Annotated in this window: 33 protein-coding genes and 1 pseudogene; 17 read left to right on the top strand and 17 right to left on the bottom strand. The window is 45.0% G+C overall.

Annotation, left to right across the window (positions count from 1 at the left end; genetic code table 11):
- Nucleotides 1-294 precede the first annotated feature (294 nt).
- Entirely contained in the window at nt 295-1,359 is a 1,065-nt protein-coding gene (locus tag KUL49_RS19695; RefSeq protein WP_131138355.1) for a LysR family transcriptional regulator, read from the bottom strand.
- A gap of 167 nt (nt 1,360-1,526) precedes the next feature.
- Here KUL49_RS19695 and KUL49_RS19690 point away from each other — a divergent pair, with 167 nt between their 5' ends.
- Entirely contained in the window at nt 1,527-2,042 is a 516-nt protein-coding gene (locus tag KUL49_RS19690) for a lactoylglutathione lyase family protein (RefSeq protein WP_131138354.1), read from the top strand.
- A 146-nt stretch (nt 2,043-2,188) separates the two neighbouring features.
- Here KUL49_RS19690 and KUL49_RS19685 read toward each other — a convergent pair whose 3' ends face one another.
- From KUL49_RS19685 to KUL49_RS19670, 4 genes and pseudogenes are all read right to left on the bottom strand, one after another.
- Complete coding sequence (locus KUL49_RS19685) at nt 2,189-2,830, bottom strand: MBL fold metallo-hydrolase (RefSeq protein ID WP_131138353.1); 642 nt, start codon at nt 2,828-2,830, stop codon at nt 2,189-2,191.
- The gene (locus tag KUL49_RS19680; protein ID WP_242633901.1) at nt 2,779-4,230 is read right to left on the bottom strand and encodes an APC family permease; all 1,452 of its coding nucleotides are present in this window, start codon (nt 4,228-4,230) and stop codon (nt 2,779-2,781) included. Before KUL49_RS19680 ends, KUL49_RS19685 begins: the two co-directional genes overlap by 52 nt.
- Complete coding sequence (locus KUL49_RS19675) at nt 4,227-5,927, bottom strand: amidohydrolase (protein ID WP_131138352.1); 1,701 nt, start codon at nt 5,925-5,927, stop codon at nt 4,227-4,229. Before KUL49_RS19675 ends, KUL49_RS19680 begins: the two co-directional genes overlap by 4 nt.
- 96 nt (nt 5,928-6,023) lie before the next feature.
- A pseudogene (locus tag KUL49_RS19670) lies at nt 6,024-7,064 on the bottom strand (serine/threonine dehydratase).
- A 194-nt stretch (nt 7,065-7,258) separates the two neighbouring features.
- On the opposite strand from KUL49_RS19670, the gene KUL49_RS19665 reads away from it, so the two are divergent.
- The gene (locus KUL49_RS19665) at nt 7,259-10,237 is read left to right on the top strand and encodes a bifunctional diguanylate cyclase/phosphodiesterase (protein WP_131138351.1); all 2,979 of its coding nucleotides are present in this window, start codon (nt 7,259-7,261) and stop codon (nt 10,235-10,237) included.
- Nucleotides 10,238-10,248: 11 nt separating this feature from the next.
- Complete coding sequence (locus tag KUL49_RS19660; protein ID WP_039216362.1) at nt 10,249-10,623, top strand: PH domain-containing protein; 375 nt, start codon at nt 10,249-10,251, stop codon at nt 10,621-10,623.
- A 246-nt stretch (nt 10,624-10,869) separates the two neighbouring features.
- On the opposite strand, the gene KUL49_RS19655 is transcribed toward KUL49_RS19660, so the two are convergent.
- A complete protein-coding gene (locus KUL49_RS19655) occupies nt 10,870-13,083 on the bottom strand; it encodes a S9 family peptidase (protein ID WP_131138350.1) in 2,214 nt (737 codons plus the stop codon).
- A 70-nt stretch (nt 13,084-13,153) separates the two neighbouring features.
- Between KUL49_RS19655 and KUL49_RS19650 the strand changes: the two genes are divergently transcribed.
- The 8 genes from KUL49_RS19650 (at nt 13,154) to KUL49_RS19615 (ending at nt 24,101) form a co-directional block, all read left to right on the top strand.
- Nucleotides 13,154-13,777, top strand: coding sequence for an NAD(P)H-binding protein (locus KUL49_RS19650; RefSeq protein ID WP_014950755.1), 624 nt, complete (start codon nt 13,154-13,156; stop codon nt 13,775-13,777).
- A 140-nt stretch (nt 13,778-13,917) separates the two neighbouring features.
- Complete coding sequence (locus tag KUL49_RS19645) at nt 13,918-14,736, top strand: tRNA1(Val) (adenine(37)-N6)-methyltransferase (protein ID WP_131138349.1); 819 nt, start codon at nt 13,918-13,920, stop codon at nt 14,734-14,736.
- Between the two features lie 13 nt (nt 14,737-14,749).
- Entirely contained in the window at nt 14,750-15,238 is a 489-nt protein-coding gene (locus KUL49_RS19640; RefSeq protein ID WP_014977436.1) for a YgjV family protein, read from the top strand.
- A gap of 294 nt (nt 15,239-15,532) precedes the next feature.
- Entirely contained in the window at nt 15,533-16,105 is a 573-nt protein-coding gene (locus tag KUL49_RS19635) for a hypothetical protein (RefSeq protein WP_131138348.1), read from the top strand.
- Complete coding sequence (gene bcsA / locus KUL49_RS19630; RefSeq protein ID WP_014950751.1) at nt 16,083-18,308, top strand: UDP-forming cellulose synthase catalytic subunit; 2,226 nt, start codon at nt 16,083-16,085, stop codon at nt 18,306-18,308. The genes KUL49_RS19635 and bcsA overlap by 23 nt, the downstream gene beginning before the upstream one ends.
- Nucleotides 18,305-20,581: a cellulose biosynthesis cyclic di-GMP-binding regulatory protein BcsB gene (locus KUL49_RS19625; protein WP_131138347.1), complete on the top strand. Its 2,277-nt coding sequence runs from the start codon at nt 18,305-18,307 to the stop codon at nt 20,579-20,581. The genes bcsA and KUL49_RS19625 overlap by 4 nt, the downstream gene beginning before the upstream one ends.
- Nucleotides 20,575-21,681 carry a glycosyl hydrolase family 8 gene (locus KUL49_RS19620; RefSeq protein ID WP_131138346.1) on the top strand — a complete coding sequence of 369 codons (1,107 nt, stop codon included), beginning with the start codon at nt 20,575-20,577 and terminating at the stop codon, nt 21,679-21,681. Before KUL49_RS19625 ends, KUL49_RS19620 begins: the two co-directional genes overlap by 7 nt.
- Nucleotides 21,678-24,101 (top strand): cellulose synthase subunit BcsC-related outer membrane protein, encoded by a 2,424-nt coding sequence (locus KUL49_RS19615; protein ID WP_131138345.1) that lies wholly within the window; start codon nt 21,678-21,680, stop codon nt 24,099-24,101. The genes KUL49_RS19620 and KUL49_RS19615 overlap by 4 nt, the downstream gene beginning before the upstream one ends.
- A 39-nt stretch (nt 24,102-24,140) precedes the next feature.
- Here KUL49_RS19615 and KUL49_RS19610 read toward each other — a convergent pair whose 3' ends face one another.
- The 5 genes from KUL49_RS19610 to KUL49_RS19585 all read right to left on the bottom strand — a co-directional run bounded on the left by KUL49_RS19610 (nt 24,141) and on the right by KUL49_RS19585 (nt 29,521).
- Nucleotides 24,141-25,553, bottom strand: coding sequence for a collagen-binding domain-containing protein (locus tag KUL49_RS19610; protein WP_131138344.1), 1,413 nt, complete (start codon nt 25,551-25,553; stop codon nt 24,141-24,143).
- 181 nt (nt 25,554-25,734) lie between these two features.
- Complete coding sequence (locus tag KUL49_RS19600) at nt 25,735-26,145, bottom strand: biopolymer transporter ExbD (protein WP_049588728.1); 411 nt, start codon at nt 26,143-26,145, stop codon at nt 25,735-25,737.
- A gap of 142 nt (nt 26,146-26,287) precedes the next feature.
- A complete protein-coding gene (locus KUL49_RS19595) occupies nt 26,288-27,076 on the bottom strand; it encodes a CLCA_X family protein (RefSeq protein WP_014977431.1) in 789 nt (262 codons plus the stop codon).
- A gap of 25 nt (nt 27,077-27,101) precedes the next feature.
- The gene (gene fldB, locus KUL49_RS19590) at nt 27,102-27,638 is read right to left on the bottom strand and encodes a flavodoxin FldB (RefSeq protein ID WP_014950744.1); all 537 of its coding nucleotides are present in this window, start codon (nt 27,636-27,638) and stop codon (nt 27,102-27,104) included.
- 17 nt (nt 27,639-27,655) lie between these two features.
- Nucleotides 27,656-29,521, bottom strand: coding sequence for an alkaline phosphatase family protein (locus KUL49_RS19585; RefSeq protein WP_131138342.1), 1,866 nt, complete (start codon nt 29,519-29,521; stop codon nt 27,656-27,658).
- A gap of 271 nt (nt 29,522-29,792) precedes the next feature.
- Between KUL49_RS19585 and KUL49_RS19580 the strand changes: the two genes are divergently transcribed.
- A complete protein-coding gene (locus KUL49_RS19580) occupies nt 29,793-30,914 on the top strand; it encodes a hypothetical protein (protein WP_131138341.1) in 1,122 nt (373 codons plus the stop codon).
- A gap of 89 nt (nt 30,915-31,003) precedes the next feature.
- On the opposite strand, the gene msrA is transcribed toward KUL49_RS19580, so the two are convergent.
- The gene (gene msrA, locus KUL49_RS19575) at nt 31,004-31,549 is read right to left on the bottom strand and encodes a peptide-methionine (S)-S-oxide reductase MsrA (RefSeq protein WP_131138340.1); all 546 of its coding nucleotides are present in this window, start codon (nt 31,547-31,549) and stop codon (nt 31,004-31,006) included.
- A gap of 224 nt (nt 31,550-31,773) precedes the next feature.
- On the opposite strand from msrA, the gene KUL49_RS19570 reads away from it, so the two are divergent.
- From KUL49_RS19570 to KUL49_RS19560, 3 genes are all read left to right on the top strand, one after another.
- Nucleotides 31,774-32,169: a thiol-disulfide oxidoreductase DCC family protein gene (locus KUL49_RS19570; RefSeq protein WP_131138339.1), complete on the top strand. Its 396-nt coding sequence runs from the start codon at nt 31,774-31,776 to the stop codon at nt 32,167-32,169.
- On the top strand, nt 32,159-32,884 hold the full coding sequence (locus KUL49_RS19565) for an SDR family NAD(P)-dependent oxidoreductase (RefSeq protein WP_014950739.1): 726 nt from the start codon (nt 32,159-32,161) through the stop codon (nt 32,882-32,884). The genes KUL49_RS19570 and KUL49_RS19565 overlap by 11 nt, the downstream gene beginning before the upstream one ends.
- A gap of 311 nt (nt 32,885-33,195) precedes the next feature.
- The gene (locus tag KUL49_RS19560; protein WP_014950738.1) at nt 33,196-34,617 is read left to right on the top strand and encodes a sodium-dependent transporter; all 1,422 of its coding nucleotides are present in this window, start codon (nt 33,196-33,198) and stop codon (nt 34,615-34,617) included.
- 114 nt (nt 34,618-34,731) lie between these two features.
- On the opposite strand, the gene KUL49_RS19555 is transcribed toward KUL49_RS19560, so the two are convergent.
- Nucleotides 34,732-35,544, bottom strand: coding sequence for an NAD-dependent epimerase/dehydratase family protein (locus tag KUL49_RS19555; protein WP_131138338.1), 813 nt, complete (start codon nt 35,542-35,544; stop codon nt 34,732-34,734).
- Between the two features lie 166 nt (nt 35,545-35,710).
- Nucleotides 35,711-36,541, bottom strand: coding sequence for a DUF2884 family protein (locus KUL49_RS19550; protein WP_131138337.1), 831 nt, complete (start codon nt 36,539-36,541; stop codon nt 35,711-35,713).
- Between the two features lie 346 nt (nt 36,542-36,887).
- On the opposite strand from KUL49_RS19550, the gene KUL49_RS19545 reads away from it, so the two are divergent.
- Nucleotides 36,888-37,079 carry a hypothetical protein gene (locus tag KUL49_RS19545; RefSeq protein ID WP_014950735.1) on the top strand — a complete coding sequence of 64 codons (192 nt, stop codon included), beginning with the start codon at nt 36,888-36,890 and terminating at the stop codon, nt 37,077-37,079.
- A gap of 75 nt (nt 37,080-37,154) precedes the next feature.
- Here the strand turns inward: KUL49_RS19545 and KUL49_RS19540 are convergent, their stop codons facing one another.
- Genes KUL49_RS19540 through KUL49_RS19530 form a run of 3 tightly spaced genes read right to left on the bottom strand, consistent with a single transcriptional unit; the run spans nt 37,155 to nt 40,300 of the window.
- The gene (locus tag KUL49_RS19540) at nt 37,155-38,492 is read right to left on the bottom strand and encodes a mechanosensitive ion channel family protein (RefSeq protein ID WP_131138336.1); all 1,338 of its coding nucleotides are present in this window, start codon (nt 38,490-38,492) and stop codon (nt 37,155-37,157) included.
- Nucleotides 38,493-38,495: 3 nt separating this feature from the next.
- Entirely contained in the window at nt 38,496-39,389 is an 894-nt protein-coding gene (locus tag KUL49_RS19535; RefSeq protein ID WP_131138335.1) for an acyltransferase, read from the bottom strand.
- Nucleotides 39,386-40,300: an acyltransferase gene (locus KUL49_RS19530; protein WP_131138334.1), complete on the bottom strand. Its 915-nt coding sequence runs from the start codon at nt 40,298-40,300 to the stop codon at nt 39,386-39,388. Before KUL49_RS19530 ends, KUL49_RS19535 begins: the two co-directional genes overlap by 4 nt.
- Nucleotides 40,301-40,413: 113 nt before the next feature.
- On the opposite strand from KUL49_RS19530, the gene fghA reads away from it, so the two are divergent.
- Nucleotides 40,414-41,256: an S-formylglutathione hydrolase gene (gene fghA / locus KUL49_RS19525; protein WP_131138333.1), complete on the top strand. Its 843-nt coding sequence runs from the start codon at nt 40,414-40,416 to the stop codon at nt 41,254-41,256.
- Nucleotides 41,257-41,312: the final 56 nt, after the last annotated feature.

The raw sequence follows: 41,312 nt of genomic DNA, 5'->3' as shown, positions 1-41,312 counted from the left end.
ATGTTTTTCAAAGGCTTTAGTATTAACTCCTCGACCTATGCTGGTTACAGTTGCAGCGCTTCCATTAAGTAGGCTTTTGACGCACGCCGTGACCGCATTTAGACGAGTTTTATGCATATTGTAGCTGACAAGCGTAACGACTTTGTTCACAATAGATGGAGCATTCATGGCTGTTTGGCCTCAGTGATTTTTGGCGATTGATCTGATCACTAAACGTCATGAATGTTCCTATTTTTTTTATCTCACTGATATCGTTATACTATTTGTGGGATACCTCAGACTCTGACCCCATTTTTAACCCAATACTTGGGTGATTGCTTGTTTAACTGCTTGGTAGCGGGCGGGTAGAGCGCTGTGGGGTGTTTGAACACTGTATAGGGGCTCGGTTACTTCATTTTTAGCTTTGTAGACGGTAAGTTTGTCGGCAAAAGAGACAAAGTCTAGTGTGCTGGTGGGCAGCACGGTGTAACCCAACCCTTCGCTTACGGGCAGTAGAATTTGCGAAAGCTGGTTTATGTAGCCGGCATGAGGCAACTTATTCGGATTAACGTTAGCTAACTCAGCTTCTCCACAATCGTTAAAATAGCGCTGCAAGTAGTGCATAGCATCAGGGTGATTAATAAGCCCTAGATGCCTGATGACGGCTTTTAATGTTCTACCATCATCAGTTTTACTCTTTGCTTTTCCAGATACGCTTGCTACTTTTGCTACCGAACCCGAACCCGAACCCGAACCCGAACCCGAACCCGAACCTGAATCCGAACCTGAATCCGAACCTGAATCCGAAATAAAACCCTGCGCGTTTTCAGATAACCCAGGAACCTGCGCAGCAAGCGCGTCAGGTAGGCTACGCGGTAGAATAAGCCCCAATGCTTCTTCGCCTAAATACTCACTATGTATATCTTCACTCTCTGGCTGGTTTGTCACAATGCCAAGCTCCAGCGTATTGTTCGCAATGCCCGACAAAATTGTGCGTCGAGGCGCGACTTCCACGTGAATATTAAGCGCGCTATGCTGTTTTTGCAGTGCCAGTAAGGCTGGGTAAATACGCTGAGCAATCGCGCCTGAGCAGGCTACTACGCACTTACCTTCAAAAGGGGCGTCAAACTTTAAGCTGGCAATAAAATCTTGCTCTTTTTCCTGCTGCTTCTTGGCATAGTGGTACACACGCTGGCCCTGTTCAGTTAGCTGAATGCCCTTGCCTAAACGGACGACTAGTTCACACTGACAAGCCTCTTCCAGTTTCTTAAGATGCTGACTTACACCTGGCTGGGTCATAAAACGTTGCTCTGCAGTACGCGTAAAGTTCCCCGTTTCTACTAACGTGATGAAGGTGTCTAGCCAAATAGGGTTTATCATTTGGGTATAAATAAAAATTATCAAATTTAGAAAATATCATAATTTCATGTTTTATCTTTGTCTAGCTACTATGTATGCACATTCACTTAAGCGGTGTTCGAGTTGGCCTTGTTTAAAAGGCGGCCGCTTAAGCCATTTCGATAACTTGCACTACATAGGAGTAAGTAATGACTGAAGCAGTAAAAACACCATATCCACGTACGTTTTCTCATATTGGAATTTCAGTACCTGACTTAGAAGCTGCCGTGAAATTTTATACCGAAGTACTTGGCTGGTACCTCATCATGAAGCCAACCGAGATTGTTGAAGATGACTCGGCGATTGGCGAAATGTGTACCGATGTATTTGGTCCAGGTTGGGGGAAATTCCGCATTGCGCACCTTTCAACAGGTGATCGTGTTGGCGTTGAAATTTTTGAGTTCAGCAACCAAGAGAACCCAGAAAACAACTTTGAATATTGGAAAACCGGTATCTTCCATTTCTGTGTTCAAGACCCAGATGTTGAAGGCTTGGCTGAAAAGGTTGTCGCTGCTGGTGGTAAAAAGCGAATGAAGGCGCCGCGTTATTATTATCCGGGTGAAAAGCCTTACCGCATGATTTACATGGAAGACCCGTTTGGCAACATCCTTGAAATTTATAGCCACAGCTATGAATTGCATTATGCGAGCGGTGCATACGAATAAGCATTAGTTGGTAAGGTCTGTTACTTATCGCTTCAAGCTTGTATGTGGCAGGCGTTAAATAAGCGAAAGGCGAGGGCGAAACAAGCAAAAGCTTGTTCAACGCACCTCGCCTTTTTGTTCTTTGACTGCTGATACGACGTGAAGTTTTATCCGAATTGACCCGAAACATAAGGATTCGTGGCCTTTTCGGTTGCAACCGTTGTGGTTGGCCCGTGACCCGGGTAAATCTTCATATCATCCGGCAGCACCATAATTTTCTGTTTAATCGAGTCGATTAATTGCTGATGATTACCTTGAGGGAAATCAGTTCTGCCAATAGAGCCTGCGAAAATGACATCCCCCACAATAACGCGATTACTTGAGCGTTCTACCAGCACCACATGACCAGGTGTATGACCCGGGCAATGCAGCACGTCTAGCGTTAAATTGCCCACTGAAATGGTATCGTTGTCGTTTAACCACTCGTTGGGAGCAAAAGGCTGGGCGGGCGGAAAGCCAAACATCTGGCTTTGCTGCATAAGTGCATCTAGCCAGAATTTATCGCCAACATGCGGCCCAACAATAGGTACACCGTAATGTTCAGCAATGGCGACAGTGCCGCCCACATGATCTAAGTGCCCATGAGTGAGTATAATTTTCTCTATACTCACGCCTTTATTCGATGCAGCTTCAATCAACTTTTCAACGTCGCCGCCTGGGTCGACAAACGCGCCTTTGTTAGTGGATGAATCCCAAATTAATGAACAGTTTTGGGCAAAGGGCGTAACGGGTATAACTTGAATTTCCACGGTTTAACCTTTTGATTCTTTGTTGCTTGGAGCGAAATAAAAAAATAAAGCAGTGCGCCAACCACTAATTCACCCAGTAAAAATAGCCACGCGTTGGTTGACGACTGTGCAATAGACCATGCGCAAACCGCTAGTGCGACAAAGGGTATCAGACGTCGAAACAGGTTTACAGGGCTGACGAATGGGCCTGCAGAACCTTTAAGGTAAGCGTCTTTCTCAGAAGTATCTTGCTGCATGCAGGCTTGTGAAGAAGCGCTCTGCAAGGAAGCCCGCTGAGCTTTCATCAGCACCACTACACACACGGCGTAAACCACAAGCCGGGCAAGCACACTGGAAATAGCTAACCACACAAAGCTACCGCTAAGTGCCATAGTACCTGCAAACATTCCCAGTATTAATATGGAAACTGCTGGGGTAGCAAAGGGCGCATGAATCTCGCCTAACTTCTGTCCCAATTTACCTGGAATAAGTGACTGCTGGGCCATAGAAAACGTTAGCCGAGACGTAGAAATCATATTTGCCAGTAAGTTACCGGCAACCGACACCACGGCGGTTAGCGTCATTATAAGCGCCCCAGTTTCGCCAAATATCATATTGGCGAGTGCAATAAGTGGTGCGCTATCCGGCTTTGCAGGCCCTACAGTGTGCCAATACAGCCACTGCACGCAAAAGTAAAATATGGCGATACCTGAAACCGTAAGCATTAAAGCCCGAGGTATGGTCTTTTTTGGTGAACTGGTCTCGCCGCTCGTGACCACTACCGTTTCAAAACCAATAAAAGCGTAAAGTGTAAGTAGGGCACCGGCAGAAATGGTGTCAAATGCAGGCACAACGGTTTCCGAAGAACGTACTAACGCAGTAGAAAAATCGAGCTGCCAGTAGCCAACCGCGATGAGCGCCACGAAAGGCAGCAGTTTTAGCACCGAGATAGTATCAAGTGAACGCATGGCGGCTTTAAGGCCGACAATATTCACTACGATTAGTGCTGTGGTAAGCGCGATAATAGCGAATGATTTGCCTATTCCCGCATTTAGTTCGGGCCACACATAGCCGGCGTATAGCAATAACACGTGCATGTTGGCTGCAATCGCGGTTGCGCGAGCTAAATAGTAAATAAAGCCAGTTTGAAACGCCGCTGCGTCGCCGAAGCCTTTCTGGGCGTACACCACAGGTCCGCCGGTTTCTTGGTACAGCGCCGCTAGCTGCCCAAAACACCACACAATGGCCAGCATTAGCGCGCCAAAAATCAAAAAGATGTAAGGGCTGAAAGCGCCGAGCTCAGCGGCCATTTTAGCGGGCAGAGCAAAAATGCCCGCCCCAATAAGGCCATTTAACACCAAAAGGGCAGCGCCAATGCCGCCAATCCCTTTGGTTAACAGGCTTTTGTTTTCGCTACTCATTTAGAAGAAACTTCTTCTCCAGCCACATAAGTTGCGTGTACTTCGGTTTTCCAAATGTCTTTGGCATCAATGGTAAAAATATCTTGGTCGACCAAGATAAAGTCTGCCCATTTTCCTGGCGTCAGTGTGCCCAAGGTATCTTCCATGTGCCCTGCGTAGGCAGCATCTAAAGTAAACCCTTTAAAGGCTTGTTCGATGGTTAACGCTTCGTGGGCATACCAACCTTTTACGGGGTGATTGTTTCTGTCTTGTCGCGTAACCGCAGCGTGAAGCCCGTAAAATGGGTTAGCAAGCTCTACAGGGAAATCAGAGCCTAAGGGCAGTGCAATGCCCGAATCGAGTAGCGTTTTCCACGCATAAGCGCCTTTCATACGATCTTTGCCAAGGCGATCTTCCGCCATGTTCTTATCGCTGGTGGCGTGAGTAGGCTGCATGGAAGGTAAGACCTTCAGCGAAGCAAAGCGGGCTAGGTCGTCAGGCGCAATCACCTGTGCATGCTCAATGCGGTTGCGCAGTTCGCTGCCGCCAATACTCTTAAACGTGGTTTCAAACTCGTTTAGTGCAACATGGTTAGCCTTATCACCAATGGCATGGTAGTTTAGCTGGAAGCCTGCACCGATAACTGTGGTAAACAGTTGGGTCATGTCCTCTGGTTGAGTTAACAGCAATCCATGTTGATGCGGCGCATCTGAATAAGGTTCAAGCAATGCAGCGCCTCGGCTACCTAATGCGCCATCGCCATAGGCTTTAACCGAACGAATATATAGGAAATCGTCTTTGTCGCGAATGGTGCCGTTGCCTAGCATGGTGCTGAGATCAGGGTCTGTAGCACTCACCATAGCGTAAATACGCACGGGCAAGTCACCTTCTACTGCTTCTTTCAAATAGAAATCGTAAACGTCTCTGTCTATGCCAGCATCGTGCATTGACGTAACGCCATTTGCTAGTAAGTGCTCACCTGCTGCTTGTAATTGTTGCTCGTAAATAGCGTTGCTTGCTTTAGGCAAGTGCGCTTCTATTAATTGCGATGCATTATCAATGAAAACACCGGTAGGATTACCGTCAGCGTCTTTAATGATTTCGCCTCCTGCAGGCGATGGGGTGTCTTTCGTTATACCCGCAATTTCCATCGCTTTACTGTTCACCCAGGTAGCGTGGCTGTCTACGCGAGCTAGTGCCACAGGTCGGTCAGAAATTACTTTATCTAGATCAGCCGCTGTTGGAAAGGCTCTGTCAGACCACAATTCCTGGTTCCAACCGCGCCCGGTAATCCAAGCTTGTTGTCCATTCGCAAATGCGTATTCGGCAACTGTCTTTGCCGCGTCTTGAGCACTGCTACTTTCTCGTAAATCGACTTCCAACAAGTTTGCGCCTAATCCAAGCAAATGCCCGTGAGCGTCGATAAGCCCGGGTAGCATGACTTTGCCTTTGCCATCAATAGTGCTATCGACAGGCGTGGTGCCTTTTTCGATATCTAATGCAACCACTTTGCCTTCATCAATGACAAGGTTTTTAAACGTAATCAGTTTGCCACTTTCATTTAACGTATAGCCTTTTACGTTCTCGACTAGCGTTGCAGCATCTACCGTAAGCGTGGTGGTCATAGCACCTAACGTTGCCGCTGTTGCAAACGTTGCGGTGAGTAATTTTGAAAGCGAGTGCTTTTTAAATGTCAGTGCCGACAATGTAGAGTTCATAGTGAGTTTCTGCCTTTTTTACTTCTGTTTTATTCTTTGTTTTTTAGTTTGTATACCGAGCTGCTCGAGTTTCAATAGCTACGCACTAACGCAACGCTATGCCTCAACACGCTCAGTTTCTTCAAGTTCATCTTCGTCATCAAGGTCAAGGATAGGAGGCTGCAGCAAAAAATCTCTCTCCCAAATCTTAGCCATACTCGCCTGACTTATGTTTCCACCACTCAATATAACAAGAGCCGTTTGCCCAGGCGGGGTGTTGGCAGCCCAAGCCGCTACTGCAGCCATGGTCATCGCACATGTGGGCTCTATATGAAGCTTTAATAAATGATGTAGCCATTGGGTCCAATAAGCAATTTGCAGCTCGTCCACTTCATAGAAATCATCTATTTCTTGCAATATAGGGAACGTAACATCGCCAACAGAAGGCGTGGCAGCGCCGTCTGCTAAGGTATTTGGTGCATAGTCTAAGGCAATGATCTCACCAGCTTGCAACGACATAGAGGCATCATTCGCCTCGGCAGGCTCGGCGCCAATGACCAATGCATTTGGCTGTAGTGCGCGAGTTGCCAGTAATGAGCCCGACAATAACCCTCCGCCACCACACGGCGCAAAGACAGCATCCACCTCACCAATTCGTTAAGCGCTTCCAACCGTTGCCGTGCCTTGTCCTGCCACAATATCCTGGTGGTTAAACGGCGGTATCCAGACCGTGTCTGGAGCTTTTGAGGCTTGCTCTACAGCAGCGTCTGCTTCTGGACGGGTAGGGAATAGTTTTAATTCAGCACCATAGCTTTGCGTAGCGGCAGCTTTAATTGGTGAAATGGTCTCGCTTGCGAAAATAGTGGCCTTAATACCAAAGTGAGACGCTGCATAGGCTACTGCCTGAGCATGATTTCCAGAACTATTGGCAACTACATGCTTCGGTAAACGACCTTCCTCTTTCAAGCGGGCTAAAAAATTCATAGCGCCGCGAATTTTGAATGCCCCGATGGTCTGTAAGCACTCCGCTTTAAACAAAATGCGGTTGCCCATCCACTTATTGAGCAACGAAGATTCCATAATTGGCGTGTTCTTTACGTCGCCTTTTATACGTTCATAGGCTTGTTTTATATCTTCGAAATTTGGGGAAATACTCATTAAGTCACGCTCTTTTCATTTTGTTTTTTTATGGGGTAGCGCCGACAAGGGCCTTTACGCACTAAAAGGAAATCGGAAGCCTTACAGTGCCAGATACTATTAGATAACGCCAGAGCCTAAACCATATAAGACAATTCATATTTATTTAATAATTCTACTTTAGTATACCGGCGCAAGTTACCGGAGACAGGCACATGTTAAGCAAACACAACCATCGTATTTACGCCTTACCTACGGTTTTGTTTCTTTTTCTCACCTTTTTATTCGTTTCTGCGGGCATTTTTATTCAAAACGATGAACGCGCTGCACGTATTTCTAAAGCCCAGTCGGTTGCTGAGCAGGTAAAAATTAGTCTAGAAGTTTTCTCAAGCGAACGCATCCAAGCACTGCACAATTTAATGCAAAATTGGCCTACCTTTGAGCCAAACCAAGTAGACTGGTTTAATGCGCAAGCCCTGTCGTTAATGGGTATGCAGCGCGGCTTTTCATCGCTGGTATTTGTCGATGCCAACGGTGAGGTGGCGTGGGTGGCAACGCCAGCCTCTGGTATTAAAACCCGCATAGACAACAGTTTGATTGGCAAGCCTATGGAAGCGTTAGGCTTAAACGTGTCGCATTTGTCCGAAGAATTGGAAAGCACACTCTTATATTCAGATGCCGCTAAACACCATTTTATTATTGTAGGTAGGGCCATAAGCCCTCAAGAGCCTGAACATGGGTTTTTAGTGGCGGGTTTCGACATACAAACCATATTAACCGTGATGTTAGGCGAGTTAGTTGGCCCGCAGTTTAACTTTAAGCTTAACGCCGACAAAGCAACGCTGTTTCAAAGTGGTGAGTTAATCAATGACGGCACTATTGTGTCGCTTTTGCCGTTCACGTTTTTAGAACGGGATTTTTCCCTTTCCATGCAATCCCAGTTAAGCCCTTATAATGCTGGCTTTTTGATCATGATGATTGGTCTGTTGATGTCGGCTCTGGTGAGCTATGTGCTGCACAAGCAGCTTAAAGGTGCGGTTAATTTGTCTTTAAGTCAGCAGCGTTACCTCACCGCTAGCGAAGCCTCCCTTGATGCGCTTCTTATTTATCAGCCAACAGATGACGACTTTTCTCTAGTAGAAGCAAACTCATACAGTCGCTACCTATTTCGCGGTGCATGCGATGTATTGCGGTCTATGAGCTTAGCCGAGCAAACGCGTTATTTAGGTTTAAGCAGTGAATTTAAAAACGCCAAAAACGTTGCTGAACTTGGCGTGCCTTATGAAGCTCACCTTGCCATTCATAGCGATAAGATTGCGCCTCAATGGATAAAAGTTCAGGTGGTAAAAGCCGGTGACAATATTGCGGTAACCGTAAGGGACGTGACCGAACGTTTTCGCGCCCAGCACGATTTAAAGCGTAGCGAAGAAAAGTATCGCCGCTTAGTTGACGGCATGCACCGCCACTTTGTTTACACCAAGACCATCGAGCACAACTTTATGTATGTGAGCGCGGGTATTGAAAAGATTTTAGGGTTTAGCGCAGAAGACTTCTGTGCAAACGAATCGAAGTACGTTCGCCAAGTACCGGACGAGACGTTTGAGATACGTCAAACCATTGCCCGTGGCGAAAAGCCCGAGCCTTATATTGTGCATTATCAAGGCAAGGTCGGCGAACCGTTAGCGATTGAATTTTCAGACACCCCCATTGTCGACGAGCAAGGATTACTGGTTGCCGTTGAAGGCATAGCTCGTGATGTGACGAAAGAGCTGGCGCTTCAGGAAGAAGTGTATTTTCAAGCTAACCATGACCAGTTAACCGGGCTGTTTAATCGCTATGCATTTGATGAGAAACTGCGAACGATCCTTGATGAAACGCATAAAGCGGCTGGTCAGCAGGGCGAGAGCAAGGCTTTAAACCACGTTGATTTTGAAAAAGTGGCGAGTATCAATTCGCCTCGCGCTTACCACAAGCAAAGCGTGATGTGCTTTATCGATATGGATCGATTCAAATTAGTAAACGACAGCTGTGGTCACCCAGCCGGCGATAAGCTGCTAAAAGAAATCTCTACCATATTTAGGCAATACGTAAATGGGCAAGACTTGCTTGCCCGAATAGGGGGAGACGAGTTCTGCATTATATTTCGCAATCAAAGTTTGGATGAGGTGACCAAGCGCCTAGACAAGCTTTTATTGGCGATTTCAAATTATCGTTTTGTTTATGACGACAAGTTGTTCTTTGTAGGGGCAAGCATTGGAGTTATCGAAATAAACGAGAGTACACAAAGTGCAGAAGCGTTAATTAAAGCTGCTGACAACGCGTGTTACAAAGCCAAACACTTGGGTCGAAACCGTTACTTTGTGTTTCATGATAATGACTCGCAAATGGCCATTGATGACAGTGAAAACCAGGTGTTACATGCCTTGCATCACGCATTACAAAACGACGGGTTTGAGTTGTATAGCCAAGCTATCATGCCGCTTAACGTCCCCAACCAAGAAAAGGCCGCCCAACTTCAGCATTACGAGATTTTGCTTCGTCTAAATGCAAAAGACAGTGGTCTTATAAGCCCGGGGCTTTTCATCCCGTTGGCAGAACGTCACGGTTTAATGAACAAAGTGGATATGTGGGTGGTAGATAACACCCTTAAAACCCTTGAACGTAACCCCGCTCACATCGATAACGTGGGCAAAGTCGCGATTAATTTATCGGGTATTACATTGGGTGATGAAATGGCGCTGCATAAGATTGCCAAGCGTATGCAAAGTACTTCTGTACCTGCTGAGAAAATTTGTTTTGAGATTACAGAAACAACAGCGGTAACTAACTTAAGCGCTGCTAAACATTTCATTTCTACACTACGAGATTTGGGGTGTAGCTTTGCCTTAGACGACTTTGGTGCTGGTATGTCCTCGTTCACCTACCTGAAAAACCTAGATGTTGATTACGTTAAGATTGACGGCTCCTTTGTGCGAAATATCGTTCACGATCCTATCGATCATGCTACAGTAACTGCGATAAATAATATCGCGCACAGTATGGGTAAACAGACCGTGGCAGAGTTTGTGGTCGATAACGCGACCGCCGAAGTTTTACGAGAGCTTAAAGTAGATTTCGGTCAAGGCTTTGCTTTGGATAAACCCAAGCCACTGGCGCATAGAGTTCAATGGCGAGTTAAACTTGCCTCTGCCTAAAAGGAAATGTCATGGGTTTATTTGATACCATCATGGGTAATGCAAGCGAGACTAGCGCTTCAGATGTTCAAGAAGAGCTTACGCCTATACTTGCTGTTAACGAAACCGTTACCTCTGCGTTTAAGCTAGTGCGCGATTTAAGTGTATTCACAAACAAGCGCCTAATCCTTATTGATAAGCAAGGCCTTACCGGGCGCAAAGTGAACTATCATTCAATACCTTATAAATCTATTACGCAGTTTATCGTTGAGACGGCAGGGCATTTTGATACTGACGCCGAGCTTAAAATTTGGCTGTCGGGCAAAGCCGATCCTATTGAGATTGAACTAAGTGCATCGTCTGCTCAGGCGGTACAGCAAAACCTAGCAACCCAGATGTTTAGCTAGTTTCTGCATTTGTAATACTTGATAGATGCTTTGAAGTAGCAAGTAGCAAGTAGCAAGTAAAGAAAGTCTAATCACCCTACAAGTGCACAAAGCGCTACAACGCAAACATGCACAAAATAAGCGTTAATTAAACTGACCAAAAAAAAAGCGATGCCTTCATAAGCATCGCTTTTTGCTTTTTACTGCTTTCTAGGGCTTGTTGAGCTTAGATGTACAGAGATCAACAGGCCCCAGGCTCTAACCGTATTAGTCTTTCAAGTTACGGTTAAAGAAGTTAGTAATAGTTTTGTATAAATGAATGCCCGTTTGCTTACCACGGATGCTGTGCTTCTTGCCCGGGTAATCCATAGTTTCAAATGGAATTGCCAAGTCTTGAAGATGCTTGTATAGCATGGTCGAGTGGGTAAACAACACGTTGTCATCTGCCATGCCGTGGTAAATCAAAAGGTCACCCTTCAGATCTTTTGCGTAAGGGAATACTGAAGACGCAGTGTAAGCATCATCATCTGAATTTGGGTTGCCCATGTAGCGTTCAGTGTAGTGGGTATCGTATAAGCGCCAGTCAGTTACCGGAGCACCTGACACGCCCGCTGCAAAGTAATCGCCCGCTTTGAACATGGTCATCAGCGTCATGTAGCCGCCATAGCTGTGGCCATGAACACCAATACGCTCAGCGTCAACGTAGTCAAGCGTACGCAAGAACTCTACGCCTGCAACCTGATCGTCCACTTCAATAAAGCCCATTTTTTTATAAATAGGATCTTCAAAGCCTTTACCGCGATAGTTAGAACCGCGGTTATCTAGCGTAAATACCACATAGCCTTGATCAACCCAGTGTTGGAAAAGCAAGCCACGGTTACCCGCCCAGCTGTTTGTTACAACCTGTGCGTGCGGGCCGCCGTAAAGGTAAACAATAACAGGGTGCTTCTGTTTAGGGTTTCGCTTGGCACTGTCAGGCGTGTAAATTCGATATTTAAGGGTTGCGCCATCCTTTGTGGTGATGTCACCAAACTCAGGTGCCGTCCAGCTATCCATGTAAGCGTGCAGAGGGTGGCCTTCTTCAACTTTATTTTCTTCAAGCCAGGTAATTCGCTCGCCGGTGGCACTATTTAGGCTAACTTGTGCAGGAGAGTTAATGGTTGAGAAACGGTCGATAAAGATAGAGGCATCTTTGCTAAATGCCGCGCTGTGATACGCGCCTAGTTCAGTAATACGCGAAATCTCGCCGCCATCTAAAGGCACGCTGTAAACATGGCTTTCTAGTGGGGTGTCTTTGCGGCCAGAGAAGTACAAACGGTTGTTTGCAGTATCAATAGCTTCAACACTGTCTACAACCCAGTCACCTTTGGTTAACTGCTTAACCAACTTGCCTTTATTGTCGAAAAGGTAAAGGTGTTTAAAACCGTCGCGCTCTGACGCCCAAATAAATTGGCCTTTGTCTTTTAGGAAGTAAAGGTCGTTGTGCAGGTTTACCCACGTGTTGCTTGATTCTGTAAGCAGCACGTTTTCTTTTTTGCTGTTAAGGTCGAAGGCGCGCAGCTCTAACGTTTGCTGATCACGCGTTTGCCACTGGTAGGTAAAGGTGGTGTTGTTTGGCATCCACTTACCGCGAGCAAAATAAATGTCTTTATCTTCACCTAAATCCACCCAAGTGCGATCGCCAGAGTTGATGTCTTGAATAGCAAGTTCCACCAAGACGTTTGGCGTGCCCGCTTTCGGGTATTTTTGTTCGATAAGCTTGATGTCGTCAGCATAGATTTCAGAACGTGTGATCACATCTACCGGGCTTTCATCAACCTTGGTAAAGGCGATTTTAGTCTCATCTGGCGACCACCAGTATCCGGTCATACGGCCCATTTCTTCTTGCGCCACAAATTCGGCCATACCAAATTTAATGTTGTCGCCACCTTCTTTGGTAATTGCCGTTTCTTTACCCGATTCAATGTGTTTTACATAAAGGTTCTGGTCGCGAATGAAGGAAATGTAGTTACCTTTTGGTGATAATTTAATATCAGTTTCAAAAGCGTCAGTATCTAAAAGTTGCTTCGCCCCTTTTTCGCCCAGCTTGTGATAAAACACATCGCCACCTAATGGGAAAAGTAAGGCTTTACCATCGTCCGACCACTGGTAGCTTACAATACCGCTGCCAGATAAACGCATACGCTCGCGTCGCGCTTTCTCTTCATCAGAAAGCACTTCTTCGCCGCTTTGTAGGTCGTTTGAGTCGAAAAGCATGCGAGTTTGGCCACTTTCAATATGGTATTCCCATAGATCTAGGCGCTCGTAGTCGGTTTGCTTACCTTTAAGAAATGTTACCCGTTGACCGTCAGGTGATACTTTTAACGAACGGGGTGCGTTGCCATCGAGTGAAGGAGAAGAGAAAATACGCTCAATAGTGAGCGTTTCAGCGTTTAAAGCAGTAGAGAGCATAGCGGCTCCAATTAAAAGGGCTTTTTTCATTTTTATCTGCATATTTGACTGTCGAAGGTTTGATTGTAGTTATATCAATTTATGATACAAGGTGCGACATATGAAATCCGCAATGGTGCTAGGAGCGACAGGTTTAGTGGGACGAACGCTTGTAAATATGCTGTTACAGGATAGACGGTACAATGAGGTAACCTGCTTAGTCAGAAAACCGCTCTCCTCCAGTATGTTTAACGACCCTCACAATCGCCTAAAACCTGTAGTTATCGACTTCGACAATCTACAGGACTATCAAGGCTACTTTAGCGTAAATCATGTGTACTGTTGTCTGGGCACCACGCTTAAAAAGGCGGGATCGAAACAAGCGTTTCGCCGCGTTGATTTTGAATATGTTCATGTTGCCGCACAGCTGACCCGAGCTCAGCGCGCGGACAGTTTTGTATGGATATCATCGGTAGGCGCTGATGCTAAAAGCAGTAACTTTTATTTACGAGTAAAAGGCGAGCTAGAAAACGCGATTATGCGAATGCCTCAGTTACCCCATGCCTCTGCCGTACGCCCTTCGTTATTGTTAGGCAATCGCGACGAGTCGCGGACGCTAGAAGATATAGCGCAGAAAACGGCGCCCATATGGCAAAGCATAATGAAAGGCCCGTTAAAGAAATACCGACCCGTTCATGCCGTTGACGTGGCCAGAAATATGATGTCGCTGCAGCGCTGGAAATAAGCGCTCACAGTAAATGTCACAACCTTAACGTGAAGCACAACCCGACTTGATATAGAATGCGCGCCTTTTAACGCACTAGGTAATACGACTTCCTTATGTTCCGCTGTAAACAATTCACCGTAGCACAGAACAAATGCGCGATGAAAGTGAACACCGACAGTCTGATTTTAGGAAGTTGGGCACAGTTTCGCGCAAACCTCAGCCATGCTCCACGTATCTTGGATATCGGCACCGGCAGTGGCATTTTAGCGTTGATGATGGCCCAAAAAGCAGCGCACTTTTGCAATCCGAACGGTGAAGAGCAGAATGTTCAAAGCAGTTCAATTGACATCAGCTCGTTCGATAATGGCGCAGCCAGAATTGACGCGATAGAAATAGATGAGCAAGCCGCAGCGCAGGCCGCTACCAACTTTAAAAATGCAAAATGGGCCAAACAGCTGTTTATTTACTGCTGTGATGTAACTGGCTACACCTCACCCCACTTGTATGACCTAGTGATTTCTAATCCGCCTTACTTTGACACGCCAGCTACACTTTCAAATGCGTACAGCAAGCAAAGCCAATCTCGCTCGGTGGCAAGGCAAACGTCTGCATTGGGCCCAGATGAACTTTTTAGTGCAAGCAGCACGTTGTTAATAGAACAAGGGCAAATGTACTGTGTGTACCCAGCGTCGATGGAAGCCTCGGTTATCGAAACGGCTGAAGGTTATGGCCTATCGCTGGCAGATATTCTTTATGTAAAGCATACATCTAACAAATCGCCTTATCTTTGCGCGTTCCACTTTAAAAAAGTAATGGAGGGCGCAAGTGATAATCTTAAAAACGTTACTGCACATCGGGAATGGCCGAGCTTAATAGCGAAAAATGCAATCAAAAATGAGCTGATAATTAGGGATCAAAAGGGCGAATATACCAGTGAATACAAAGCCCTTTGTCAGCCTTTCTACCTTAAATTTTAATGAGCTTATATTAATGAACATAGTTGCAGAAGGCTTTGGCGCAATAGCCGTTGTTTTAAATTTTATTGGGTATCGCCAAACTAACGTAGACAAGTATTTGCTTATTTCTGCGTTTGCCTTAAGTGCACTTAGCGTGCATTTTTTTATGCTAGATGCCATGGCCGCAGGCATTGGAACACTGCTTGCCAGCGTTCGTAACTTTATCGCCATTAAACATAGAAGCAATGCCATTTTATTTTTCTTTGTTGCGGTGAATCTAGGCTTCCTCGCTTATGAGTGGTTTGTGCTAGAGCACAGCTGGATAATCTTCATTGCCTATGCGTCGTCACTTATTTTTACAGTGGGATCTTTGGTTATCCGCAATACGCACACTATTAGAAAGGTTTTTCTTGTTGCTGAAACTTTGGGGTTGTTATATGCCATTTCCGTGGGCAGTATTTTTGGAACGGTATTCAATGTAAGTAACTTGATCAGTATTTTAAGTAAGCTGCGCAAGCCCTAACGCTTTAGCAATAAAACTCACCTTATCAATTAGTCTAATTTGCCCACTTTAATTCCGTTTAGTCGGGCTGCTTTTCTGCGACTTACGCTACCTGCTATATGGCTTTTCATATAGTCTGCACTTCCTTGTAGGCCTTGCCCTACATGACTTATACCAAAGTTCAATGAGCTAAAGTTCAATATCAATCTGCGTATGTAAGCGTATCATTGGTAATCAGTAAGTATGGTTTCAGCAATTTTTCCTCTGAATGTACGGAAGTAGACTCAGTGTGTAGTAATGAGGGGAGTGTGCGAAGTGAAATTAGTAGATAACTCACAACAATTTGATCAATCACCTACGCTTGAACAATCGTTTCAGAGCGCTATTAATAAAGGCGCTGCGGTAAACGTGTTTGAGCTTGCTCAACAGTTTAAAAGTACCAACCCTGCTTTTAAAAAACCACAACTGGTTGAAGAACGCACGAGTTTAGAGACAGAGCAGCTGTGGAAGAAGCGTCTTTCGATGCTGCTTGATGCAGAAAATAAACTTATGAAAGTTATACGTTTTCGCAAAATTACTGGTATATTTACTGTTGCAAGTATGGCTATGTTTTTATTTTCCCTGTACATAGCGCCAACAATGTCGCCAGTATTGTTCTATGGCCTTATTGTTGTAGCTGCATTTGGAATGGCAACGTATCCGGCGTGGTTGTTAGCGTCTAAAAGCAATAAAAAGCAGAGAGATGACATTTCTCGTTTGTTTTATAAAAGTAATCACGAGATTGAAATGTCGGACGGTAAAATTACGTTAATTAACAGGGCGAACTATGCAAGTGTAACGCAAATACACGTATTGGATCGCAAACTTGGACTATTCGCAAACTCGTAGACAACACTACACCTCTCAGTTCATTATTGTTCTGTTAGTAGCATCCTTTATTCTCGGGGTGCTACTGCTGGCACCCATGGATGCATTGGGGCAGCTTCTCTCTTCAATCGTTATCCTCATTGCAATATCCTTGTGTAGCAAAGAAGCGCGGCACACGCAAAAATACCAGCATTTATTCCGCATTTTAGCTCTGGTGCTAGCCATTGCGCTTAGCGTCAGGTATTTGCTGTGGCGTGGTATTTACACACTAACCTACTCAGATTTTCTTTCAATGATTGCCGTCTGGCTATTATTTGGCGCTGAAATTTATGCGGGGATCACTTCAGTGTTAGGGGCGATCGTTAACGCGTTTCCGCTCAGTCGACCGCTTTTGTCTCTGGAAGGGGTAGATAAATCAACTCTGCCCAGTGTAGACGTCATGATCCCGAGTTATAACGAAGATGAAGGGATATTAGAAGTTACTATCCGCGCTGCAAAAATGCTCGATTACCCTAAAGAAAAGCTTCGGATTCATTTGCTTGACGATGGCGGAACCGACCAGAAAATTAACGCTGAAAACCCTGTGTCAGCGGCCACTGCAAAACAGCGGCGACAAGATTTGCAAGCACTGTGCAAACGCTTGGATATTACCTATCACACTCGAGCAAAAAACGAGTTTGCCAAGGCGGGTAATGTGAACAGTGCAATACAAAATACCACGGGTGATTTGATTGTTATCTTGGATGCTGATCATGTTCCTACTTCGGATTTTCTTGATAGAACCGTGCCGTGGATGCTTAAAAACGAGAAGGTCTTTCTCGTTCAAACCCCTCATTTTATGGCTAACCCAGATCCTGTTGAGCGTAACTACTTCTCTGCGTTTACTCGCATGCCTTCAGAAAACGATATGTTTTACGGCACTATACAGAAAGGCTTAGACTACTGGGGGAGTTCCTTCTTCTGTGGATCAGCCGCATTGATGAGAAGAAAGCACCTCGATTTGGTGGGGGGCATTTCCGGCGACTCTATCACTGAAGATGCAGAAACCGCGTTAGATCTTCACAAAATGGGCTACGAGTCTGTATATGTGGACAGACCTATGGTAAGCGGCCTTGCGCCAGAAACTTTTGATGCGTTTATTCAGCAGCGTATGCGCTGGGCACAAGGCATGACGCAAATTTTACTACTCAAAAAGCCTTTTAAAGCGCAAGGACTAAAATGGTATCAGCGAGTGGGCTACATGAGTTCAATCATGTTTTGGCTGTTCCCGTTTGCTCGCATCATCTTTTTGCTTATGCCACTGGCGTATTTGGTCTTTGGGCTTCAGGTTTACCATGCATCGATGCTTGAAATTTTTGCCTTCACCCTGCCTCATGTTATTGCCACTTACATGATATCCACCATGCTCTTTGGACGAACCCGATGGCCCTTAGTGTCAGAGTTATATGAAATACTACAGTGCGCATTTACGCTAAATGCATTAATCAAGGTTTTCTTGAAGCCGCGGGCACCTTCATTTGTTGTGACGCCAAAAGGAGAGAGCCTTGACAGAACCTTTGTGTCGCCACTATCGAGCGTGTTTTACTGGCTAATATTGGTAATCACATTCGCATTAGGGAGCGGCGTCTATAAGTTCATAACAGAGCCTCTTACACGGGAACTTACTGTGGTGGTCATGTTGTGGAATGTATTTAATTTGATTCTATTGTTGTCTGTTCTTAGTGTGTTATTAGAGCGGAAACAGGTGCGTAGCCAGGCACGTCTACCAGCTACGAACAGTGTCGTTATTAAGACTACAAGTGATGAAGCTTGGGTTGGAGATTTGGTCGATCTTTCGCTTGGTGGAGCTCGGTTACGTTTGAAAGGTGAGGGAGCGTTAGTACCTGAAAATGCCACGCTCACATCGTGGAGTCACGCACTGAATAAGAACGTTCATTTGCCAATTAGCGTTCTGCATTACGACAATAGGTCAAAAATTCTTCGAGTACGCTTTATGCCTCAAACCGAAGAACAAGAAAACGAAGTCGTCGCCTATTCACTGTGTGATAGTTTGCGCTGGATGTCGTTTCAACGAAGAAGAACAAGGGCTATCTCATACTGGTTCGGCGCAAAACATGTGTTGAAAGTTGGGTTAAAGCCTGTTTTATTGCATATGCTTGTATTAATGGGGAAATTCGCCGGGAAATTAGGTTTGCTTGCTAAACCGGCAAAGGAAAATCAATGATTAAAAAATACCTTATGTTCATCGTATGTTTGTGCATGCCTTTTACCCTAGCGGCGCAAACTGACACGTATCGATTAACCGACTTTTTTGGCGGTGAAAGTACCGTGCGCTTGCAGGGAAAATCTGCCTCCATTGATATTCCAATTCCCCTTAGTTCAGTAACTGATGTGGACAGCGCGCTACTTACATTAGAAGTGGTCAGCTCGCAGGCGTTAATCAAAAAGCGTTCTCAGCTGTATGTGAGATTCAATAATGCGACCATTGGACAGATTGCGTTCGACCCAGACAGACCTTCTCTTGTATCTGAAATTGCGATCCCTACTTCATTGTGGCGAGCCGGGTTTAACTCTCTGACACTAGCGGTAAGTCAGCACTATGCCGAGCAATGTGTTGACGGCAGTGCGCCTGAATTGTGGAGCGAAATTAATGCATACAACTCAACGCTAAAAATTGCGACGTCGGTGAATGAAAAGCGCTTCACGTTAGATGAGCTGAGCGGATTCTTTAATCCAGGAATTGGCGGACAGCGAAACGTTCAGCTTTACACGGCGCGAGAGGCTGATGATCAAATTAAATATCAGACACTTCCCATTGTTGCTCAAGCACTGTCTCTTAGGAATCAATATCAGCCGCTTATTATCGAGCATGACAGCTTTGATGATGGTTACGTTTTGCCCCAGCTAGAAGACACAGAAAATAGTTTTTGGAACGACCAAAATGTTGCTCGCTACGAGCGTGCTGCATGGTATCTCAAAGCCAAGCAAAAACAGCCTGTTCATATTCTAGTTGGTACAGTCGACGCGTTATCACCGGTATTATCTGACGAAGTGATTAACGACATTGATGGCGCGTTTCTAAAAGCACAGCGCACACCTGCGTTTGTTGAGGACAGTAAAGTCATTTTACCAGCTAGCTATCGCTTAATTGTAAGTGGCACCACACAAGGTGAAGTACTTGAGGCAGCGAAAGCTTTGGCGGTAATGGACGATGCGATTAACCCTATTTCACAAGTCACCGTACTTTCACAGTCACAAATGCAGGCGGAAACGCTGCAGCGTCATCGCATTCTGAACCCAGACAATCACTACACATTCCAAGACTTTGGTGTGGCGACCACTCAGTTTAGGGATGAGGGGAACTTCACCAAACGGGTGTCATTCAGATTGCCTGCAGATTTTTATGTACCTGAAAACGCGAGCGTGAGCTTGCTCTTAGACTTCGGGTATGGCGCAGGTTTTGGGCCAGGTTCGGTTATGAATGTAAGCGTGAATGACGAACTTGTACACGGTTTGTCTCTTAATAATATTAACGGACAATCCTACCGAGACTATCAGCTAAGAATACCTGCACGGTTCTTCAAAGGCGGGACGAATAATTTAGACTTTGCGGTAACCATGAGAGCGCCGTTAGCAGGTGTGCCTTGTGATGATATTCCTGGTTCCCACCTCGTGTTCCAGCTTGATGATTCTTCGGCTATAAAACTACCTGATGCAGGAAACGTGGCAGTTCAACCTAATCTCGTCTTGCTTTCAGAAACGGCTTACCCGTTTGCGCGCTTTAAGTCAGCACCATCGTCAACCATTGCTATTCCGTCAGATGACTATTTAGATACAGCGTTAACTCTTTCAGCGAAATTAGCGCAAGTAGCCCAAGTGCCTTTATTGAACGTGAAAATAGCAACTGGAAACGACATTACAACCGAAGGTTCTGTGATTGTTCTAGGTACCCCTGAAAGCTTAACGAATATTGAGCAGTCTGAATTCAGTACGGCCATTGAGGCAACGAAACGCTGGTCTTATCGGTTACAGAACAATCTGTACAATCGCGTAAGAAACCTGACTGACGATCAGTCTTTCAAAGAAATGCGCATAGACGGTCATACCGTTCAAGAAAGTGACTTAGGTGAGCAAGCAGTACTTACTGCACAGGCACACCCTGTTTCATCACAAACCGATACCTTGTTCATTGTTGCAGCGCAGACGCCGGAACTTCTTCAAGCTAGAGTCGAGGATCTGGTTAGTTTGTCGATGTGGGGGCAGATGGCAGGGGATTTCTTCGCATGGAAAGACGGTCTTTCGCCATCACTCATCATGCAGGTAAGCGATAAATATGAAGTGGGTGAAGCCGACGACAGCTGGCTGCATTTACGACTATGGCTGTCTAACAACCCGTGGTATTGGTTAATAGGCTTTGTATTGGTTGTATTTGTTGTAAGCCTACTTATTTACCTGTTGCTTAAACGCAGAAATAAACAAGTGCAAGACTCATGGTAAAGCTGCATTACGCAACAAAAGCGACGCTAGTGATAGGTTTTTTGTTCCTGTTGGCGTCGTGCTCTACCAAGGAAGATAGCGAATTCAAGTCTCAGTACATGGCGTATAAGGCATTGTTTGTTGACGGCGGGCGCGTGGTAGACACAGGAAATGATGATGTGTCTCACAGCGAAGGGCAAGGATACGGTATGCTCTTTGCCGTGGCCGCCAACGACAAAGACACCTTTGATGCATTATGGCACTGGACCCAACGCACGCTCATGCGCGAAGACGGGCTATTTAGCTGGCGCTACCGACCTTGTGTGGATAATTCATCTTCTTGTATCGATGACCCTAATAATGCCTCTGATGGTGAGATTCTTATTGCGTGGGCATTATTGCGTGCAAGTGAAAAGTGGGGCGTTGGTAAGTATGAGGAGGCCGCCAGGAATATTGTACGTGCTGTAGAGCAGAAACTTCTGGTGGTGAATAATAACAGTGTAGTGCTCTTGCCAGGGGAATACGGATTTGCATCTGACCAAACAGGAAATAGCAGCCTTCAGCTAAATCTGTCCTATTGGGTTTTTCCCGCCATAACTGACCTGTCTTCGCTGTCGGATACTCCGTCACGTTGGGAAAGCCTGTTCGAGTCGGGCTTGATCTTGCTGTCGAATATGCAGTTTTCTACCTACCAATTGCCCAGTGATTGGGTGCGTTTCACCCCTAATAGTGCTGAGTCCGATAACAGTAAAATTGGTGCGTTAACTTTAGATAATGTGATATCGCCTGAGTTTGGTTTTAATGCGATCCGTATACCGCTTCAGCTTGCATGGTCCCCACGTTTTCGCCAAAACGCTAGGTTAACTGAGAAGCTACTTTCCCCCTACTATGCATGGTGGGCGATAACGCCTACGCCAGCTACCATCAACCTGTTAAACGAGGAAACCGCTGAGTACGAAATGTCTAAGGGAATGCGTTCAGTGCAGATGGCCGTAAACAGCTTGATGAAATCAGAAGAAAAGCAAAGGCCAGAGTGGCCTGAGATCAATCGAAACATGGATTATTACTCGGCAAGTTTAACGCTGCTTTCTATGCTAGCAGTTTTGGATAACGCATCGTGAAAACTCGGTTTACTCGCACCTCTTTGTATCTGGCACTAGGCGCTTTGGCCACGTCACTTGTGTCGGTGCAGGCATACGGACAAGCTAAAACAACGTACAAAGAAAAAGATCTGGGTATATTACCTGCACAACAAGATCAGCCGGATTTAACAGGGCTTTGGTACCATATTAATGAGCGACAGATTCAGCAAGCCAATGAAGAGTTTACGCGCTTAAAAGCTCGTTACCCTACGTGGCAGGTGCCACAAGAAGTCGAAACCGAACTAAACAGAATAAACGGCCGCTTAAAAGGTACTATCAAGCCTGTAGTGTCAGAGCCAAGAGCATCGCTTCAGGCTTTAAAAAAGCAGCCTAATAAGCCCGCTTCTAAAGCCCTCCCGCTCGAACAATTTGCTCAGTTAACGCCGAAAGCCAGAGCAAATACGCCGAAGCAAAAAGTAGAAACGCTTATTGCATTGAGCAATCAAATTAAGCGTACTGATTTTTACTTGCTTATGGGTTGGACGGCCATTGATAAAGGCATGTTAGAAATGGCAACGCAGCAGTTCTCTCAGGCTCAACAATCGGCAGTTCGTGATATCGAAAAACAATCCGCTCAACAAGGCCTTAACAGTGTCACTGGTATTAAGCTACAGCAGGCATTGTCTTTGCGCGATACGACAACGCTGGAGCAATTTCTCAAATCTGATAACAGCGGCTACGTGAAAGAAGTGCTGCAGGGCGCGGCATGGCAACAATACGACTTGAAAAATTACGACTTTGCCGACGCGCTATTTAGTTTGGTGAACGATAATGAAGGCAGGTATTTGTCACTTAGCGCGCAAAGCAGCGACACGGCCAAACAAAGCGCGTTCGACCTAGCATGTAGTGGCAATACTGAGGTTTTCATTCGACGCTGTGCTGATGGTCTGGCTAGCCGACAGGCTCAGTTTTACGATACACGGCGCTACAAGCAAAGTATTGAGTCAGGCGAAGCACTCGCCCGTTTGAGACCGTTAAGTGTAGATGAGCAAGCACTAATTGGGTGGGCTGCTAAAGAGATACAAGACACCACAACCGCCACCGCAGCGTTCGAGCGAGTCCTTGCGAAGACGCCAACCGATGCGGTAATTGCCAATGAATTGGTTACAATTAATCAAGACGACGAAGCCACACTGAACCGATTGGCGCTGAGATACAGTGCGGTAAAAAGCATATTGCAAGAACGCACCACACGTAACGCCTGGCCTAGAAAACAGTTTTGGCTAGCCTATCAAAATCGCGATGCGCGGGGAGTTACAGCACAAACTAAAGATGGCCTAAGTGCAGTCTACGGTATTAATACTCGCAGTCGAAGCGGAAGTGAGGGGCTCGGTAATTTCGATGTTCTGTCGCAATATATTGGTATTGGCAGCGGTTATGAAAACTGGCTGTGGCAAGTATCACTCGACTATAAGCAATTCTACAGCGGTCGCCCTCAAGTTGGCGACTGGTTTGGTAACAACCAATTGAGTGGAGCATTTTCGGGAATAAGCGGCTTTGAAGATAAGGGGCTTCGCGCCGAAGCGCATTATCAGGCACCTGATTTCAATTTTTACGCTAACCTTGAATATGCCATGTTCGATCAACCCGTTGGCGCTAAAGTAACGGGGCAGATATCTGCAACCAAATTTCTTACCAGTACAACGGTAGCTGCAACCTTATTTAGAAAGGCAAAAGAAGACAGCTTATTAAGCCAAACCGGAACCTTCAATGCTGATCACGAGAAACCTTGGGGCTACGTGATAGAAAGTGGCATAAGAGGGTTAGTAGCGCATGCAGTGGCCGACAACTGGTCTGTTGCAGGTACTGCTCAGGTTAGTCGCTTAGAAGGCGAGCAGGTTGCCGATAATAGCGCGTTCTCTCTACGGGGTGATGTGAGTTACGATATTGCTACCATGATTTCTCCAAAGCTTGACTATTGGCGTGTAGGGCCATTCTTGAGCTATACAGGCTATGATAAAAATCTAAGCGGTTTTACGGTCGGTAATGGTGGCTACTTTAGCCCCAGTCAGTTTGTCAGCATCGGGGGCTATTCAGAGCTGTTAACGCTTGAGGCGCTAAACTGGCAAGTTAAACTTCGAAGTTCGCTTGCGCTTTCACGTGTTGAACAAAACGATGATCTGCGCTTTCCGATTGGAGGCGCTTCTCCAACGACTGATGAGGACGCTACCCTTGGTGAAAGCTCAGATACGGGCTTAAGCGGAAACCTTATGGCTGAAGGCCAGTATCGTATTAATAACCATTGGATTGTGGCTGGTTATATTGGAAAAGCGTTTGCCGTTGAGTATCAAGCGTTCGAAGCGGGGATTCAGATAAGGTGGCGAGAAGGGCAAGGCGGCGGTGTAACAAGCGATGAGCTGTTGCTGTCTTCACCAAGATTAAGCGGCTTTGCACTATAAAGCCGCTTTTGTCTCAAGATTTATTCTCTTTTTAAAGCGTTAGTTCGCTTTTCTACGTCTAGCTAGCATGAAACATCCAGCGCCAAATAAAAGAGCGATTGAGGCTGGTTCACTTACGTTAATGGCACCGAACTGATAGTTGTTTATTTGGCCTGTTGGCGCATTGTAGGTTTCGCCGTCGTCATTAATCAGTGGCACCAACGGAGTGACCAAACTATTAGCAATGACATTACCATCCACATGACCATTGTAGAAACTTAGCTCTGCATATGGCGCCAGTACACTACCTTTAACGCCCACACTATGTAGTGTAAGAAAATCAGCATCAACAAAATTAAACAAGATGTTGTTGGTATAAAGGCCGTCATGACGCTGGCCTACATTGTTGTCATTGTCTCTGTACTGGCCATTTTCTCTGAAATATTCATTTTCCTGCGTAAAGGCTGTATTAAAGAAGCCAGTGTTAAATAACTCAACTGATTCACCGTACACATTGATGATGTTGTAGCTGGTGGTTGAGAAATCGTAAACAATGCCTTTATCAGCAGCGCTGAACCAACTAGCGTCAATATTGTAGATATTGATGTCATCAGAGCCAGAGAAGGTAATGGTATTTAATACATCCTTGCTAGCGTCGGTACAAGCAACCACTTGATCCGAATCGTTAGCGTCAGTGCACGACAATGTTGTTGTGCCATTCACCGACATTGACGCAAACTCCTGAGACTGCGCTGTTACTTCGGCAGCAATAGCATTAAAGTCGATATTGTTAACGTCAGCCTTACTCACGCTGCCCTGTTCAACAGATGTTGCTGTCGAACCATTGATAGCGGTGTAATTGTTAACGTCGTTAAGCGTTACGGTACCGTTAACTTCGCTGCTATCAAGTTCAACGCTAGACTCAGCAAATACGTTTCCGTTTTCAACTTGGGAGCCATATAAAGCAGGGTTGCTCACACTGTCGTAAACACTATTAGGCCCACCAAGTTTCACAGTATTGGCGTGCACATCACCTGATACAACATTTGAGTTACCTAGTTTGACATCACCTTTCGATGAGATTCCGCCAGACTTCACCGTAGAATTAATGAGATTTACAGTCTGCTGAGCGTTAACCGCTTTATCGAATGTGAGTTCAGAGCCAAACACCATACCTGACACGGTAGTTGAACCACCGTGAACATCACCGCGCGTGAAATGAAGGCTACCGCCTACGGCAAGAGCAGACTCAGACATATCTGGCGATAGCAGTAAGCCGACATTGAAATCGGATACGTTCATTTCGCCACCGACAGCTAGTCTTCCTTCAACATCGGAAGATTGGCCGGTAAAGCTATCGAAGATGAATGCGTTGTATTCAAACGCTTCACTCAATTCAATTTTGGCGGCAGACACTTGTGGTGCTGACATAACCGCTGCAAGTACAGCAGTGTAGAGTATTTTTTTGTGCATAATGGCTCCAGTGACATCAGAGTCTGGAACCGAGTTTCAACATGGATTTTCCAGACACACCGAATGGTACGATCTGAACAAAATTCATGCGATAGCACAAGAGATACTTTGGTATAAGGTCTTATACGAAAAAAGCCACCCGAAGGTGGCTTTCTTTATTTTGCGTGGTCAGAAAGGCGTTTTAGCTGCTCTTTTTAACCAAAACAGATACTTTATCAATACCTGCAATTTTAACTTGGTTCATAACTTCTACCACAGTACCGTGCTCACTGTCTTCGTGAGCCTGGATAGCAGCTGAATCCGTGTTGTTTTCCGCTAGGTATGTTTGCGCGTTTGCAACCACACGACGAATATCAACTTCGCGGCCGCCCATCATAATTGTGCCATCAGCATCAATACGGATAGAAAGCGCTTTTGAAGGCTTATCGTTTTTCGCTTGATTATCTTCAGGACGGTTTACGTCCAAACCTTTCTCTTTCACGAACGAGGTCGTTACGATGAAGAAAATCAACATGATGAACACGATGTCCAACATGGGGGTCATATCAATCTGAGCCTCGTCTTCAGCCGAGGTATGCTTCTTTCTTTTCATCTCGTCTTCTTTCTTCTGTTACGTTCGAGCGCTTTAGTATACTGCTTGTTACAAAAATATACAGGGTTTTGTACAAAAACAGTGTGCTTATTAACACTTGTTGTTGAAAAAATACTCAGTTTCACAGTAATAAAACAACAAACTAGGTTTGTTTATGTGAAATAGCGACACCTAATTGGTAAAAATACAACATCAATGCCTGATTGAGTGATGTACGCAAGTTACCATGAGGATAAATGCCAAGTCTAGCTTCCGTTGATTTTTTTGTCCCCTGCACCAAAAATGCGTTTTTGATCTCGTGATCTTGAATACAGGCTTCAAATGCACGGGCAGCCATCTCCTGAGGCATAGCATAATAATACATTTTTAACGCGCGATCAGCTTCTACGGATCGCACAAAGTACTCATTTGGTCTTTTTTGATCATTTAGGAACAAAAGCGAGAAACAATCGCTCAATTTTTGATTCAACGGATGAGGATTCATCGGGGCATTGTCGAGCCAGGCCTGTGTGGCAAAGCTACCGACAGCAATACCGTCGAACATGCGCGGCGCAATATAATGATCGAAAGCGTGAAACCATTCGTGGGCTAGCGCTCCGGCTCCTGCATTTTTTGCTAGCGCAAGCTGTCTTTTCGCACTGTTGTAGTGGGCACTGCTGTGTTTTTGACCGCCACTGCCAAAAGCCAGTGACAGGGATCCGTTTAACGATAACACCTGTTCATTGATATTTAAGATCGCGACCAGATCGTAAAGCGCATCGAAAAAGAGGTTGGCAGCGATCTGTTGTTCTTCTGCTGTTACCCATCTACCCACAGTGATCGTAGCGAAATTAAACAGTTTGCGAATATCTTGAAATGAAACATCAGCGCCGTCCCTGTGGCTTGGGCCGTTGCGATAAAACTGCTGATGAATACGGCCTTTACTTTCCAACACTGACATCCGAAATTAATAGGCGTTAAGCCATCGAGACCAATAACTGTTCGCACCATGCTTCGATGCGTGCGTCTGTTTTGTCGTATTGGTTTTCATCGTCAAGAGACAGGCCAACAAACTGAGTTTTGTCTTCGGTTAACGCTTTTGAGGCGGTAAACTCGTATCCTTCGTTTGGCCAATAACCCACGATCTTACAGCCTGATGGCAATATTGCATCGTGAAGCATGCCTAGTGCATCTTGAAACCATTCACCGTAACCAAGTTGATCGCCAAGTCCGAATAAGGCGATGGTTTTCCCTGATAAATCCAAACCGTGCACTTCTTCCCAATGAGACTCCCAATCTTCCTGGAGCTCGCCAAAGTCCCACGTTGAAATACCAAAAATGATAATGTCGTATTCGGCCGTGCGCGTTAGGTTAACGTCTTTAATGTTGTGAAGGTCAACAATATCTTCGTCGAAAAGGCTATTGAGCTGCGCTTGGATTTTTTCTGCTGCCATTTCGGTATAGCAGGTTGTTGAGCCGTAAAATAATCCGATGGACAGTGCGCTATCACTCATTAGATACCTCTTTTGAACTAATCGTCTTTAGAAGCTGGGAATTCTACCTCTTTACCGTTGCTCAACAAAGCTTTGCACTGAACATCGGTGTTTTTCTGTGAAATTTTTAATACACCAATGGCGCAACCGTTGAATAATTCGCCATAGCCCAAACTTGGCTCTCTCGCTTTTACCGACATATTTCGACGTCTTGTGAAAAGGTTTAGAGGCGATTTAGAGTGGTAAAGCACGCGGTTTAATCTATCTAGCCATTTGATCAATCCATCCGGAAAGGCGTTTTTTAATCCACTGCAGGTGAACTGGGTGATGTGAGGGCTGTTGCGCCTAAAGCGCAGGCGTACATCGTATACAAAGGAATAGTGCACATCGCCAGATAGAATGATGAAATCGGGGGGCGTTTTGTAATGCCTGAATATGTTTAATATAACGTTCGCGGTGCCTTTGTGGGCCATCCAGTTCTCAGCATCAACAGTAAGCGCCTTGCCAAAAAACGTAAACACCTTTTGAATGGCTTCGATAACCTTTACACCATAAATGGGAGCGGCAGAGACGACGATGACAGATTCTTTGCCAATTATAGAATGCTGAAAATCACACAGTGCTTCCCAGTCCATTAGCCCCGAGGGCTTATTCATATTAGATTCACTGCGCCAACGCTGCGTGCGGGTGTCTAAAACCTCAATAGGTGGTGTGGTATCTAAACGGTAATGCCACTGATCAAAATCCAACAGATCATCAATGATTTCATCGTGCGAGTTTAAACCGCTTTCTCCCATTGATTCTTGTACTTTAGCAATTAATGGCGCTACTTTTTTTGGTGCATTTCCCCATCCTTGGCAAAGCAAGTAGCCGATAAGCGCATTGCCGATCATGCGTTTTGATAGAGGGTTTCCATAGACTTCTTGTTCCCAGCCCCGGGTTAAGTTCCAATCGTCGGTAACATCGTGATCGTCAAAGATCATATAGGTAGGAATATGTGCCAGAGCCCTACGTACCTGCGGTAGCTGTTTTACAAAACCGTTAAGCGCCTCGTGTTCTTTGTCGAAATTAGCGTGGTATTTTGGGGGGATCCCATCTTTATCTATATTGATATCAGCCCAAAGCGTGTCGGACCACACCAGTAAATACATAGCGATGATCTCCGCACTGCCAATCAAATGGTTTTGCGCGTTTACTGATGTGAATACCGGTTTTTTCTTAGCACCAAAGAATATTGAAGACAGTACCGTATTGGTCGCAATTTGTGGCAGAAGCTGCTCTCGTTCATAATACCCATGTTCATGTGTGGCAAGTTCATTAGTGTTGGTTACTACTGCCCCTTCCAGTGCTTCATGATAAAGACCTAAACGGTCAATCACGCTGTGTATGGCTTTAAGCATAGGACCTGCGACATCATCAGCGTAAATTTGATCGCCCGTCATCAACAGAAGATCGGGAAAATCATTTTGCTTTTTGAACGCATTTTTATGGAGTACATCTACTTGTGCTAGGGCATCATCACTGTGAAAGTGAGGCTTACGGCATGAGCCGTGCAGTATGGTCTCGGGAGTCTCGGTGTAGTGGAAACATAAGGAAGACTGTCCATCGTAAAGAAGCCCGCGTTGTTCATTTTCCCATGAAGCCTGCTGAGCATCGTCGCTAAAAGATAGCGAGTAACCTATCCGCGCAGTATCTTCGAAGGGCTCTGACGAAGTGAAAGAGAGCAAGTGTATAAATGCGTACTTACCTACGCGTATGGTTTCGCGTTGACAATTGCCGCTGACGACGACTTCATTTGCAGATAGATTTAGCGCAGGTGAATCGGCGTTACTGGTTACTACCCAAATATGACATTCTGTAGATGTCACCTTTCTTACTATCGGACCTGCAATAACTTGGGGCAAGTGCTGCGTAGAAATGACGCTCTCCTTTAATTTTCGTCAATATTAATACACGTAAGCGTGTTAACTAAATATGCTGCACATTAATTGAAAACATGATGACAGCACGACTATTTAACGTTGCCAAATCATATATGTACTCAGCAAATCTGATGTCTATCGCATAACCTTACTCTTTTTTGTGAATAAACGGTATGCTCGATATACTCCCTTACAATTTTTTCAGTTTTACCTTTTGCTCTCGTCTTAATAAACGGAGAGAGGACTTCACACTATGCTAAAATATTTAACCAGTGCTGTGCTAACCACTTTATTGATAAGCGCCTGTAGCGAGCCGAAAGACGTTGTTATAACTCCTGAACCTCAAGACTTAACAGAAGTCACTGTGGGTAAATGGATCCTTGATGAAAAAGGCAACGTTATGTTTGATCCTCAAACCTCAGGGTTAGTGGTGCTAGATGGTCAACTTGTCACTATCGCAGATGCTAGCGCTGATACCACTCAACAGTTGAAACTTCATAGCATTTCACCAGGTACCACAACGCTGAGCGCATCGAGCGAACGCTTTTCATTTTCCAATACCGTGCGCCGAAGCTGCTTTTATAGCTATTTGAGCGAGCAACCTGATTTAGAAGCGCTAGCCGTAGATCCCAGAGACACTAACGTAATTTATACGGTTACCGAAGATGCTACCCGTACCGGCGCATTAAGCCCTCGCTGTGAATCCAAATACGAGGAAACAGGGTCAACAGATTACCCTACCTTGTTGGTAAAATTGACACGAAAAGATAATGGCTCGGTTGAAATGTCGGATGTGCGACCTCTTCAGTTTCCCAACGATTTTGAAGTAGGTAATTTTCCTAACGACGGCATTGAAGGGTTGACGATGGCTGAAGACGGCACGTTATATCTGGCGCTAGAGAAAGATAAAGCAGGACAGCCAAGAATTTTTACATTGTCTGTTGATGAAGACTTTTTCTCGTCGAATGATTTTGCCACAGTGAGCGAGCCTAACCTTCAACTTCCTTCGTTTACTTCAGGTAATCACCCTATCAATGGACTGGCGTTATATACTCATTCAACAGGCGCATCCTATTTGTTTGGCGCAGCAAGAAACGACAATGAACTGTGGGTAATTGATGTGAGTGGCAATAAGCCAACAAAGCGTATCCCTATTACCTTCGACGTTGCCGGCGATCAGAGTTGCGAACAGTACACAATGGATAATTCGTCGATGGAAGGACTAGTAACCATTGAAAATACCTTGTGGATCATTAACGATCCTTGGGAGAAAAACTACCTTAAAAACGCGACGTGTGAAGCGCATAAGAAGCGTTATGAAGACTTAGCGCCTTTATTATTTCCACTAGAAATTAACAGCGTTTGGTTTGAATAATAAGAAAACGAATAGATTGAAAAACAAAAGGGTTGCTTTTAAGCAACCCTTTTTATTGTTGGCTAACGCTATTAATATCGCTGTTTTATTTATGCGTCGCTGCGAAGTCGAGAAGCGAAGGTTTTTTTGAACTTCGCAAGTTTAGGTGCCACCACCATAGAGCAATACTGGTTTTGTGGATTATTTTTGAAGTAATCTTGGTGGTAGTCTTCGGCCTCGTAGTAGTTATTTACTGCTACAATTTCAGTCACTACGGGATCGGGCCAAATCTCTTCTTCTGTAATTTCTGCGATAATTTTTTCTGCTTCAGCTTTTTGTGTATCGTCGTGATAGAAAACCGCGCTGCGATACTGTGTGCCTACATCATTGCCCTGTCTGTTAAGCTGTGTAGGGTTATGCAGCGCAAAGAAAATTTCTAGTATCTCTCGGTAGCTAATGCTGTCGGCATCAAACGTCACTTGTACCACTTCAGCATGGCCGGTATTTCCTTTGCATACCTCTTCATAGGTTGGATCGGCCTTTTCGCCTCCAGCATAGCCAGAAATTGCTTTTTCCACGCCTTCAACGCTATTAAACGCTGATTCGATACACCAAAAGCATCCGCCTGCCAACGTGGCGACTTGTAAATTTGCCATAGTAAAAACCTCTCTTAATCTTTGTCTGTAGTGTGGGTGCGGGTAGGTCACAACACAAGTCATCCAAGCGTGTTTTTTTATCGTATAAACGAATATTAAATAAGAATAATGTGCGAGCTGAGTGAAAGGTTTTAACATGTGAGGTTAGCTGCTTTCTTTCAAGCAGTTTGCAACTGGTAAGAATGCGTATAAACGTGTTCAAAATTTGGCAGAGGTATTCAGTCGTGATTATTTTCTATGACGGGTATTGTCCGTTGTGTATCGCTGAAATGCGTCATTTAAGAAAAAGAGACAAGCACAACAAATTAACATTGGTAGATATTCAGGCCCCCGATTTTTCGAACCGTTATCCAACCATGGATTGGCATGCACTCAATGCAAGAATTCACGGACTTCGTGAAGACGGGACGTTGATAACTGGCCTTGATGTCACTCATGAAGCATGGAAAGCCGTGGGCATGGGTTGGCTATATGCATCGCTTCGCTGGCCTGTTATTCGTCATGTAGCCGATGCTTTCTACAATGTATTCGCAAAGCATAGATACACCATTTCATACCTGTTAACAGGTAAAAAACGCCAGTGCGATCGCTGCATACCAGGAGAAGCCAGTGAAAAATAACGTCCTTATAGTGGGCGCGTCGGGCGGTATTGCGTCTGCGCTTATTGAGCAATATAGCAGTGATGGTGCTAGGGTGTTTGCGGTTAGTCGCGCGCCTTTATCTGACACCAATCATTCTGGGGATGTTACCTATCATCAGCTGGCCGAACAGGACGATAGGCACATTAGCGAATTTGTTGAACAGCTGGCTGAACAGCAGGTTGTGTTAACTACAGTAGTTATCACAACAGGCTTTCTACACCGCGAAAGCGATGGCATTCATCCTGAGAAACGTTTGGAAGATGTCAGCGAGCAGGCCTTAGCGGCTTATTTTTCGACTAACAGCATTATTCCCGCAATGTGGCTCAAGCATTTGGTGAATATTATGAGTAAAGAAGGCTCAACCCTTGTTTGCTTAAGCGCGAGAGTAGGGAGTATTTCAGATAATGGACTTGGCGGGTGGTACGGCTACCGCGCGTCGAAAGCGGCGCTCAACATGTTGGTTAAAACGGCGTCGGTAGAATACAAGCGCAGATTGAAAGACGTGATGCTTGTTTGTTATCACCCTGGGACGGTTGATACGGGGCTTTCTAAGCCTTTTCAAAAGAACGTCGCCGCCAAGAAACTGTTCACGCCTGAGTTTACCGCTAAACAGCTCATTCACCACCTTTCGGCGCTTAATCGAGACCAAGCTTGTCATTTTATCGACTGGAATGGCGAAGTGGTAACTTGGTGATACGGTCTAACATCATTTCAGCAAGTCCAACATCAAGACTTTTTATTTCACTGCTGTTACCATGCTATTTTTGGGAATGGTGCAGCGTATTGATAAGCCCATAGAGGTAGCAATACAACGCGTTGACGCCACACGTGAGTCATAACAACAAACGCCATCCTGATAATAAATAATACCAGTTCGCTCGGCTTGATTCTTACGAATAGTAAGTACCGACAACCAGCATAAATTGTGAGCACACGACGTTTTTGTGCATCACAAGGCGTGATACGGCGAATTGCTATAACAATAACTCAACAAGAGGAAGGGATATGAGCGGGGCCAGAGAACAGTTCGGATCGCGCATAGGTTTTATTTTGGCAGCTGCAGGTTCTGCGGTAGGCATAGGTAATTTGGTAGGGTTTCCTGTCGGTGCAGCTAAAAATGGCGGTGGTGCATTTCTTTTAATGTACGCTATTTTCGTTTTTGCCATTTGTTTACCGGTAATGCTGGCGGAAATGTCAGTAGGTCGCCATGCTAAAAAAGACCCGCTTGGTGCATACAGTGATATAAGCGGTAATGAAAAGAAATGGAAAGTCGCGGGGTGGCTAGCTATTGCTACGCCGTTCATGATTGCCGTTTTCTACATGGTTATTACTGTGTGGCTTTTCGGCTATTTGTTCGAAGCAGTAAGCGGAAATCTAGACAAGTTAGCTAACCCAGAAACCTTTGGGCTGTTTATTAACTCAGAAGCCATCTTTTTATATATGGCGGCCGTTGTTGGTGTGGTCTACCTCATCCTTCAAGGCGGTGTAAAAGAAGGGATAGAAAAAGCGGCAAAGCTGCTCATGCCTGCGCTTTTCGTGATGCTAATCGGTCTCGTTATCTTTGTATTAACCCGCGAAAATGCGATGGCTGGCGTTGAGTTCTACATTGTTCCTGAGTTTTCAAAAATCACTGCTGAAGTGGTGAATGGTGCGCTATCGCAGGCCTTTTTCTCTCTATCGTTGGGCATGGGTATTCTTATAACCTATGGTAGCTACATTGATAAGCGTGCAGATGTACCGAGCGCTGCCAAGCTGGTGGCGTTAACGGATACGGCCGTGGCGTTCACAGCGGGTTTGATGATCCTTCCTGCCATCTTCTCTTTTAACCCAGACATTAACCCTGATGATTTAAGTGAATCGTCAGTGGGTATGATTTTTACTTATCTGCCTAGTATCTTTCTAGCGTTACAAGACTCGATTGGATATATGGGCGCATCGATTGTCGCTAGCTTGTTCTTCTTATTAGTGTTCTTTGCGGCAATTACGTCGCTAGTGTCTATTTTTGAAGTACCTGTTGCGGCGCTTATGGATGAAAAAGGTGTAAGCCGTAAATGGGCGCTTGGGTCGCTAGGAAGCATTATGATTTTGCTAGCCATCCTAAGTGCGTTGTCATTCGGTAAAGTTGATATGCTTACGTCCTTTATGCACTACGCTGGCGCAGATAAATCATTGTTTGATGTCATTTACGATGTGTTCTACGACACGATTTTGCCTTTAAACGGCTTGCTAATTTGTTTGTTTGTTATTTATCGTTGGAAGAGTGCAAACTTCAATGCCTCTTTGGAAGAGGGCAGCAGTGGTTACAAAGGCAGCTGGTTTGAAAAGTACGTGGATATATCGCTGAAAACCTTTATTCCGCTTATTTTACTCGTGATTTTTGTAAACACGGTAGCGGTAAAATACTTCGGGTTGAGCCTATTCGGATAGTCAGGTTTTACAAGAAATGACGTGAGCTAGCAGTGAGCTCAACTTAAAAACGGCAAGCCTAAAGCTTGCCGTTTTTGTTTGTGTCAGAGTATGTATTTTTACTAAGTGTAAAGCCTAAAACATGCGATAGGGGTCGCTATACTCTGGTGTAATATCTAGCCTTGCCCAGCTTTGTGCGGCATCAATCACTTTGCCAGCAGGTTCTGCTTCAGTATCAGAAAAGCGAGGAGCATCAATATCCATCGCCTTCGCTGCATCCACGTAATAAATACCGCGCTTAGGATGAGACAAGCTGCAAAGGTGAATAACATCGTTAAGCGGCTTGCCACAAATGATGGTCGTCAGCGCAGATACAATATCGTACACATGTACAAGGTTTATTCGCTTATTCCCTGCATCTAACTGTTTTCCACTTAACGAGCGGGCGGGGTGACGGTCTGGGCCTACTAAACCGGCTAGGCGAACAATACTGATATCAATCTGACCTCGCTTAGACAATAAATAGTCTTCAATAGTCACGTGGGCTTTGGCCGAGGCTGTTTGCGGCTGTGTAGTGCTGACTTCAGACACTACCTCATTTGTTGCATCGCCGTAAACCGACGTGGTGCTGATAAACACGATATGCGCCACCTTTACGCTGATGGCTGCGTCTATCAACTGCAGCATATTGTAGGTGTATGACGCGAGATCTGTGTTTCTCCTGCCAGGGGGAATATTTAGCAACAAGGTAGCGTTTGGCAAATGGTTACAAAGCGCTGATGTATCTTCGCCCAGGGCATATTCAATTGCGGTGATACCTTGGTCTTGTAACGCGAGACGTTTCTGTTGGCTTCGAGTGGTGCCAACAATATTGACCTTACCTGAAAGTGCTTTGCCCACATAGCTGGCTAACCAGCCGTAGCCACTAATTACTACATTTTGAGTCATCGATTAAATACCCCTTTGTTTAGGGCTTAAGAGTACATTAATTGGAGGGCGGTTGTCGTTAACTGAAAAAATGAAAAACCGACTGGGTTACAGTCGGTTTTCTAAGGTGAGTGGTTAGAGTAGTAAGTCGTTTCGTTTTGCGCGTCTAGTTAGCTAAATGCTCCAACTACATTTTCATTTCGTCGTTGTGGTCATGGTGATTGCCTTGATCAATATCTAACAGGTTCAAGTCATCTAGCCCAGATATGGATGCCTGCATCTTGCCTTCGGCATAATCCGCTTTCTTCAGTACCTTACACAATGCATCGCCTTTTTCTTCTAGCGCAGCCGCTTGGCTTTCTAAGCGATATTCTAAATCTTCACCCCAGCGCTCCATCTTTTGCTCAAACTCAGACATATCACCGCCTTCCCACAACATTTGTGTTCCTACGGCAATAAGTATTCTACCCATAGACTCACTGATTAAAGACTCAATTTGCGCTTCGAATTCTTGCTCCCAGCTTTCGTCAAACCAACCTGGCTCATCGAATTTAGTTGAATCAACGCGAATATTGCCTGCGTCATCATAGAATGAAGTGTTTAGTTTGGTTTCAAGTGAGTCGAACAGTTCACGAAAATCGTCACCCATTTGATCGCCGCCTAACAGTTCAGTAAATACTTCAGTTACTGCCACGTTGGCAATTTGCAGCCCTTCACTGGCGATATTCAAGGTCATAGGGATGGCGATATCAATGTTGTTGTAATATTCACTTACCCAGCGCTGTTGTTCGCTGTCAAGCGATACTGGTTCGCCGTTAATGGTCATATTGTGATGGGAGTCAATCGTCATCACTGAGCCATTGTCCATCTGTACCGTTAGGTCACCTTGGTAATATTGAATATGACCATCAAGCTCCATGTCACAACTGTTGTTTTGAAAGCTGCTGTCATGCGCAAATGCGTGGCCGCTCATTAAAGCACTGGTAAGGGCAACTGAAAGTAATAGTTTCTTAGACATTGTTCATTCCTTAATTTACGTGTGACGCGTTAACGAAAGTGCTCGAAGCAAACTGCAATGCGTTGTAGTGTCACTGTCAGATAGACGCTAACGATACTCGCTGTTATACCTAAGGTAGAGCAATGGCCTTGCCAATATTTAAAGTCTATATCTTTCAAATGGTTAGTAATATTTGATGATTTCTTTATGCTCTGCTAAATACACTATTTAGTGAGATTACCAACTAATTAGTAGTTTTGACTAAGATCAATTAATACCAATAGCGGTACATTTAAGCCAATCCAAGCATGGTTAAATCTTATTTATTGGTGCATAATACCGCCAATATTTTTAAGGGGTTATCACAATGGCTGATTGGATTAATGCAATTATGTTTGGTGTTGCGCTAATTGCCTTTACGCTAGGGCTAAGCAGCATCGTTATGGGCTTTATGACTGCTAAAGCAGGTGCTGAAGGTATGCAGGAAAAAATCGAGTACGGTTTTTTTGGCGTTACTGGTTTAGTACTTTGCTTACTGATGGCCTACGCATTGGCTTAAGCGATAAGCATTAAAAAAACCGGCTATCTCAGCCGGTTTTTTTTCGTCTTGAACAAGTCTTTATTCATCACTGCCTTATCGATTAGGTTCGCTCTTCTCCTGAGCATCCTCAGGCGCATTGTCGCTTTCGGGACTATTTCTATAAGCGCTTTGTTCGCGATGGGCAAGCAGCGACAAATGTCCATCACGTTGATAAGCACGTAAATCGAACAAATCCAGCATAGCCATAACGTGGTCGAAAATATCCGCCTGTACTTTTTCGTACCTCACCCATTCCTTTTGTGCACTGAAGCAGTAAATTTCTAAAGGTAAACCAAGCTCATTAGGCGGTAGCTGCCTAACCATTAGGGTCAGTTCTTGGTTTATATCTGGGTGCTTGCGCAAGTATGCCTCTAAATAAGCTCTAAAAGTGCCGATGTTGGTAAGGCGACGGCTGTTTAGCAGATCCGACTCATCAATGGAGTAATCTCGGTGATAAGCGCGGAGCTCATTTTTCTTCTTATCGATATATTCGTTGATATAGCGAATTTTCGAAAAGCGCTCTAGCATATCGTTGTCACAAAGCTTAATAGAGTGCACATCAATATAAATGGCGCGCTTAATTCTGCGTCCGCCAGACTCTTGCATACCGCGCCAGTTCTTTACTGCTTCTGTAGTAAGGCTGTAAGTCGGCAGCGTAGAAATGGTTTTATCCCAGTTCTGTACTTTGACGTTGGTAAGACCTATCTCGAGTATTTCACCATCTACTTCATACTTAGGCATGGCAATCCAGTCGCCCGTATTAAACATGCGGTTAGCGGCTATTTGAATGCCGGCAACAAAGCCCAGAATGGTGTCTCTGAATATCAATAGTAAAACAGCGGCAATGGCGGTTAAGCCAGACACAATAAGTAGCGGGCTTCTGTCTACAATCAAAGAAATACTTAATAGTATGGTGATGATTGCAAAAGCGAGCTTAGTGACTTGAATAAAGCCAGTGATAGGTGCGCGTTTAGCAAGCGCTGAGGCGTTATAAACGTCTTCCACTGTGCTTAACATGGCATATAAGGCAAGAAGGCCGCTATATAGCATGTATAGCTGAGCGCTCTTTATCACCATACCGTGCATCACGGCTTCATCGCTAATAAGTACCGGTGTGGTTAAGTAAATAAACAGGGCAGGAAACAGGTGCATTAAGCGACGGAAAAACCCGTGCTGCTGCAAGGCGTTGTCCCAGAGGTTATTGGATTTGTATACCCAACTGGCTATCTGGGGGCGCACCAATAGCCTTGCGATAATATAGATTACCGCCGACACCGCTAAAATACTACTTAGTGCGATGACGTTATACAGCGGATCTTCAGTAGTAAGATTCGGGAAAATATCATTAACTATGTGAATAAAGTTATCGCGTACTGAAGCACTGACTTCCATTAATTACGACTCCAACATTTTCTTTATACGGTTGTCTTTATTTTCCCATAGACCGTTCAACCAGTTTTGGAAATAAAGACGAAACTCAGACTCAGTGCGTTCTGAATGCTGTTGTAATTCAGGTACCGGCGTAACGTTCACATCGATCACGATTTTTGTCATCTGACCGCTAAGCATTGCCATCATAGGGTGACGCTTATTTTCCGGGTAAAGCAGCGAGATATCTAACACGTTGGTAAATAATTCGCCCATAGCTGAGAGCGTAAAGGAAACGCCGCCGGCTTTGGGGGGCAGGAGGTTTTCATAGGGACTTTGCTTTGACAGATGCTTCAATGAAGTAAATCGAGTCCCCTCTACAAAGTTAATGACCGTTGTGGGTACCGTTCTAAACTTCTCACAATACGCTTTGGTGGTTTCGAGATCCTTTCCTTTTTTCTCTGGGTGCTTTTCTAAATACGCACGGGTGTATCTGTGCATAAACGGCATATCAAGTGCCCAGGCACCGAGTCCGACAAATGGCAGCCAAATCAGCTCTTTCTTAAGGAAAAATTTGGGTGCAGGAATGCGGTTCGTTGCGAATTCAATGAGCAGAATAATGTCGAGGTAGCTTAAATGATTGGCAATAATCAGATACCAACGGTCTTTTGACAGTTCGCCGTGTACCGAACACTCAATATCGACGCGGTTAAACAAGCGTATCATGAGAACGCTGACCCGTCCGAAGCTAAACATTAGCCCGTGCATCACTTTATTCCATGCCGTTCTTATCTTTCCGTTAGGCATAATAAGTTTTACCAAGCCCAGTAAGATAATTAGGCCTCCCCACAACGCAAGATTGAGAATTTGTAGTGAAGTGTGTATTACGAAAATAAAAGGAGCGAGTACTGCGCGAATCATAATGGTTTCTGTGTTGCGTTTAGTGAATCTAAAAGTTGATCTTTGGCATGCCAGCGCTCATTCAACCACGTCTGAAAACGGGCTCGAACTTGCGGATCATCAAAATAATTGTCGTTGAAAATGCCGTTTTCCATAATGTCTTTGATGGGCATTACGTTGATATTCACACGAATATCACGAACCTTACCACTAACGAAGTCCCAGAAAGACGGTACGCCGTTCGGGTAATCAATTGTGACATCAATAAGTTTATGCAAATGATCGCCCATCGCAGACAAAACGAATGCTATGCCGCCCGCTTTAGGCTTAAGTAAATGAGTGAAAGGCGAGGCCTGCATGTCGTGCTTGGCTTGCGTAAAGCGGGTGCCTTCAACAAAATTCATAATACTTACAGGCTTATTTCTAAATTTTTCACACGCTTGGCGCGTGGTTTCCATATCCTTTCCTTTCAAATGCGGGTTTTTAGCCAAAAATGATTTGGAATATCGGCGCATAAATGGAAAATCGAGTGCCCACCAAGCCAGACCTAAAATGGGAACATAGATAAGCTCTTTTTTGAGGAAAAATTTCAAAAATGGGATTCTTCGGTTAAATACACGTTGAAGAACTAAGATATCGACCCAAGATTGATGGTTAGCAATAACGAGATACCAATCATCTCGAGTGAGTTTTTCTAGTCCGTTTATTTGCCATTTGGTGCGCCCGCTGATGCGCTGATTCAGGTTATTAACGCCGATCCACGCAGTCGCGCATGCGTCGAGTAAATAAGAAATGAATCGTCGCCACGGCGCAATAGGTATAAGTTTAAAAATAGCCAATATAAAAATAGGCGTTGACCACACTACCGTATTGACGAAATAGCAGATGACCGAAATAGTGCCAACAATATGATGCAACAGTGCTTTTACCATTGTACTTACCTCAAAAATTAGGCGCTTAGTGTAAACGAACTTGATCTAAAATCCGATAGAGCCTTTACTGATTCCACAATAAAGGTGCAAATTTACGTATTTAAGGAGCTGAAATGGAGCTTATTAGCGAAAATAGAGCATTCGGGGGACGGCATTTACGCTATACCCATAAAGCTGAAACAACTCAATGCGATATGACCTTCGCAATTTTTCTTCCCCCTTTCGCCTCGAAAGAAAAGCCGGTGCCCGTGCTTTACTGGCTGTCAGGGCTGACATGTACCGACCAGAACTTTATGCAAAAAGCCGGTGCAATGAAGCTAGCGGCGGAATTAGGTATGGCTATTGTAGCGCCCGATACATCTCCCCGTGGCGAGAACGTTCCAGATGACGAAGAAGGAGCTTATGACTTTGGCCTTGGGGCAGGCTTCTACGTTGATGCTACGCAGGCGCCGTGGGATAAGCATTACAAAATGTACAGCTATATTGTGAACGAGCTACCTACGCTTATTGAAAGCGAGTTCCCTGTAACCAAAGAGCGCGCTATTAGCGGTCACTCAATGGGCGGACACGGTGCTTTAGTTATTGGCATGCGTAACCCTAATAAGTTTGTATCGGTATCGGCCTTTAGCCCTATCTCAAATCCTTCAGATTGTCCGTGGGGCGAGAAAGCCCTAGGTCGATACTTAGGCGATGACAAGGCGGCATGGCAGGACTACGACGCCTCGTTGCTATTAGCAAGCAAAACACACAGTGTACCTCTGCTAGTAGAGCAAGGGACAAAAGATGAGTTCTTGCACGAGCAGCTGAAACCTCAGTCTCTTGTTCATGCTGCGCAACAGTCAGATACGCAACTTACGCTTAACATGCATGAAGGTTACGATCATAGTTACTTCTTTATTGCATCATTTATTGAAGAGCACTTGGAGTTCCATGCAGGACATATGGGTCTAATTTAAGCGTAGAATACAAGCTGCAAAAAAGCCGGATCGTACTCCGGCTTTTTTGTTTATGG

The organism is Alteromonas sp. KUL17 (assembly GCF_006538305.1).
Taxonomy (GTDB): domain Bacteria; phylum Pseudomonadota; class Gammaproteobacteria; order Enterobacterales; family Alteromonadaceae; genus Alteromonas; species Alteromonas macleodii.
The sequence above is the reverse complement of the archived record's forward strand: the minus strand, read 5'-3'. Positions and strand labels throughout refer to the sequence as shown.

Bases quoted from the DNA above. Each gene is read 5' to 3' on its own strand.
- KUL49_RS19625 (WP_131138347.1), top strand. From the start codon at position 18,305: ATGATTAAAAAATACCTTATGTTCATCGTATGTTTGTGCATGCCTTTT.
- KUL49_RS19600 (WP_049588728.1), bottom strand. From the start codon at position 26,145: ATGAAAAGAAAGAAGCATACCTCGGCTGAAGACGAGGCTCAGATTGAT.
- KUL49_RS19530 (WP_131138334.1), bottom strand. From the start codon at position 40,300: ATGGTAAAAGCACTGTTGCATCATATTGTTGGCACTATTTCGGTCATC.
- KUL49_RS19550 (WP_131138337.1), bottom strand. From the start codon at position 36,541: ATGTCTAAGAAACTATTACTTTCAGTTGCCCTTACCAGTGCTTTAATG.
- KUL49_RS19695 (WP_131138355.1), bottom strand. From the start codon at position 1,359: ATGATAAACCCTATTTGGCTAGACACCTTCATCACGTTAGTAGAAACG.
- fldB (WP_014950744.1), bottom strand. From the start codon at position 27,638: ATGAGTGATAGCGCACTGTCCATCGGATTATTTTACGGCTCAACAACC.
- KUL49_RS19560 (WP_014950738.1), top strand. From the start codon at position 33,196: ATGAGCGGGGCCAGAGAACAGTTCGGATCGCGCATAGGTTTTATTTTG.
- KUL49_RS19620 (WP_131138346.1), top strand. From the start codon at position 20,575: ATGGTAAAGCTGCATTACGCAACAAAAGCGACGCTAGTGATAGGTTTT.
- KUL49_RS19535 (WP_131138335.1), bottom strand. From the start codon at position 39,389: ATGATTCGCGCAGTACTCGCTCCTTTTATTTTCGTAATACACACTTCA.
- KUL49_RS19645 (WP_131138349.1), top strand. From the start codon at position 13,918: ATGAAAGTGAACACCGACAGTCTGATTTTAGGAAGTTGGGCACAGTTT.
- KUL49_RS19640 (WP_014977436.1), top strand. From the start codon at position 14,750: ATGAACATAGTTGCAGAAGGCTTTGGCGCAATAGCCGTTGTTTTAAAT.
- KUL49_RS19545 (WP_014950735.1), top strand. From the start codon at position 36,888: ATGGCTGATTGGATTAATGCAATTATGTTTGGTGTTGCGCTAATTGCC.
- KUL49_RS19690 (WP_131138354.1), top strand. From the start codon at position 1,527: ATGACTGAAGCAGTAAAAACACCATATCCACGTACGTTTTCTCATATT.
- msrA (WP_131138340.1), bottom strand. From the start codon at position 31,549: ATGGCAAATTTACAAGTCGCCACGTTGGCAGGCGGATGCTTTTGGTGT.
- KUL49_RS19655 (WP_131138350.1), bottom strand. From the start codon at position 13,083: ATGAAAAAAGCCCTTTTAATTGGAGCCGCTATGCTCTCTACTGCTTTA.
- KUL49_RS19650 (WP_014950755.1), top strand. From the start codon at position 13,154: ATGAAATCCGCAATGGTGCTAGGAGCGACAGGTTTAGTGGGACGAACG.
- KUL49_RS19675 (WP_131138352.1), bottom strand. From the start codon at position 5,927: ATGAACTCTACATTGTCGGCACTGACATTTAAAAAGCACTCGCTTTCA.
- KUL49_RS19580 (WP_131138341.1), top strand. From the start codon at position 29,793: ATGCTAAAATATTTAACCAGTGCTGTGCTAACCACTTTATTGATAAGC.
- KUL49_RS19680 (WP_242633901.1), bottom strand. From the start codon at position 4,230: ATGAGTAGCGAAAACAAAAGCCTGTTAACCAAAGGGATTGGCGGCATT.
- KUL49_RS19660 (WP_039216362.1), top strand. From the start codon at position 10,249: ATGGGTTTATTTGATACCATCATGGGTAATGCAAGCGAGACTAGCGCT.
- KUL49_RS19665 (WP_131138351.1), top strand. From the start codon at position 7,259: ATGTTAAGCAAACACAACCATCGTATTTACGCCTTACCTACGGTTTTG.
- KUL49_RS19555 (WP_131138338.1), bottom strand. From the start codon at position 35,544: ATGACTCAAAATGTAGTAATTAGTGGCTACGGCTGGTTAGCCAGCTAT.
- KUL49_RS19610 (WP_131138344.1), bottom strand. From the start codon at position 25,553: ATGCACAAAAAAATACTCTACACTGCTGTACTTGCAGCGGTTATGTCA.
- KUL49_RS19540 (WP_131138336.1), bottom strand. From the start codon at position 38,492: ATGGAAGTCAGTGCTTCAGTACGCGATAACTTTATTCACATAGTTAAT.
- fghA (WP_131138333.1), top strand. From the start codon at position 40,414: ATGGAGCTTATTAGCGAAAATAGAGCATTCGGGGGACGGCATTTACGC.